Source organism: Pseudomonas sp. B424 (assembly GCF_055408345.1).
In genome coordinates this window covers 57,412-114,843 of record NZ_JBUZTL010000019.1, presented here as the reverse complement: position 1 = coordinate 114,843, position 57,432 = coordinate 57,412, and the positions used below count along the sequence as shown (strand labels likewise).

The following is a 57,432-nucleotide window of genomic DNA, read 5'->3' as shown; positions in this document are numbered from 1 at the left end:
CAACGGCAATCACCTGGCACTGGCACCGGGCCAGGCCATGCAGTGGAATGCCCGCAATCAACTGCATCAGGTGACGCAGGTGGTGCGCGCGCAAGCTGACGGCCAGGACGACGATGTTGAAACCTATATCTACGATGGCGATGGTCTGCGCGTACGCAAAGTACGGCGCGCCAAGACAGGGGGCGGTGAGCTGACCAGCCAGACGCTGTATTTACCGGGGCTCGAAGTACATGAATCAACCGCAGGTGAGCGACTGCATGTGATGACAACCCAGGCGGGTCGTAACCATGTCCGGATGCTGCACTGGGAGGCCGGACGCCCCAGCGGAATCGATCAGGATCAGTGGCGCTATAGCCTGGCGGATCATCTGGGCAGCAGTACCCTGGAGCTGGATCACGCAGGCGAGCTGATCAGCCAGGAAACTTACTACCCCTACGGCGGAACTTCCTGGTGGGCGGCACGCAGTGCGGTGCAGGCCAAATACAAGACCGTACGTTATTCAGGAAAAGAACGGGATGCCACGGGGCTGTATTACTACGGCGCACGGTATTACGCCCCTTGGTTGCAACGCTGGATCAACCCAGACCCCGCCGGGACTCTGGACGGATTGAATCTCTATCGGATGCTGCGCAATAACCCGCTGCGCTTCGTTGATGAAGACGGCAATTTGCCGCAAGAGGTCGCCGATGCTTATAACCGCATGGTCAATGAGGGGGATGCCTGGGAGGATTTGAGGGGCCGGCCCGACGGGTTCACTGCGGTCAGAGAGTTGTCCGGTGACAACATTATGAGCCTCAAGCAAAACCTTGAGTTGTCATCAGCAGAAAACCAATTCGTGCAGGGATTCCAGGACGAGCTGTTTGACCTCGTACACTTTTCAAACAAGGACTACCGCGACAGCGAAGGTACGCTCACGCTGATGTCGCGAAAACAGTTAGAGAAAAACCAAATCAGCTTCAATACGGGCAACACAAGCACTCTCGACCTGGACAGTTTCGCCACCGACGACTTTGTCTTCTTTTCACTCGAGACAGGTGCAACGGGCCGAAAAAATACAAGCCGATTTGGTGAGCATCGGTTTCAAGCACCTATGGGTGCGTTAAAGGAACGCCACGAGTACACGCACATCGAGTTGATGGACCTTGCACAAGTGGACCAAAGGCCTGGATCGAATAAACCCGGCTGGGTCGCCCGTGAAGATAAAGATACTTTTTTCAGGTCCGCCGAATCGAACACCATCCTGTCATCGGTTTTTGTGGGGCGGGACATGATTGAGGGGCTGGCTTTAAGAATAGTGGGTGAACTGCAGCATTTCGGCGGCGATACAAAAGACAACGCCTTTGCACTTCAGGCCTCAGGGCAAGCCAGCGAAGTCATGAACAGTTTATTCAGGCCACAAATAATCGTGCCTCACAGCCTTACACTTACGAAATCACACTTGTCTTATAAAGGACCTGTGCCAAAAGCATCCAGCACCGGTCTAACCTACAACAAGCCTAACTTCTGTATTTAAGGGCACACCTTAAAGCCTGAGGACTGGGGGCGGCGTATCAAACTGCTGAGGGACGCCGCCCTTTATGATTCACCCTGTCAGCTAAAGTATTTCCCTAACTCAACCGGCGTTTTAACCTGATCTCGACCCCGCTGGTACTGAACTTCCACTTCTGTAGCCGAGCGTTTTACATACTTGACGCGTCCCACCTGGGGACGAGTGATGCCCAGTGCCGTCAAGGCATTGTCAAAGGGAGCACCCGCCTGAGGGTGTCGATTGACCTTCATCGACCTCATATCATTATCACCCTGAGCATCAAAGCCAACCGTATGGGCATCGGCATCCGTCAACTTGTCCAGAAAGCCGACAGCAGGATTGAACTTGTCCATAAACCCGCTAAAGCAGGTGTACAGAGACACCGTCTTGACCGAGTCCTTGCTCTGCAACTTGGCAATGGCATCCTTGTCCAAAAGCTCACTGGTACTCCCCACAATCACCACACTCTGCTGCCCTCGTCTGGGGCTGATGGAGCCGTGATAATCAAGAATTACCTTGTCGATACCTGCCAGTTGCCCCGTACCGATTGCATTCCAAGTGTCCGTCAGTTCCTGCACAGAACTCACATAAGCGCCGGTTACCTGATGGCCTTTATGTGTCAGATAACTCATCTTCTTGCTGGCAAACTCAGCCGTTGCTTTCTCGGTCATATCAATTGAGAACGGATTGGGCTTGGCGCTGATATAGAGGATGTTTTGCTTGGGTTTGTCTTTTGTGAGCTCAAGTTTTGCAGCCAGTGTCTCTATCAAGGCAAAAGGCACTTTAAACACTTCAGGCTTGAACAGGTTACCCAACACTTTGGGTGCATCGGCGCCCGCTTCATTCTCGCTTTCCAGTATCAAGCCCAATGCATCTTTAAAAGTAACGGGATTATTTCTGACCATCAGGTACAGGTTCAATCCATCCACAGTCCCTGCAGGGTCGGCACTCAGCCATCGGCCTGCCCAACTCTGGTAATAGCGATGACCGTAGTAATACAGCCCGGTCGCATCCCGTTCCCGGCCCGAATAGCGGATGGTTTTGTAGTCCGCCTCGGTCTGACTGCGGGCGGCCCAGACTGAAGTGCCCCCAAACGGATAATATTCTTCCTCGCTGAGGATCTCGCCGCTGGCGTCCACCTCCAGCCCACAACTCCCAATCAGGTCGTCATAGCTGTAGCGCACCTGATCATTGCTGACCACTGTCCCAGCCTCCCAGTGCAGCACACGAACCTGTGCCCGACCGGCTTCACCTACCGTGATCGTATGCAGATCCTCTTTCAAGGTGTCGCCACTATGGGTGGTGCGGCGCTCCAGCCCCGGCAGGTAAGTCACCCGTTGCACCTGAGTGCTGTTGCCACTGAGCTGAAGGCTGATTTTTTCGACACGCAGACCATCACTGGCGTAACGGTACCGCTCACTGTCAGATACTGCGCCCTCACGCACCACCGGGTTGACCTGTTGCAACTCACCCCTGGCATTCCAGCTCAGGTGCTGGCCGGCGAACAGCAGCAACTGATGCCCGGCGCTGTCGAACAACTCGTCTACTTTGTCGGGCGCTATCGCCAGCGAACTCAGCACCGCTCGGTTGCTACGGGAGGAGACCGTGATATCCGTGGTGTAGTTATTGCTAGTGGCCGGGGCGCTGTGGCGGATTCGATCCAGGTTGTCGCCACGGTCATAGGTGTAGGTGCGAGTGTAGTGGGTATAGGCACTGTCATCGACGGGAAGCGGGATATACGGGGAAGGAAGTGTGCTGCTTTGTTGACCGGCACTGGCCATCTGACGTCCGGCAGCCTGTATCAGTTGATACAGGCTGTCGTAGAGGTAGGTGTTCTGTGGCACTACTTTTTGATTGCGCCAGAACCGGGTGGCATGAGCATCATTGTGTACCAGCAGCACATTGCCCACCGAGTCATAGTCATAACGCAGGTCTTGCAGGGTCCGGGCACCGTTGGCATGACCGGCTGGACGCTCGGTTTTGATGCCAGTCAGGCGCTGGCTCGCCGCGTCATAGCGGTAGGTAGTCACCACGCCATTGCCGTGCTCTTCACGCAGTTTCTTGCCTTGGGCAGAGTACGTCACGCTGGCAACGATAACCTGTTCGGCTTGCCCCTTGAGCGTCAGCCAACTGCCCTTGAGTTGCCCGGCAATATCGTATGCCAGACGCTGAACGTTGCCATAGGCGTCGGTCCCGATCAGGGGAGCACCCGTCGCATCAAGGGTATTGCGGGTTGTGAACCGAGTGGGAGCCAGCAGGTTTTCCCAGGCAAGTTCGCCGGCGCCCTGCCAGTCAGCGTGCTGATGCTCTTGCAGTAACTGACGGCTGACCGATGCGGGCATGCCCGTCAGGGCAAGGCTGTTGGTCTGATTAAGACCGGCGGTATCGTAATGGCGCACACATTGCCCGGCGAGGTTGCGATCCCGCTGAGCCTGGCTGTTGTCCGCCCAGAAAAAACGTTCTGTCACTCGGGCAATTTCGCTCTTCGCCTGCTCAGTAATATCAAGCAGGCGACCAGGCAGACCATTGCTCTCATAGCCAAAAGTACGCTTGAGCCCCGTTGCTGAAACATTCAATAACGGACGACCGGCAGCGTCGCCAAACGTAATGGTGGTACCGGCATCCACAGTGACAGTGCGCAGTACATCGCCACTTAATGACGAGATATAGACAAAGTTGGGCTCAACCCCCGGATCGGCTTGCCGCAAAGCAAACAGTCGCGGGTCAATACGCAGCACAAGTCCCCCTCGGGCGGTGTATTGATGACGGGTAATACGCTCATCGGTCAGGGATAGCGTATCGGGGTGGCGATGGTAGCGGACGTTGCGGATAACCAACCCGCGATTTTCAGTGACTGTGAGTTGTGGTGTATTTCGGCATAAGGCGCCATGAGTGCTGAACATGAGATATCTCCTATGTTTTACATAGAAAGTTGATAGTCAAAGATCCAACTCTTTTCGGATGTAGCCTTTTCAGTTTAGCCCCATACCGTTGCGCCAATACCGACGCAGCCCCCCCCAGTCATAAAGTCAAAGCCCTCAAACCCCCACCAGTCCCGCCCGCGCCTGCAAGCTCAAATGAGCCTGTTCACCGGGGGCCAGAGTCTGGTTATGCGTGCCGCCACTGGTGGACTCCACGCACACAAAGCCCATGACCTCACTCCAGCTCACGCCCAGCAACGGCCGCTTGCCCGGGTGCCAGACCACTGTGTTGGCCTGATTACCCGTGTCAATGCTTAACGCCCTTTGCCAGGCGTGGTCATTGAGCTGCATTTCACCGTCATGCTGGAACACCCGTTGACAACCGCCCTCCACTCGCAACTCGCCCTTCTGCTGGCATACCTCGCGGTTCAGCTGGTCGTAGCCGTGCACACCATCCAGCCCGGACAGCGCTACCTCTGCCACGTCACCAATACGCCAGTAAGCGCGCAAAGCCTGACTCACCTGGCAGGGCTCGTCGTCTTGATGCTCGGTGCTCAGGCGCAGTTCCATTTGTTCACCCAGTCGCGCATGCAGGTCCACTTGCCAATCGCACAGTTGCAAACGCCAGTGCAGGCTTACGCCTTCTTCGTCGGTGCTGCTGTCGATCAGCTTCCAGTCGATCAGTCGCGCCCAACCGTGGGATGGCCACGCGTTTTCGCTGGGATGGCGGCCGTACCAAGGCCAGCAAATCGGTACCCCGCCGCGTATCGCCCCCACCTGCGGCCATTTGGCTGCGCACCACAGCCACGGCTTTTGCCCGGTCGGCTGAAAGTGCAGCAATTGCGCCCCCTGACGACTGAACACGGCCTGGCAATGCGGGTGATCGATCACCAACACATCGCGCAACTGAAAGCGTTCCCACTGGAAAATAGGTTGCTCGCGTCTGGATTTGAAAAAACGGTGAAGCGGATGCTCATGCATGTGCCGCAGTCCTGAAAATCATGCGCCGGGTTGTGCCGACCCGAAAAAAAGCGGATAGCCAAGGCTATCCGCTAGAAAGGCAAGGAGCTTAGCGCAAGGAACTTAGAACACCGACTGAATTTTCAAGCCAGCCACCAATGCGTTGTCCACCTGATCCACACCACCCGGATGGGTAATGTATTGCAGGTTAGGACGCACGGTCAGCCAGTTGGTCACGTGGAAACCATAGTTGATTTCGTAGTTGTACTCAGTGGAACGCAGCGGCGAGTACAGCGGATCGTTGTAATCGGTGACACCCAGCGAAGCGTTGATCTGCTCGGCGCTTTTCTTCACGTCATCGTTGACGTGGATACGGGCGGCGCCAATTCCGATGTCATCCTTGGGACGGGCATCGAATGGCCCCTTGTACACAAACATCAGCGACTGGTAGTTGTCGACGATGTTGGTGGCCTTATCGTGAAAAGTGGCGTTGGCCGCGATATTCAGACCGCGCGAAGCGTCACCGTTGTGGCTGGTGAGTTGCTGCTGCACAACAAACCAGTAACCGTGTTTGCTGTCGCGTACGCGATAGTCCTGACCGGTACTGGTGATGTCGACACGCACGTCATTGGCAGGCGCCGTGCTCTTGTAGTAACCGACACGGTATTCACCCGGCAGGTTGTTGAGCTTTGGCGACCAGACCAGTTCGACCGGCAGCACGGTACCCTTGGTGCCACTGCCGCTGAGCTTGAAGCCGTTGCCGTGTTCCAGCTGCGACGGGTTCTGGTTGTACGCACCGATCTGGGCATACAGTTCAGGAGTGATGTTGTATTTCACCCGCAGTGCTGCCTGGCTGACCGGCCAGTTGTACCAGACGTTGGTGGCCCAGTTACCCACCTGGGAACCGCAGAACGCCAGGTTCTGGAACTCGCACGGGAAGGTGTTGAAGTCTTCGCCTTCGCCGAAGTAACCGGCCTTGACGTCCAGCTTGCCGTCGAGGAACTGATGCTGGATGTACATCTGGGTCAGACGCACCATATGGCCACGACCATAGACTTCCATGGAGGAACTCAAGGTGCCGGCACGCGGGTCGCCGACACGGTCATTGGAGATGCTCTGACCGTTACGGTTGGTGAGCTGGATCTTGGCCTGGGTGTTATCCCAGCCCCACAGTTTTTGCAGGTCCAGAGCCACGCCCAGACCAAACTGGTCGCTGTAGCGCGCGGTCTTGTCGTCGTTGTAACCGCCATGCAGGTTGGCGCCCACTTCACCGACATAATCCATCTTGATGTCGATGCCCTGCTCGATCAGCTTGGTCCGCTCGCCACCCCAGTCGCCGGTCATCCATTTCGAATCGGCGCTGAAGGCTTCGTCAGCATAGACACTGCCTGCCCCCAGGCTTAGCGCGATGATAGCCGACAGCTGGCAGGCCAGACGGGTGCGGGTCATTCTGTTAGTCATCCCTTAAATCCTCGTTGTTTTCTTATTGGCTTTGTTTAACGCGGCACAACTCAAGGAGGCCCTACAACAGGCTCCCTGTTCCGACTTAACGACCCTTGAATTGCGCCACGTTATCAGCCCGGCCGTGGGCCTGAGGCGAACTCATCGCTCCCAGACGCTCGCCCGTATTGGCATCAAACAGTAGCACTTTAGACGGATCGAACTGCAAGTTGAGGCTCTGACCCACTTGAGGCGCATCATCAGGGGCCATGCGGCAGCAGACCTTGCTGTCGTTGAGGTTCACAAACACCAGGGTGTCCGGGCCGGTGGGCTCGATGACTTGCACTTGCGCGCGAATCGTCGGCAGGCCATTGGGCTCTTGCGGCGCCAGCACGATCTGCTCGGCGCGGATGCCCACGATCACATCGCGGTCCTCCAGCCCTGCGTCCTGCATGCCCAGCGGCAACTCGCAGCGGGCCTGGCCGCTGTCGAGCACTGCCAGCAGGCGGCCTTCCCGGCGCTGCAAACGCAGAGGAATGAAGTTCATCGGCGGCGAGCCGATAAAGCTGGCCACAAACAGGTTGGCCGGATCGTTGTAGATCTGCCGGGGCGTGCCGAACTGCTGGATGATCCCGTCCTTCATCACCGCCACTTTGTCGCCCAGGGTCATGGCTTCAATCTGGTCGTGGGTGACGTAGACCGTGGTGGTTTTCAGCCGCTGGTGCATCAGCTTCATTTCGGTGCGCATCTCGACCCGCAGCTTGGCGTCGAGGTTGGACAGCGGCTCGTCAAACAGATAAATCTTCGGCCGCCGCGCCAGCGCCCGGCCCATGGCCACGCGCTGCTGCTGGCCACCCGACAGCTGTCCGGGTTTACGGCCCAGCAGGTGCTCGATTTGCAGCAGCTTGGCGACCCGTGCAACTTCTTCCTCAATCGCCGCCGCGCTCATTTTGCGGATCTTCAGGCCGAAGGCGATGTTGTCCCGCACGTTCATGGTCGGGTACAGCGCGTAGGACTGAAACACCATGGCGATATCGCGGTCCTTGGGGCTCATGCCGCTGATGTCGGCATCGTCCACCAGGATCGCACCGCCACTGATGGTCTCAAGGCCGGCGATGCAGTTCATCAGGGTCGATTTGCCGCAACCCGAAGGCCCCACCAGAATCAGAAACTCGCCATCGTCGATTTTCAGTTCGATGTTTTTCAGCGTATCCGGCAAACCCTTGCCGTAGGATTTATTAACGTTGCGTAGTTCGAGAGTTGCCATGCCTTACCCCTTGACCGCACCGGACGTGAGCCCGCGCAGAAAATACTTGCCCGCAAAGATGTAGACCAGCAGCGTCGGCAGCCCCGCGATCATGGCCGCAGCCATGTCCACGTTGTATTCCTTGGCCCCGGTGCTGGTATTGACCAGGTTGTTCAGCGCCACCGTTATCGGTTGCGCATCACCGCTGGCGAACACCACACCAAACAGAAAGTCATTCCAGATTTGAGTGAATTGCCAGATCAGGCAGACCATCACGATCGGAACCGACATCGGCAGCAAAATCCGTCCGAAAATGGTGAAAAAGCCCGCGCCATCCAGCCGCGCAGCCTTCACCAGCGCATCCGGGATGCTCACGTAGTAGTTGCGAAAGAACAGCGTGGTGAAGGCCAGGCCATACACCACATGCACCAGCACCAGGCCGGTGGTGGTGTTGGCCAGCCCCAGCTTGCCGATGGTGAACGAGGCCGGCAGCAACACGGTCTGAAACGGCAGGAAGCAACCGAACAGCAGCAGGCCGAAAAACAGCTGCGAGCCCCGGAAGCGCCACATCGACAGCACGTATCCGTTCATGGCGCCGATAAAGGTCGAGATCAGCACCGCAGGCACGGTGATTTTCACCGAGTTCCAGAAGTAACCGCCCACCGTGTCCCAGGCCTTGATCCAGCCAATGCCATCGATCACTTGCGGCCAGCTCAGCAGGTTACCGGTGCGGATGTCTTCCGGGCTTTTGAAGCTGGTAAGCAGCATCACCACCAGCGGGATCAAATAGACCGCCGCCGCAAGGAACAAGGTGGTGTAAATCGCCAGGCGGCTGAAGGTAAATCGCCGGGTATTAATCATGGCGTTTGTTCCTCAACTCGGAATACAGATACGGCACGAGGATGGCCAGGATCGCCCCCAGCATCATGATCGCACTGGCAGAACCAATACCCATTTGCCCACGGCTGAAAGTGAAGGAATACATGAACATGGCAGGCAAGTCCGAGGAGTAGCCCGGGCCGCCGGCGGTCATTGCAGACACCAGGTCGAAGCTCTTGATCGCAATGTGCGCCAGGATCATGAAGGCACTGAAAAACACCGGGCGCAGGCTCGGCAACACAATGCGCAGGTAGATGGTCGGCAAGCTTGCGCCGTCGACCTGGGCCGCACGAATGATCGACTGATCGACCCCGCGCAAACCGGCCAGAAACATCGCCATCACAAAGCCGGAAGCCTGCCATACCGCCGCGATCACCAGGCAGTACACCACCCGGTCCTGATCCAGCAGCCAGTCAAAACGAAAGCCTTCCCAGCCCCAGTCGCGCAGCATCTTGTCCAGGCCAAGGCCCGGGTTGAGCAGCCACTTCCAGGCCGTACCGGTGACGATCATCGACAACGCCATCGGGTACAGGTAGATCGTGCGGATAAAGCCTTCCTTGCGGATGCGCTGGTCGAGCAGGATGGCCAGGAACACGCCGATCACCAGGCTGATAGCGATAAACATCCCGCCAAAGACCGCCAGGTTTTTGCTGGCGACCCACCAACGATCGTTTTCCATCAAGCGCGCGTATTGTTGCAGGCCAACCCATTTGTAGCTGGGCATAAAGCTGGAGTTGGTAAACGAAAGGATAAAGGTCCAGAAAATATAGCCATAAAAGCCAACCAACACGATCACCATGCTGGGTGCCAGGACCAGCTTGGGCAACCAGCGTTGCAACGCATCAAACGGCGAGGCCTTGCTGAACACAGCCACAGAACTCATCGAAATATTCCCGTGCGGGGATGCCGGCATTGGCGGGCGCCAATGCCGTGCAACTTAAAGTGGGGGGCCGCGTGCGAACGCGGCGGGTCAAGTCAGAACGTTACTGGGCCGCTTTGATCGCTGACGCCAGTTGCTTGCCAGCCTTGGCCGGATCAGCATTTTTGTCGCTCATGAAGTTGGTCACGACATCGAAGATCGCACCTTGAACTGCCAGTGAGGTCGCCATGTTGTGCGCCATGCTCGGCAATTGGCTGCCGGACTTGCCAGCGGCTGCGAAGTCCTTGGCTGAAGCCTGGCCGCAGCTGTCGAACTTGCTCATATCCAGATCACCACGCACCGGGATCGAGCCCTTGTTCTGGTTGAACACGTATTGGAACTCGGGTTCAAGCGCAACTTTGGCTACGTCGTTCTGAGCGGCCCGGTTGCCGGCAGTATCTTTGGCCTTGGCCAGTTTGAACATCGCCAGGGAGTCAATGTTGTAGGTGAAGCTGCCCTGGGTGCCCGGGAACGGCACGCACTCAAAATCAGTACCCGCTTTCTTGCCCGCAGCAGCCCACTCGCTTTTCGCCCAGTCACCCATGATCTGCATGCCGGCTTTGCCGTTGATCACTTTGGCAGCTTCCAGGTTCCAGTCCTGGCCGGAGCCATCTGGGTCCATGTAGCTCTGAAGTTTTTTCAGGTTGGTGAACACTTCAGTCATTTGAGGGCCGGTCAGGGTTTTCTCATCGTGCTCGATAAAGGCTTTTTTGTAGCCTTCCGGGCCCATGATGCTCAGCACCATGTCTTCAAAAACCGTGCTGTCCTGCCAAGGCTGACCACCATGGGCCAAAGGAATGAAACCGGCGGCCTTGAGCTTGTCGCCCGCAGCATAAAGTTCGTCAAGGGTGGTTGGCGGTTTGTCGATGCCGGCCTTCTTGAACACTTCAGGGTTGGTCCACAGCCAGTTCACGCGGTGAACATTGACCGGCACAGCCACGTAATGGCCGTCGTACTTCATGGTATCGGAGACCGTTTTGGACAGCAGCGTGTCCCACTTGTTGGCCTTGGCAACTTCATCGACATTGGTCAGCAAGCCGAGCGCAGCCCAGTCCTGAATATCCGGGCCCTTGATCTGTGCGGCTGACGGCGGGTTGCCGGACACGGCGCGAGTCTTGAGCACGGTCATGGCGGCGGCACCGCCACCGCCTGCAACAGCGCTGTCCTGCCAGGTATATCCGTCTTTTTCGATCAGCTTTTTAAGCACCTCAACCGCTTTGGCCTCACCACCGGAAGTCCACCAATGCACCACTTCAACCGTACCTTTGGAATCGGCAGGGGCTGCGGCATAAGCGTTCAGGGGAAACAGTGTGGCGAGAGAAATGACAACGGCGAGGCGATTGAATGAATTCATGGCGTGACCTTTCTTGTTGTTATTGCTGTGCAAGTCTTCTGCTTGCGCTGCTAAAGAGTGTATCCATCACCGCCTGCCCCCGCGTAACGAAGAGACGCTCAAATGTCACAACTCTGTGACATTAAAAAAACCTGCGGACTTCGGTTCCGAAGACATTTCGGCAGTACGTGACACTGGCTTCGTATGGGTCATGAAGCTGCGCCCATAGACACACAAAGCACTTTCCTGATTCTTTGTAGGACGGATCCCTAAGTCGTTTTCCCACGTTGTACGCGCAAAAAACATCAGCGAGTCTGCTGCACATCGTCACGATTAAAGAATGGATGCTGCCCCACCTTTCAGGAGATACGACCGATGCCAAGGCCTCGTGCAAACAACCATAACCACTGCTTTATTTACCCGCTCAAACATGACGATGGTCACCCCTATGCCTGGAAGCTGGACATTCAGCGCTCGGGCAAAAGCCATCTCCACCTCTTCGGTTTCGCCGAGTACGGAGGTGAAGCCCCGGCGCTGGAGGCAGCCAGGAACATGCGCCACCAACTGGTATTGAATATGCCCCAGCCCTTCGGCTATGCAAGCCGCCAGCGGCTGATGCCCCACAACACCAGTGGCCACCCGGGGGTGTACCGGGTGCAGTCCAGCAAGATCTGTTACTGGCGGGCGACCACCCGTATTCACGGCTACAACCTGAGCAAGAGTTTTCGCATTGATCTTTATGGCGAAGACGAAGCCAAACGGCTGGCGCTGCAAGAGCGCGAACAGCAGTTAGCCCTGTGCAACGAGCCCTATGACGTGGCCATGGAAAAACTGCAAGAGCATTTCAGCCAGACCAGCAGACGCGTGCGTGAAAACCGTATCAACGCCGCGATGAACTCCCCTCGTCAGCCAAAAGTCGCGATCAACGAACCTTCATCCCCTCATTCAGAGCCGTTGCTGCCCATCAGCGCCGAGCAGGCGAGCCTGTCGATCAGTCGGCATTTCGCGGCAAGTACAAAGTGACTCGCAGACCGCCGACCCGCAGGTTTTGCAAGCTGACTTCCCCGCCATGGCTATGGGCGATGCTGCGCGCGATCCCCAGCCCCAGCCCGTAGCCCTGCTGCTGTCCGGCCAGACGGAAGTGCGGTTCAAAAACTTGTTCGAGCCGCTGTTCAGGTACGCCCGGCCCCTCGTCATCAACGGTCAGTACAAAGGCCTGTTCATTGTCATCAATGCGCAGATGGGCGTTTTTGCCGTATTTGAGCGCGTTATCAATCAGGTTGCCCATGCAGCGACGCAGGGCCAGGGGCTTGCCGTGATAGGGCCTGACGGCTCGCCCCTGTAGCGTCACGCGGCCATTACCTTGCGGCAGCAAGTACGGCTCAATCAGGCAGTCAAGCAACTGATTCAAATCCACCGCTTCGATATTTTCATGGATGTCGGTGTCTTTCACGCATTGCAGCGCGCCTTTGACCAGCATCTCCAGCTCATCCAGATCGCGGCCGAACTTATGCTGCAGTTGCTCGTCTTCAAGCAGCTCAACCCGCAGCCGCAAGCGGGTGATGGGCGTGCGCAAATCATGGGAAATCGCACTGAACAATTGGCTGCGTTCCGTCAAGTAGCGGCTGATACGGGCACGCATGGTGTTGAATGCACGCCCTACTTCGACCACTTCGCTGACGCCACCGATTTCGACCGGCTTGACCTCTTCCTCACCCAGCGACATGTCGCGGGCCGCCCGGGCCAGGCGCTTTAGCGGGCGGCTTTGCCAGTGCACCAGCAAGCCGATAAACAACAGTAAAAAAATGCTGCTGAGCACGATAAACCACACCTGCAACGCCGGCAGCCCTTCTTCTTCCAGGCTGGTATAGGGCTGGGGCAACAAGGAAGCGATATACAGCCACTCACCCGGCACCATCTGGATTTGCGTCACCAGCACCGGCGGATTGACCGGTTCCAGGGTCAACGCAAAATGCGCCCAGGAACGCGGCAGTTCATCGAGTTTCAGGCCCGCATTGAAAATGCGTAAATCCTTGGGGCTGACAAATTTCACCGACATGTCGACATCCGGCCCCACAGACTGGCGTAACACCTGATCCACGGCGTCCAGCACCGCCTGTTTGCGCTGGGTCAGCGGCAATACCTCCATTTCCAGAGGCTTGTCATTGAGGCTCACCACAAAGCGTGTGCCCCCCATACTGCGCATCTGATCCAGTACCAGCGGGCGGTAGGCCAGCGGCAGGGAACGCAAGTAGGTCACGGTGGCGTTCATCGAATGCGCCAGGCTGCGCGCACTGTTCACCAGCCCCTCAAGTTGCGTGGTACGCAACTGGGACAGCCAGATTGCACTCGACAGGGTTTGCGCCAGCAGGATTGCCAGCAAGGTCAGGAGCAACATGCGCCCGAGCAAGGAACGGGGCATATGCCATTTGCGCCAGAACTTAAAGGTCATTGCTCACCGCAACCTGGGCCGCGAGCTGATAGCCGCTGCCGCGTATGGTGCGGATCAATCGGGGCGGTTTTTCGGTGTCACGCAGGCGCTGGCGCAGGCGGCTGACGGCCATGTCGACGATGCGGTCCAGCGGCATCAGGTCGCGGCCACGGGTGGCATTGCCAATGGTGTCGCGGTCGAGGATCTGTTGCGGGTTATCCAGAAACAACTTGAGCAACGCAAAATCGGCTCCCGACAGAATCACCTCTTCACCATCGGTATGAAACAGTCGATGGGTCACGGTGTTCAAGCGCCACTCTTCAAACACCAGGACATCGTTGCCCGAACCCGCAATGGCAAATTGCACCCTGCGCAACAACGCCTTGATGCGCGCCAGCAGCTCACGGGGGCTGAAAGGCTTGCCCAGATAATCGTCGGCCCCCAGCTCAAGGCCGATAATCCGGTCCGCCTCGTCGGAACTGGCGGTCAGCATGATGATCGGGATCTGGGCAAAACGCGGATGTTGCCGCACCCAACGGCACAGGCTGAAACCGTCCTCGTCGGGCAACATGACATCAAGGATCAACAGATCACTCGCGACCTCACTCAATGCCTGTCGAAAACCCGCGCAATCCCCCACGGTGCGCACCTGAAAACCGGCGCGAGTGAGGTAGAGATCAAGGAGTTCTCGAATTTCCTGGTCATCATCGACCAGCAAAATGGATTTGCCGGGTGTGCTCACAGTGGTGTTCCTTATTATTTTTGTAGCCAAGACTTGAGCGGCTCAGCCAAACGCCTGTTGCAACGCCACCCCCGCACCGATCAAACCCGGATACGGCGCCGTCACCAGCCACACAGGGATACCCTTGAGGTAGTCGCTCATGCAGCCTTTGTCGGCGAAACTGCGGGCAAAGCCGCTGGCCAGGAAGATATCGGCAAAGCGCGGAATGACGCCCCCCACGATATACACCCCGCCACGCCCGCCGATGGTCAGCACGTTGTTGCCTGCCACACGCCCCAGCCAGCAGCTGAAATGCTCCAGCACTTGCAGGGCAATCGGGTCGCCGGCCAGGGCCGCCGCCGTGATGGCCCGGTCGCTGTCCAGCACCGGGGTGTGGCCGTCCACGGCACAGATCGCCCGATAGACCCGCGGCAAGCCGCTGCCACTCAAAATGGTTTCAGCGCTCACATGCCCGATTTCGTTGTAGATGTGCTGCCACAACTGCACTTCACGCGGGTTGCTCATGGGCAGGTCGACATGGCCGCCCTCCCCCGGCAACGCCATCCACTGCGCCTCGCCCAGGTTGAGCAAGGTGCCCACCCCAAGCCCGGTGCCCGGCCCGATGACCACCGCAGGCCGCGCCGGGTCGGCGATGCCCGGGCATACCTGGCGCACGTCCTCGGGTTGCAGGCGGGTCATGCCCAATGCCATTGCGCTGAAGTCATTGATCAACAGCAGGTTGTCGACCTGCAGCGCATGGCAGAACTGCGAACGGCTCAAGCGCCAGTGGTTGTTGGTAAAGCGGAACTCATCGCCGCTCACGGGGCCGGCTACCGACAAACACACCGAACCGACAGACCCCGGGGCCAGATCCAGTTCACTCAGATACAGCCTGATGGCGTCTTGCGGGCAGGCAAAGTCCGCCGTGGCCAGCACGCGGACCGAATGCAGCTGGTCGTTTTCCCACAACGCAAACCGTGCGTTGGTACCGCCAATGTCACCGACCAGTGCGAGCTTCATTTCAAGTTTTCCAGAGACGAGGTAAAGGTGCTCGCGCCCTGCTCAGCCGAACTGAAGGCATGACGCATAAATGCAAACAACTCACGCCCGGTACCAACAGCATTATCCAGCGTGCCGACTGCCGGGGTGCGCGCTGCAAATTCTGCCTCATCCACCAGTAGTTGCAATGTGCCTTTTACGCCGTCCACGCGAATGATGTCGCCATCCTGAACCCGTGCCAGGGCGCCGCCAATCGAAGCCTCGGGGCTGACATGGATCGCTGCCGGGATCTTGCCCGATGCGCCCGACATCCGTCCGTCAGTGATCAGCGCCACTTTGAAGCCCCGATCCTGCAACACGCCAAGGAACGGCGTCATCTTGTGCAGCTCGGGCATTCCGTTGGAACGCGGGCCCTGAAAGCGCATCACGGCAACAAAGTCGTGTTCCAGCTCACCGGCCTTGAAGGCATCGGCCAGTTGCTGCTGATCCTGGAATACCCGCGCCGGGGCTTCGACGATCTGGTGCTCGGGCGCTACCGCCGAGACCTTCATCACACCGCGCCCCAGGTTGCCCTCCATCACCCGCAATCCGCCCTCGGCAGAAAATGCACGGGACACCGGGCGCAAGATTGTCTCATCAAGGCTTTCAATCGGGCCTTCGCGCCATACCAGCTCGCCATCCACCAGGAAAGGCTCGCGGGTGTAACGGCTCAGACCGAAGCCCGCCACGGTGTTGACGTTTTCGTGCAGCAGCCCGGCTTCAAGCAGCTCACGGATCAGGAACGCCATACCGCCTGCAGCCTGGAAGTGGTTGATATCGGCTTTGCCGTTTGGATACACATGGGACAGGGTCGGCACCACCTCGGACAGGTCGGCCATGTCTTGCCAGGTCAGCTGGATGCCAGCGGCCATGGCAATCGCCGGCATGTGCAAGGTGTGGTTGGTCGAACCGCCGGTGGCGTGCAGCGCAACGATGGAGTTGACCAGGGAGCGCTCATCGACGATCTCGCCCAATGGCATGAAGTCGCCATTTTGTTTGGTCAGACGGGTGATCTGGTGCGCGGCTTCGCGGGTCAGCGCATCACGCAGTGGCGTGTAGGGGTTGACGAAAGAGGCGCCCGGCAAGTGCAGGCCCATCACTTCCATCAGCAACTGGTTGGTGTTGGCGGTGCCGTAAAACGTACAGGTGCCCGGGCTGTGGTAAGACTTCATCTCCGACTCCAGCAGCTCTTCGCGGCTGGCCTTGCCTTCAGCGTAACGCTGGCGCACGTCGGCCTTTTCCTTGTTGGAAATCCCCGACGGCATCGGCCCGCCCGGCACAAAGATGGTCGGCAGGTGACCGAAGCGCAGCGCGCCCATCAACAGGCCCGGCACGATCTTGTCGCAAATGCCCAGCATCATCGCCGCATCGAACATGTTGTGCGACAGCGACACGGCCGTGGACAGGGCAATCACTTCGCGGCTCAGCAGGCTGAGTTCCATGCCCGGCTCGCCCTGGGTGACGCCGTCACACATGGCCGGAGTGCCGCCTGCGAACTGGCCTACCGAGCCGATTTCACGCAGCGCTTTCTTGATTTGTTCAGGGAAGTGTTCGTACGGCTGATGCGCCGACAGCATGTCGTTATATGACGAAACAATTGCAACGTTGGCTGCGTTCATCATCCGCAGGCTGTTTTTATCTTCAGTACCGCACCCTGCCACGCCGTGGGCGAAGTTGGCACATTGCAGCTTGCCACGTTGCGGGCCGTCACTGGCGGCACCGCGAATAAGCGTCAGATACGCCTCACGGGTTGCTCGACTGCGGGCAATAAGACGCTCGGTGACTTCAAGAACGCGGGGATGCATGTGTTGAACTCCAGGCTAACGGATGTGGCGACCTGTGCGTGTCCTATGCTGACCGAAGGGCTTAGAGGAGCGACTTCAATCATTCGGACCCGTTGATTCAGGTCACTCGTTGTAGATAAAACAAAATATTGCCACTTAAATGGCTTGTTTTCTATTTTTATGCGAATAATCTTGTAATTCCAACAACAAATCGATGGCAGGCGCTTTCCATGACTCTACGAATCGCAATCAATGGTTTTGGCCGGATCGGCCGTAACGTCCTGCGCGCACTGTATACCCAAGGCTACCGTGAGGACCTGCAGATCGTCGCCATCAACGATCTGGGTGACAGTTCGATCAATGCTCATCTGCTCAAGTACGACACGGTTCACGGCACGTTCGACGCCAATGTCGAGCATGATCAGGAGAGCCTGACCGTCAATGGCGACCGCATCAGCGTCACGGCCATACGCAACCCGGCCGAACTGCCGTGGGCGGCACTGAAAATCGATGTGGTGTTTGAATGCACAGGTTTGTTCACTGATCGCAGTAAAGCTGAAGCGCATATTAGCGCCGGCGCCCGTAAGGTCATTATCTCTGCACCAGGTAAAAATGCCGATGCGACTGTGGTCTATGGCGTTAACCACGACATTCTGCGCCAATCGCACCAGATTATTTCCAATGCATCCTGCACCACCAACTGCCTGGCACCGGTGGCGCAGATCCTGCACCGAGAATTCGGCATTGCAAACGGCCTGATGACCACCATTCATGCCTACACCAATGACCAGAACCTGACCGACGTTTATCACTCGGACCCGTACCGCGCCCGCTCGGCTACCCAGAACATGATCCCGAGCAAAACCGGTGCCGCCGAAGCCGTAGGCCTGGTATTGCCAGAACTGGCCGGCAAGCTGACCGGCATGGCCGTCCGGGTACCGGTGATCAATGTTTCCCTGGTCGACCTGACCATTGAACTCAAGCGCGAAACCACTGCGGCTGAAGTCAATGCGCTGTTCAAGGAAGCCAGCCAACACTCCAGAGTGCTGGGTTACAACACCCTGCCCCTGGTATCGAGCGACTTCAACCACAACCCGCTTTCATCGATCTTCGACGCCAACCACACCAAAGTCAGCGGCAAGCTGTTGAAGGTCCTGGCGTGGTACGACAATGAGTGGGGCTTCTCCAACCGCATGCTCGATAACTGCCTGGCGCTGTGCAACGCGGAGTGACGCGATGATCGGTATCAGCTTCACCACGGCCACCCTGGCGGCGCGCAAGCGCATCGCCCTGGTGGCCCATGATCACTGCAAGGGTTTCTTGCTGGACTGGGCCGAGCGCCACAAAGCGCAACTCAGCCAGCACGACCTGTGCGCCACCGGCACCACCGGCCTGATGCTGAGCAAACGCCTGGGCCTGCCGATCGAAAGCATGATCAGCGGCCCTTTGGGCGGCGATCAGCAGGTGGGCGCACGGATTGCCGAGCAACGGGTCGACATGCTGGTGTTCTTCTGGGACCCGTTCGAGCCCCAGCCCCACGACCCGGACATCAAGGCCCTGCTGCGGGTCGCCGCGGTGTGGAACATCCCGGTGGCGTGCAATGAATGCAGCGCCGACTACATGCTCACCAGCCCGCTGATGAGCCAGCCCCACGAACACCGCATCCCGGATTACAGCGCGTATTTGAAAGGCCGGGTCTGATTTGTTTTTTGCGGGGGCGGGCTTGCTCGCGATGGCACCTGCCCGATCTGCCTGATAGACCGGGTTGCCTGTATCGCGAACAAGCCCGCTCCCACAGAACCAAGCCCGCCTCAAGACAAGGGCGATTACCTGCCTTTTCAAAACATTACTTGACCAACAGCATGGATGATAAGCATTATCATTCGCTCAAAATCGGTCGGGTAGCACTGTGAGTCAGTCCCACTTCAATCAAGTCTTCCTTACCCAGCGTGTCACCTTGCTGCGCACCCTGGAGCGGATGGTCAATAACCACAGCACCGCCGAAGACCTGCTGCAGGAGACCTACTTGCGCGTGACCCGGGCCTTGAGCGAGCGCTCCGTCGAGCACCTTGAACCCTTTGTCTTCCAGACCGCACGCAATCTGGCACTCGACCACCTGCGCTCCCGGCGCATCCAGTCACGCACCGTGGTCGAGGATGTGCCGCTGGACGTCATTGAAGGCGTCGCCTCCACACTCAGTACCCCCGAAGAAGCCCATCAAGCCGCGCAATTACTGGAGCGTTTGAGTGTGAGCCTGAGCCAGTTAAGCGCGCGTCAGCAGCGGATTTTCATCCTCAGCCGCCTGCACGGCTGCAGTTATCAAGAGATCGCCCAAGAGCTGGACGTCTCATTGAGCACGGTTCAAAAGGAACTCAAATTGATCATGGCAATCTGCATCGGGGTAGCCGACAGGCTGAATCGGCCTTAATCTTCACCGCCGATGCCTGCAAAAATGCCCTGAGACTGCCAAGGAACACCCGTGCCGGACACTCACAACTCTGCTCAAGACGTGCTGCAAGACAGCGCAATGGATCAGGCACTGGACTGGCTGATTACCCTTGAGTGCGCGAACGAAGAGCAAAAGTCCGACTTCAATGCCTGGCTCAATGCCGACCCTGCACACGCCCGGGCCTTTGCCAGGGCCAACGCGGTATGGAACGGCGAACCGCTGCAGGCCGCCGCCCAAACCCTGCAGACCCGCCGCACACCCGGCCTGTTACGGCGCATCAGCCGCCACTGGAAGCACCTGGCAACCGCAGCAGTGGTGATTATCAGTGTCGGCAGCTACAGCAACGTGCCGTTGCGCCTGCAAGCCGATCACCTGACCGTGGTCGGCGAGCGTCAGCACCTGCAACTCGAAGACGGTTCCAAAGTACTGCTCAACACCAGTTCGGCGTTCTCCAGCAAAGTGGTCGACGCCCAGAGCAGCGCCCGCCTGTACCAGGGTGAGGCGTATTTTGAGGTCCCGGCCAATCTGGAATTCCCGCTGGTGCTCGATGCCGGCCCCGTGCGCGTGAGCGTGCGCGACACCGACTTCGCCGTGAGTTACCTCAATGGCGAAGCCCAGGTGCGGGTGCAGCGCGGCGATGTGGACTTGCGGGTGAGCAGTGCCGGTACGCAAATGCGCCTGTCTGCCGGCAACAGCGTCAGCATTGGCCCCAACGGCTTCAGCAAGACCGTCAAGCTCAACCCCCAGACCGACCTGGCCTGGGTTCAAGGGCGCCTGGTGTTTGAAAACTGCCCCATGGGCAAAGTGCTGGACGAAGTACGGCGCTACTACCCCGGCTGGATCGTCAACAACAACGAGCAGCTGGCCAACGTGGCCGTAACGGGTAACTACCGCCTCGACCAGCCACTGGACATTGTGCGCTCCCTCGCTCATATCACCTCTAGCAGCATCTCGGAATTCCCGGCGCTGGTCATTCTTAACTGATAAGTGCAGTGCTTTTGTGGGAGCTGGATTGCCTGCGATACAAGCGACGCAGATCTGTCAGGTAAGCCGCGGTGATGCCATTGCGAGCAGGCTAGTTCCCACAACGTTGCAATTAATTGAAATATTTTTACGCGATAGCCTAAGGTCATTCGTCTCGTTGTAGTCAATGCAACTGATTCGCATTTTGAGTCAGCTTCGCAACTATAAGATTCGTTCACCATGGAGCGCTATCAATGCCCACAGGTTTCAACAGCCGGTCTTCATCCAGCGTCCGCCCTCGCGGCTTGCAGCAGTGCACGTTGTCGTTGTTGACCGTTGCCATGCTTTTGGCCGGTGTTCAGGCAGTACCGGCCATGGCCGCAACCGATGCACAGCCGGCCAGCCGCTCCGTGGGCAATTACAAGTTTGCGATCTCCCAGCAACCCCTGGCCTCGGCCCTGAACGATTTCAGTACCGTAACCGGCTGGCAGGTCGGCTTGCCGGCCGAGCTGGCGCAGAATGTTTCCTCGCCGGGTGTACGCGGCTCGCTGTCCCCGGAAAAAGCCCTGGACCGTTTGCTGATCGGTACCAACCTGAGCTACCGCAAACTCGGCACCAACAATATCGTGCTGGAAAAGCGCAGCGGCACCAGCGGTACCCTGGCCCTGCAACAAGTGACCATCAGCGCCACCCGCCAGGAACAGGACGTGAACTCGGTGCCCAGCACCGTCACCGTCCATGACCGCCAGGATATGGACCGCGATAACGTCAATACCATCAAGGACCTGGTGCGCTATGAGCCGGGTGTCTCGGTAGGCGGCGCCGGCCAGCGTGGCGGGATCAGCAACTACAACATCCGCGGCATCGACGGCGACCGGATCCTGACCCAGGTCGACGGCGTTGAAATCCCCAACTCGTTCTTCAACGGGCCTTACGCCAAGACCCAACGCAACTACGTCGACCCGGAAGTGATCAAGCGTGTCGAAATCCTGCGTGGCCCGGCTTCGGTGCTGTACGGCAGTAACGCCATTGGCGGTGCTGTCAGCTACTTCACCCTGGACCCGGATGACATCATCAAGCCGGGCCAGGATGTCGGTGCCCGCCTCAAGGCCGGCTACAGCTCGGCCGATCGCAGCTGGCTGAAGTCCGGCACCGTGGCCGGACGCTCCGGCGAATTCGACGGTTTGCTGCACCTGAGCCAGCGCGACGGGCACGAAACCGAATCCTATGGGGATCACGGCGGCACCGGCCTGTCCCGTACAGCGGCCAACCCTGAAGACGCGAAAACTACCAACGTGCTGGCCAAGGCAGGCTGGAACTACAACGCTGATGATCGTCTTGGCTTCACTTATGAGAAGTACAAGGATCGCCTCGACATTAATGAGAAAAGCGCGGTCGGCGGCCCGTTCGGCAAAGGTGTAGGGCAGAACATGTATCGTTCCCGTGAAGGTAAGGACACCATCAGCCGTGAGCGTTTTGGCCTGGAAAACAGCATGGCGCTCGACACCTTGCTGGCCGACCACTTCAAGTGGAACCTGAACTATCAGATCGCCAAAACTGACCAGAAGACTCTGGAAGACTACTACGTACCGTTCACCCGTAATGTGATGCGCTCGCGCAACACTACCTACGAAGAAAAGACCTGGGTTCTGGATGCCCAGGCGGACAAGGCCTTCAATATTGGCGACACCGACCACCTGCTGACCTACGGCGCCACCGTCAAGCACCAGAAAGTCACCGGTTCGCGCAGCGGTGCGGGCACTTGCCTGGCCGTGGGCGTGAATTGCCCGGCCGTCGGTGCAGACAGCCCGAAAGACTATCTGGTCAAGTCCAGCGACTTCCCGGATCCGACCATCAACACCTACAGCCTGTTCGCCCAGGATCAAATCAGCTGGAACGACTGGACCTTCATGCCCGGCCTGCGTTACGACTACACCAAGCTGACGCCGCATATCACCCAGGAATTTCTGAACACTGTCAAACCGACGGCCCTGGAATCGGTCAGCGACAAGGATAAAGTCTGGCACCGCCTGTCGCCCAAGCTTGGCGTGACCTATGCATTTAACGACAACTACACGTGGTACGGCCAATACGCCGAAGGTTTCCGCACCCCAACTGCCAAGGCGCTGTATGGCCGCTTTGACAATCTTCAGGCTGGCTACTCGGTTGAGCCAAACCCGAACCTGGAACCGGAAAAAAGCAAAAGCTACGAGACCGGCTTGCGCGGCAACTTCGAGGCCGGTTCATTTGACGTCGCAGTTTTTTATAACAAATACCGCGACTTCATCAATGAAGACGCCATCACCCCCGGCTACAACGATCTCAAGTTCCAGGCCAACAACATCAAGCACGCCACCATCAAGGGCGCTGAAGTCAAAGGTCGCTTGAATCTGGACGCCTTCGGCGCACCACAGGGTCTCTACACCCGTGGTTCGGTGGCTTATGCCCACGGTCGCAACAACGACACCGGCCAGCCGATCAACAGCGTCAACCCGCTGACCGCCGTGATGGGCCTGGGCTACGAGCAGCAAAACTACGGTGGCTTGGTGAGTTGGACCCTGGTCAAGAGCAAAGACCAAGTGGATGACACCAGCTTCTTCGCCCCGGATGGCACCAGCAGCCAATTCAAGTCGCCGGGCTATGGCGTGCTCGACCTGACCGGGTTCTACAAAGTCACCAAGGACGTCACCGTCAACGCCGGCTTGTACAACCTGACCGACAAGAAATACTGGAACTGGGATGACGTGCGCGGCTACGACAGCGTGGGTGAAGCCGGTGTGCTCAACCCGGCCAACATGGATCGCCTGACCGCGCCAGGCCGCAACTTCGCGATCAATCTGGTCTGGGATATCTGATCAAAAGGCCCGCTGCGCAGTCCTTTCAAGCTGCGCAGTGAGGATTTTTTACTGTGACGCGTCTTCTAGTTCGTCTAGTTACAAAGCGCATCTCATTCTCAAGGACATTTGCATGACCACTCCAGATTCCGCACCGCGTCCCTCCGAGCGTTCCAAGCGTCTGACCTTGGCCACCCGCCAGACTCACGACACCCTTGGCGAAAAAGTCATGGGCCGCGACCCTTTTGGCAGTCTCGACAACTACACCCATTTCGCAACCGCCCAGTACCTGTTCCTGACCGAGCTGGCAGCGCTGCACACTGACCCGCGTCTGACCCAGCACATCCCCAACCTGCCTGAGCGTTGCCGCGCAGAACAGATCAAGGCTGACCTGCTCGACCTGGGCGTAGAACTGCCTGCACCTGTTACCGGTGCGGTGTCCAACCCGAGCAAAGCCCAGGCGCTGGGTTGGGTGTTTGTGTCCGAAGGCTCGAAACTGGGCGCAGGCGTACTGATCAAGCAAGCCCGCTTGCTGGGCCTGAGCGAAACCCACGGTGCCCGTCACATGGGTGAACCTGCCGAAGGTCGTGGCCGCAACTGGAAGAGCTTTATCGAGATGCTCGACAGCGTCGAACTCACTCCTGAAGAAGATGCAGAACTGGAACAAGCCGCTAATGATGCTTTCAGCCGCTTTACTTACCTGCTGGAACAGACGTACGTGAAACAGCCAGAACTGGCTTAAGCTTGTTGCCCGGCCAGTACTGGCTGACCGGGCGTCCTTTATGCGTCTTGAGCTTATGACCCGCCAAACCCGATCTTCGTCGAAAATCACTCGCATCCTGTTCGGCTTGCTGGCCTACGTGAGCCTTGGCATTGGCCTGATCGCCATTGTGATTCCCGGCCTGCCGACTACCGAATTCATTTTGCTCGCCGCCTGGGCCGCGACCAAAAGCTCCCCGCGCCTGAGTGCCTGGCTCGAAAATCACCGTTTGTTTGGCCCGATCCTGACTAACTGGCGCAACGGCAAAATCATCCAGCGCAAGGCCAAGGTCAGCGCCACCATCAGCATGCTGCTGTGTGCAGGGTTGATGCTGTATGTGCTCGACCACCAATGGCCGGTCTTCCTCGCCATTGCCGGCATGAGCATGGGCAACCTGTGGATCTGGTCACGACCGGAGCGCTTGCCTGTAGCAACCGCAAAACAGCCGTAAATGCAGTGATGAAATCCTGGTTATTGTGGGAGCGGGCTTGCCTCTACAAGGTCAACGCGCCGCTATACAGCGCATACGCCGCCCCCAGTGCAGTCATCAGCACCGCCGCAAAAATCACCTTCTCCCACGGTTTGAACAACACTTCCCCCTGCTCGCGCTTGGCCTTGGCAAAGAAGAACACCCCGGGTGCATACAGCAATGCCGACAGCAACAAGTACTTGGGCCCTGCCGCATACAGCAGCCAGATGGCGTAAGTCAGCGCGACCGCTCCAACCACCAGATCCTTGATCCGCCGACGACTCGCTTGCCTGTAGGTCTCGCCTCTCACGCACAGCAACACCGCATAGGCTGCCGACCAGAGGTAAGGCACCAGGATCATCGACGAGGCAAGGTAAATCAGGCTGGTATAGGTGCCGGACGACACCAGGGTGATGATCAGGAAAATCTGAATCATCGTGTTGGTCAGCCACAGGGCATTGACCGGTACATGGTTGGCGTTTTCCTTTTTCAGGAACGCCGGCATGGTGTTGTCCCGGGCCGTGGCATACAGGATCTCGGCGCACAGCAGCGCCCACGACAACAACGCCCCCAGCAGCGAAATCGCCAGCCCGATACTGATCAGAATCGCGCCCCACTCCCCCACCACATGCTTGAGCACACCGGCCATCGACGGGTTTTGCAGCTTCGCCAGTTCCGGCTGGCTCATGATCCCCAGCGACAGCACGTTCACCAGCACCAGCAAGGCCAGCACCCCGAGAAAACCGATGACCGTGGCCTTGCCCACATCCGAGCGTTTTTCCGCGCGGCCCGAGTAGACACTCGCCCCTTCGATGCCGATAAACACAAACACCGTGACCAGCATCATGTTGCGCACCTGGTCCATCACGCTGCCCAGGCTCGGCGTTTCAGTGCCCCAGAAATCACGGGTGAAAATGTCCGCCTTGAACGCCACGGCGGCCAGCACGATAAACATGACGATCGGCACGATTTTGGCGATCGTGGTCAGCTGGTTGATGAACGCTGCTTCCTTGATCCCGCGCAGCACCAGAAAGTGCACTCCCCACAGCAACAGCGACGCACAACCGATGGCTATCGGCGTATTGCCCTGGCCGAACACAGGGAAAAAATACCCCAGGGTGCTGAACAGCAACACGAAGTAGCCGACGTTACCCATCCAGGCGCTGATCCAGTACCCCCAGGCGGACGAAAAGCCCATGTAGTCTCCGAACCCGGCCTTGGCGTAGGCATACACCCCTGAATCGAGCTCAGGCTTGCGATTGGCCAGGGTCTGGAACACAAAAGCCAGCGCCAGCATCCCCACCGCCGTGACCGCCCAACCGATCAGCACGGCACCGCCCGCAGCATGCTCGGCGATATTTTGCGGCAACGAAAAAATACCGCCGCCAATCATTGAGCCCACCACCAACGCGATCAGGGCGTTGAGCCGAAGCTTCTGTGTCTGTTGCGACATCGCCACCTCTTGCTACTTATTGAAAACTCATGGTTGGCAGGTTACTGCCGTTCACCGACTAAATATATGCAGGGACCATACGTTTAATAGGATCGCGCAATAAGCCTACCTTTGTTCATAACTATATTTTCTATTGAAACCTAAAAAATAGTTCATATGTAGATGACGATTTAATTTCATCGACCTATTCATGAAACATGACGATGACATTTGCAAATCTGAAAATACTGTCTAGGTTCAATCTCCACGACACCGTGGTTAATAACGTATTCAACCCTGAAAACATCTGTGGAGCAGGCTTTCAGGAGGCGTCATAAAAATACGTGATCGCGACCTTCCCCGCTGTAAAAACAATGGAATGTAGTAATGCCCTGATCTATGTCAACTGGCTGAAATACCAATGGATTTACTTTGAAGCCTCACTTCTCCTAGATTGGAGTCACTACAAATGTCTGATACTCCTGGAAAACTTCGACTGGGTGCGTTGGTTGCTCTGGTAGTCGGCTCAATGATTGGCGGCGGCATTTTTTCGCTGCCGCAAAACATGGCCGCAAGTGCCGATGTGGGTGCAATCCTGATCGGTTGGGCAATTACCGCAGTCGGTATGTTGAGCCTCGCTTTTGTGTTCCAGACCCTCGCTAACCGCAAACCTGACCTGGACGGTGGTGTTTACGCTTATGCCAAGGCCGGGTTCGGCGATTACATGGGTTTCTCGTCTGCCTGGGGGTACTGGATCAGTGCCTGGCTGGGTAACGTCGGCTACTTCGTGTTGCTGTTCAGTACCTTGGGTTACTTCTTCCCGATCTTCGGCGAAGGCAATACCCCTGCCGCCATCATCGGCGCCTCAATCCTGCTCTGGGCCGTGCATTTCCTGGTACTGCGCGGGATCAAGGAAGCAGCGTTCATCAACCTGGTAACCACTGTTGCCAAGATCGTGCCGCTGGTCCTGTTTATCCTGATTGCAATCTTCGCGTTCAAACTGGACATCTTCACCAGTGACATCTGGGGCTTGAAAAACCCGGATCTGGGCAGCGTGATGGATCAGGTGCGCAACATGATGCTGGTCACCGTGTGGGTGTTCATCGGTATCGAAGGCGCGAGCATCTTCTCTTCCCGTGCCGAAAAGCGCTCCGACGTAGGTCGGGCCACCGTGATCGGCTTTATCACCGTGCTGCTGTTGCTGGTGCTGGTGAACGTGCTGTCGCTGGGCATCATGACTCAGCCTGAACTGGCAAAATTGCAGAACCCTTCGATGGCGGCCGTGCTTGAGCATGTGGTCGGTCACTGGGGTGCGGTACTGATCAGCGTTGGCTTGATCATCTCGCTGCTGGGTGCCCTGCTGTCCTGGGTGCTGCTGTGTGCCGAAATCATGTTCTCGGCCGCCAAAGACCACACCATGCCGGCCTTCCTGAAAAAGGAAAACGCCAACCATGTACCGGTCAATGCCCTGTGGCTGACCAACGCCATGGTGCAACTGTTCCTGATCATCACCCTGTTCTCGGCCAGTACTTATCTGTCGCTGATCTACCTGGCGACCTCGATGATCCTGGTGCCTTACCTCTGGTCGGCAGCCTACGGCTTCCTGCTGGCGGTGCGCTCCGAGACTTACGAGAACGCCCTGGCTGAACGCAAGAAAGACCTGATCATCGGTGGTGTTGCGTTGATCTACGCGATCTGGCTGATCTATGCCGGCGGCCTCAAGTACCTGCTGCTCTCGGCCCTGCTGTACGCACCTGGTGCGATTCTGTTCGCCAAGGCCAAGCGCGAAAGTGGCCAGCCCGTTTTCACCAACATCGAGAAAGTTATTTTTGCTGCAGTAGTGATCGGCGCCCTGGTGGCGGCCTATGGCCTCTACGACGGCTTCCTGACCCTGTAACAACCTGTTTGTGTACTTTGGAGGATGACTGTAATGACCACGGATAAAGTGAAGTACGGCGTGCATTCCGAAGCCGGAAAGCTGCATAAGGTTATGGTGTGTTCCCCGGGCCTGGCTCACCAGCGCCTGACCCCAAGCAACTGTGATGAACTGCTGTTTGATGACGTGCTGTGGGTCAACCAGGCCAAGCGTGACCACTTCGACTTCGTCACCAAAATGCGCGACCGCGGCATTGATGTGCTGGAAATGCACAACCTGCTGACCGACATCGTCGCCATTCCAGAAGCACTGGACTGGATCCTGGACCACAAAGTGACCCCCAATCAGGTGGGCGTGGGCCTGGTCAACGAAGTCAAATCCTGGATCAAGAGCCTTGAGCCACGCCAGGCGGCCGAATACCTGATCGGCGGCGTGTCGGCAGACGACCTGCCAGACAGCTTCGGTGGCAAGACCATCCAGATGTTCCGGGACTTCCTGGGTCACACCAGTTTTATCCTGCCACCGCTGCCCAACACTCAGTTCACCCGTGACACCACTTGCTGGATCTACGGTGGCGTGACGCTGAACCCGATGTACTGGCCGGCACGTCGCCAGGAAACCCTGCTGACCACCGCGATTTACAAGTTCCACCCCGAGTTCACCAACGCCGACTTCCAGATCTGGTACGGCGACCCGACTGTCGACCACGGCAACGCCAGCCTTGAAGGCGGCGACGTGATGCCAATCGGCAAAGGCGTGGTACTGATCGGCATGGGCGAGCGCACTTCGCGTCAGGCCATCGGCCAACTGGCGCTGAACCTGTTCAAGAACAAAGCTGTAGAACGCATCATCGTAGCCGGCATGCCGCGCTCCCGCGCCGCGATGCACCTGGACACCGTGTTCAGCTTCTGCGACCGCGACCTGGTCACCATCTTCCCTGAAGTGGTGAAACAGATCGTTGCCTTCTCCCTGTATCCGGATGACAAGAAACAAGGCGGCATCGATATACGACGCGAAGAAGGCAGTTTCCTCGAAGTCGTGGCACACGCCCTGGGCCTGAAAAAACTGCGTGTCGTCGAAACCGGCGGCAACTCCTTCGCGGCAGAACGCGAGCAGTGGGATGACGGCAACAACGTGGTGGCGCTGGAACCTGGCGTGGTGATCGGTTACGACCGCAACACCTACACCAACACCCTGCTGCGCAAGGCTGGCGTTGAAGTGATCACCATCAGCGCTTCCGAACTGGGACGCGGCCGTGGCGGCGGTCACTGCATGACCTGCCCGATCATCCGTGACCCGATCGACTATTAATTCACTTAAATGATTGCTTGCGCAGGCCCCCACAAGGGGCGGCGCAAGCCGGTTATCGAAAAACCCAGGAGATCCCCATGGCGTTTAACATGAAAAACCGCAGCTTGCTGAGCCTTGTGCACCACACTCCACGTGAGCTGCACTACCTGCTGGATCTGTCCCGCGATCTCAAGCGCGCCAAGTACACCGGTACTGAAGAGCCGCACTTGAAAGGCAAAAACATTGCGCTGATCTTTGAAAAAACCTCGACCCGCACCCGTTGCGCGTTCGAAGTCGCGGCCCACGACCAGGGCGCCCACGTGACTTACATCGACCCGGTTTCTTCGCAGATCGGTCACAAAGAAAGCATGAAAGACACCGCCCGCGTTCTGGGTCGCATGTTTGACGCCATCGAGTACCGTGGTTTTGAACAAGCCATCGTGGAAGAACTGGCCAAGTACGCTGGCGTACCGGTATTCAACGGCCTGACCGCCGAGTTCCACCCGACGCAAATGATCGCCGACGTGCTCACCATGCGCGAACACAGCGACAAGCCGCTGCACAACATCAGCTACGCGTACCTGGGTGACGCCCGCAACAACATGGGTAACTCGCTGCTGCTGATCGGCGCAAAACTGGGCATGGACGTGCGTATCGCCGCACCGAAAAGCCTGTGGCCGGAAGAGTCGTTTGTTAAGCAGTGCCAGGAATTCGCCAAGGAAAGCGGTGCCAAAATCACCCTGACCGAAGACCCGAAAGCCGCCGTCAAAGGCGTGGACTTTATCCACACCGACGTCTGGGTATCGATGGGCGAGCCGGTTGAAGCCTGGAACGACCGCATCAAACTGCTGCTGCCTTACCAGGTCAACAGCGACATGATCAAGGCCGCAGAAAACCCGCGCGTGAAGTTCATGCACTGTCTGCCTGCGTTCCACAACTGTGAAACCAAGGTCGGCAAGGATGTGGCAGAGCACCATCCAAACCTGAAAAACGGCATTGAAGTGACCGAGGAAGTGTTCGAGTCCCCTGTCAACATTGCCTTTGAGCAGGCCGAGAACCGCATGCACACCATCAAGGCGATCCTGGTAGCAGCACTGGCCGATATCTAAGCCTGGCCCACCGTAGTTATGTGCACGCATAACTACGGTGGGTGGGAGCCTGCTCACGAACGAGCTTCGCGGGCAGGCTCGCTCCCACACAAGGCGCTCCCACACTTCTATAAGGACATTTTCTATGCGTATCGTCGTAGCACTGGGCGGTAACGCCCTCTTGCGTCGCGGTCAGCCAATGACTGCAGAGAACCAGCGCGAAAACATCCAGACCGCGGCCAAACAAATCTCCCGGATCGCCACCGGCAACGAGCTGGTTGTGGCCCACGGCAATGGTCCGCAAGTGGGCCTGCTTTCTCTGCAAGCGGCCGCATACACCGCTGTCAGCCCTTACCCGCTGGACGTACTCGGTGCAGAAACCGAGGGCATGATCGGTTACATGATCGAGCAAGAGCTGGGCAACCTGCTGCCACCGGATGCACCTTTCGCCACCCTGCTGACCCAGGTTGAAGTTGACCCGAAAGATCCCGCATTCCAGAACCCCACCAAGCCGATCGGGCCGGTCTACACCGAAACCGAAGCCAAGAGCCTGGCCGCTGAAAAAGGCTGGAGCATTGCTCCGGACGGCGACAAGTTCCGCCGTGTGGTGGCCAGCCCGAAACCCAAACGCATTTTCGAAATTCGCCCGATCAAATGGCTGCTGGAAAAAGGCACCATCGTGATCTGCGCGGGCGGTGGCGGCATCCCGACCATGTATGGCGAAGACGGCAAGCTCAGAGGCATTGAGGCCGTTATTGACAAGGATCTGTGCTCCTCGCTGCTGGCCGAACAGCTCAACAGTGATCTGCTGGTCATTGCTACAGACGTGAATGCCGCGTTTATCGACTGGGGCAAGCCAACCCAGAAAGGTATTGCCCAGGCTCACCCTGACGAGCTGGAAAAACTCGGTTTCGCTTCGGGCTCAATGGGTCCTAAAGTCGAAGCGGCATGCGAGTTTGCCCGCAAGACCGGCAAGACCGCCGTGATCGGCGCACTGGCGGATATCGAAGCAATCGTTCAAGGTAAGGCCGGTACCCGCGTCAGCACCGAAAAACCGGGTATCACATACTTCTGATCTCCGGGGCAGGCCCCGGGCCTGCCCTTTTCCCATAGCCTCAAGGAGCACCCCTATGGCCTCGTTCGAGCCCGGTCACCTGCATATCCATCGCGAACCGCTGCAGCCTGGCGACTTCGGGTATGACATCAAGATCGATTACCAGGTCGTTCAGGATCCCAAGGAAGGCAAGTCGATGCAGTTCGACATGCACGGCCAGATCAACAAGAAGGAGTTCAAGGAGTCGTTCACACTGCCCAAGGACATGGCCTACAACTTTGCCCATGACGCATTCAAGATTGCCGTCAAAAACGGCATTCCAAAAACCGCTGACATCCGTTCGATGCACGGTTACTACGACAAGATGTTTGCCGATGTTCTGGCCCAGCTCAACCACAAGCCTGGCGACCCGATCAAACCTGAACACCTGGAGTAATTCAGCCACTTGATGATGGCTGCGCTTTTGTGGGATCGGGCTTGATCGCGATGCAGGCAACGCAGTTTTACTGTTAGGCCGTGTTGATGCCATCGCGAGCAAGCCCGCTCCCACGGAATTTCACCTATCCTCCCCGCCAAGGCATACTGGCCATCCCCGCTGGCCAGAAGTGTTCCTTGTTCCCATGCGTATCCATGTCAGTTTTATCGACCGTGTCGGCATCACCCAGGAAGTCCTGGCCCTGCTCGGCGGGCGTAACCTCAACCTGGATGCAGTGGAGATGGTCCCGCCCAACGTCTACATCGATGCCCCGACCCTGAGCCCGCAAGTACTCGACGAACTGCGCGAAGCCCTGTTCAGCGTCAAGGGCGTGCAATCGGTGACAGTGGTCGACATCCTTCCCGGCCAGCGCCGCCACTTGCAACTCGACGCCCTGCTCGCCGCCATGACCGACCCGGTGCTGGCACTGGACAGCGAAGGCCATGTGCTGCTGGCCAACCCGGCACTGGTGGCGCTCTACGGCCACGAGCCGACCGGCGAAAGCATCGGCGAGCTGTTCTGCGACCCCGGATTGCTGGGTGTGCTGCTGGAAAACGGCTTTCGCCTGCCCTTGCGTGAAGTCACCCTCAACGGCCACCCGTTGATGCTCGATGCCACCCCGATCACCGATGCCGGCGCCCTGCTCACCCTGTATCAACCAAGCCGCATCGGCGAGCGTCTGGCAGCCCTGCACCACGATCACGCAGAAGGCTTCGACGCCCTGCTCGGCGATTCGCCTGCCATCCGCACGCTCAAAACCCGGGCACAACGCGTAGCAACACTGGACGCGCCCTTGCTGATCCAGGGCGAAACCGGCACCGGTAAAGAGCTGGTGGCCCGCGCCTGTCATGCCATCAGTGATCGGTTTGCCGCGCCGTTTCTGGCGCTCAACTGCGCCGCGCTTCCGGAAAACCTGGCTGAAAGCGAACTGTTCGGCTATGCCCCCGGCGCCTTCACCGGGGCCCAGCGCGGCGGCAAGCCGGGGCTGATGGAACTGGCCAACCACGGCACGGTATTCCTCGACGAAATCGCCGAAATGTCGCCGTACCTGCAAGCCAAACTGCTGCGTTTTCTCAACGACGGCAGCTTCCGCCGGGTCGGCGGCGAGCGCGAGGTCAAGGTCAATGTACGGATCCTCAGCGCCACCCACCGCAACCTCGAAAAAATGGTCAGCGAGGGTACCTTTCGCGAAGACCTGTTCTACCGCCTGAACGTACTCAACATCGAAGTGCCGCCCCTGCGCGAGCGCGGCCAGGATATCTTGCTGCTGGCGCGCACCTTCATGCAGCAGGCCTGCACCCAGATCCAGCGCCCCGTGTGCCGCCTGGCACCCGGCACCTACCCTGCCCTGCTGGGCAATCGCTGGCCCGGCAATGTGCGCCAGTTGCAGAACGTGATCTTTCGCGCGGCGGCCATCTGTGAAAGCAACCTCGTCGACATTGGCGATCTGGACATCGCCGGCACCTCGGTTGCACGGCAAAGCGACGGTGAGGTAGAAACCCTGGAGCACGCCGTCGAAACCTTCGAAAAAGCGCTGCTGGAAAAGCTCTACGTCAGCTACCCCTCGACCCGCCAACTGGCCAACCGCCTGCAAACTTCGCACACGGCAATCGCCCATCGGCTGCGCAAATACGGGATCCCGGGTAAGGCCTGACGCACTCATTTCCCTGTGGGAACGAGCCTGCTCGCGAGTGAATCGACCCGTAATCACGGTCAGACGGCGTCCCATGCATCGCGAGCAGGCTCGCTCCCACAGAGCCCTCTTCTCGCCCGTATCGATATCACTCCAGTGGAGCGATATCGATACAGACCCTCTAAACCGCAGCCATGCAAGGCTTTGATCCTCTTGGATTTTTTTATTGCGTTTGTGCTGTATCGATTTCGCTACAGAGCAAAAAAGAAACCCTTCTCTAAAACAATTCAAGCCATTGATAAATAAGGATATTTATAAAGTGGCAGTCATTTTGCAATGAACTCCTCAATAAGCTCGATCTGCACGAGCATTTACCTGTGACCACCAGACATGTCTGGCCCTGAGGAGTTTCCATGAGCGAATTGCGTTTTACTGAAGACCACGAATGGCTGCGCACCGAAGCCGACGGCAGCGTAACCGTAGGCATTACCGCGTTTGCGCAAAACGCTCTGGGTGACGTGGTATTTGTGCAGCTGCCTGAACTGCAGGCCTACGACAAGGGCGCAGAAGCCGCCACCGTTGAGTCGGTCAAGGCTGCCAGCGGCGTTTACATGCCACTGGACGGTGAAGTGATCGCCGTCAACCCGGCGCTCGACAGCAGCCCGGAACTGGTCAACGAAGACCCGCTGGGTGAAGGCTGGTTCTTCCGTTTCAAGCCTGCCGATGCCAACGCTGTGGCCCAACTGCTCGATCAAGACGCGTACGACCGCTTGATCAAAGCCCAAGACGACAACTGAGAAGCCCGCCATGACCATCAATCTCAGCACTGCCAATGAGTTCATCGCGCGCCACATCGGCCCGCGCCAGGCCGACGAGCAGGCGATGCTCGCCACCCTCGGTTTTGATTCCCTCGAAGGCCTCAGCGCCAGCGTGATCCCGCAAAGCATCAAGGGCACTAGCGTGCTCGACTTGCCGGACGGTCAAAGCGAAGCCGACGCACTGGCTTCGATCAAGGCCATCGCAGCCAAAAACCAGCTGTGCAAAACCTATATCGGCCAGGGCTACTACAACTGCCATACCCCTTCGCCGATCTTGCGCAACCTGCTGGAAAACCCGGCCTGGTACACCGCCTACACCCCTTACCAGCCTGAAATTTCCCAAGGCCGCCTGGAGTCCCTGCTCAACTTCCAGACCCTGATCAGCGATCTCACCGGTCTGCCGATTTCCAACGCATCGCTGCTCGATGAAGCCACCGCCGCAGCCGAAGCGATGACCTTCTGCAAACGCCTGAGCAAAAACAAATCCAGCCACAGCTTCTTTGCTTCCAGCCACTGCCACCCGCAAACCCTCGACGTGCTGCGCACCCGTGCCGAGCCGCTGGGCATCAAGGTTGTGGTCGCAGACGAACGCGAGCTGACAGACATGTCGCCCTTCTTCGGCGCCCTGCTGCAATACCCGGCGAGTAACGGTGACGTATTCGATTACCGCGAGCTGGTTGAGCGTTTCCACAGCGCCAACGCACTGGTAGCGGTTGCCGCCGACCTGCTGGCCCTGACCCTGCTGACGCCTCCGGGCGAATTCGGCGCAGACGTTGCCATCGGCAGCGCCCAGCGTTTTGGCGTGCCACTGGGCTTTGGCGGCCCGCACGCGGCCTACTTCGCCACCCGCGACGCGTTCAAGCGCGACATGCCGGGGCGCCTGGTCGGTGTCTCGGTTGACCGTCACGGCAAACCTGCGCTGCGCCTGGCCATGCAAACCCGCGAGCAACATATCCGCCGCGAGAAGGCCACGAGCAACATCTGCACGGCCCAGGTCCTGCTGGCCAACATCGCCAGCATGTACGCGGTGTACCACGGCCCCAAAGGCCTGACGCAGATTGCTCAGCGCATTCATCAGCTGACCGCGATTCTGGCCCAGGGCCTGAGCGCGCTGGGGCTGACGGTCGAGCAAAGCCAGTTCTTCGACACCCTGACCCTGAACACCGGCAGCCAGACCGCAGCCCTGCACGCCAAGGCCCATGCCACTCAGATCAACCTGCGCGTGATCGACGAGCAGCGCCTGGGTCTGTCGCTGGATGAAACCAGCAGCCAGTCCGACGTCATCGCCCTGTGGGCTCTGCTCGCTGCTGACGGTCAGGCCCTGCCCGACTTCGAAGCGCTGGCCAGCACCGTGACCGGCACCCTGCCAGCCGCTCTGCTGCGACAGTCGCCGATCCTCAGCCACCCGGTGTTCAACCGTTACCACTCTGAAACCGAACTGATGCGTTACCTGCGTCGTTTGGCGGACAAGGACCTGGCACTGGACCGCACCATGATCCCGCTGGGCTCGTGCACCATGAAACTCAACGCTGCCAGCGAAATGATCCCGGTGACCTGGGCCGAGTTCGGCAACCTGCACCCGTTCGCCCCTGCCGAGCAAAGCCTGGGCTACCAGCAACTGACCACCGAGCTGGAAGCCATGCTGTGCGCGGCGACCGGTTACGACGCCATCTCGCTGCAACCGAACGCCGGTTCCCAGGGCGAGTACGCGGGCTTGCTGGCGATTCGCGCCTATCACCACAGCCGTGGCGACGAGCGCCGTGACATCTGCCTGATCCCGTCCTCGGCCCACGGCACCAACCCCGCCACCGCCAACATGGCCGGTATGCGCGTGGTGGTGACGGCATGCGATGCACGGGGCAACGTCGACATCGAAGACCTGCGCGCCAAAGCCATCGAGCACAGCGACCACCTCGCAGCCCTGATGATCACCTACCCTTCGACCCACGGCGTGTTCGAAGAAGGCATCCGCGAAATCTGCGGCATCATTCATGACAACGGCGGCCAGGTGTACATCGACGGCGCCAACATGAACGCGATGGTAGGCCTGTGTGCGCCGGGCAAGTTCGGCGGCGACGTGTCCCACCTCAACCTGCACAAAACCTTCTGCATCCCCCACGGTGGCGGTGGCCCGGGCGTTGGCCCGATTGGCGTCAAATCGCACCTCACGCCGTTCCTGCCGGGTCACGCGGCCATGGAACGCAAGGAAGGCGCGGTGTGCGCGGCGCCGTTCGGCAGCGCGAGCATTTTGCCTATCACCTGGATGTACATCCGCATGATGGGCGGCGAAGGCCTCAAGCGTGCTTCGCAGCTGGCGATCCTGAACGCCAACTACATCGCCCGTCGCCTCGAGGAGCACTACCCGGTGCTGTACTCGGGCAGCAATGGCCTGGTGGCGCACGAATGCATCCTCGACCTGCGCCCGCTCAAGGAAAGCAGCGGCATCAGCGTCGATGACGTGGCCAAGCGCCTGATCGACTTCGGCTTCCACGCCCCGACCATGTCGTTCCCGGTGGCAGGCACGCTGATGATCGAGCCGACCGAAAGTGAATCCAAGGAAGAACTGGACCGCTTCTGTCAGGCCATGATCTGCATCCGCGAAGAGATCCGCGAAGTTGAAAGCGGCGGTCTGGACAAGGAAGACAACCCGCTGAAAAACGCCCCGCACACGGCCGCTGAAATGATCGGTGAGTGGACCCACCCTTACAGCCGTGAACAGGCGGTGTACCCGGTTGCGTCCTTGATCGAAGGCAAATACTGGCCACCGGTAGGCCGGGTCGACAACGTGTTTGGCGACCGCAATCTGATTTGCGCTTGCCCGTCGATCGAAAGCTATCAGGAAGCGTAAGCACTCGGGTCATGGAGATCTGATGTGGGAGCGGGCTCGCTCGCGATACAGGCAATGCGATTTTGCAGCCAGACCGCAGTGATGCTATCGCAGGCAAGCCAGCCCCCACAGGGATCGAAGTTGCACTACACAATAAGAAACCGGAGAACCCTATGTCGTTAAGCGTGTTCGACCTGTTCAAGATTGGCATCGGCCCTTCCAGCTCCCATACCGTCGGCCCCATGCGTGCTGCTGCGCGTTTTGTCGAAGGTCTGCGCCGCGACGAGCTGCTGCAAGACACAACCAGTGTAAAAGTCGAACTCTATGGCTCCCTCGGTGCCACCGGCAAAGGGCACGGCAGCGACAAAGCCGTGCTGCTGGGGCTTGAAGGCGAGCACCCGGATACCGTCAACACCGAAACCGTGGCCGAACGCCTGGCCACCATTCGCAGCAGCGGGCGCTTGAACCTGCTGGGCGAACACCCCATCGATTTCAACGAAAAAGCCCATCTGGCGATGATTCGCAAACCCCTGCCCTATCACCCCAACGGCATGATTTTCCGTGCCCTGGATAGCGCCGGGATTCAAATCCGCAGCCGCGAGTATTACTCGGTCGGTGGCGGCTTTGTGGTGGATGAAGGCGCAGCGGGAGCAGACCGCATCGTCGAAGACAGCACCGAACTGAAGTACCCCTTCAAAACCGCCAAAGACCTGTTGCGCCATTGCGCCACCCATCACCTGTCGATCAGTGAAGTGATGATGGCCAACGAAAATGCCTGGCGCCCCGAAGCCGAAACCCGCAGCGGTTTGCTGAATATCTGGCAGGTGATGCAGGATTGTGTGAGCGCGGGCTGTCGCAACGAAGGCATTTTGCCCGGCGGGCTGAAGGTCAAACGTCGCGCGGCCGCATTGCATCGTCAGCTCTGTGCCAACCCGGAGGCTGCATTGCGCGATGCGCTGTCGGTACTCGACTGGGTCAACCTGTACGCGTTGGCCGTCAACGAAGAGAACGCCAACGGCGGGCGCGTGGTCACGGCACCTACCAACGGCGCGGCCGGGATCATTCCCGCCGTGTTGCATTACTACATGCGCTTTATCGGCGGGGCCAACGAAGACGGCGTGGTGCGGTTCCTGCTGACCGCTGCGGCCATCGGCATCCTGTACAAAGAAAACGCCTCGATCTCGGGCGCCGAAGTCGGCTGCCAGGGAGAAGTCGGCGTGGCCTGCTCCATGGCGGCGGGTGCGTTGTGTGAAGTGCTGGGCGGCAGCGTTCAGCAAGTCGAGAACGCGGCCGAAATCGGCATGGAGCACAACCTCGGCCTGACCTGCGACCCGATTGGCGGCCTGGTACAGGTGCCGTGCATCGAACGCAACGCGATGGGCTCAGTCAAGGCCATCAACGCCGTGCGCATGGCCCTGCGCGGCGACGGCCAGCACTTTGTCTCGCTCGACAAGGTGATCCGCACCATGCGCCAGACCGGCGCCGACATGAAAAGCAAATACAAGGAGACCGCTCGCGGCGGTCTGGCTGTAAACATTATCGAGTGCTGATTTTTAAGGAGTCACCAATGTCCACCGAACAACTGCTTAAAACCCCGCTGCACGCGCTGCACATTGAGCTCGGTGCCCGCATGGTGCCATTCGCCGGGTATGACATGCCCGTGCAGTACCCGCTGGGGGTAATGAAAGAGCATCAGCACACCCGCGAGCAGGCCGGGTTGTTCGATGTATCGCACATGGGCCAGATCCGCCTGATCGGCGCTGATGCGGCCAAGGCACTGGAAGCCCTGGTGCCGGTCGACATCATCGACCTGCCTGTCGGCATGCAGCGCTACGCAATGTTCACCAACGAACAAGGCGGCATCCTCGATGACCTGATGGTCGCCAATCTGGGCAATGACGAACTGTTCCTGGTGGTTAACGCCGGCTGCAAGGACCAGGACCTGGCGCATCTGCGCAAACACCTGGGCGGGCACTGCCAGGTCCAGCCACTGTTCGAAGAACGCGCCCTGCTCGCCCTGCAAGGCCCGGCGGCCGTTAACGTGCTGCAGCGCCTGGCGCCAGACGTCGCAAAAATGACCTTCATGCAATTTGCCCCGGTGACCCTGCTGGGCGCGGACTGCTACGTCAGCCGCTCGGGCTACACCGGCGAAGACGGCTTTGAAATCTCGGTACCGGCCGATCGCGCCGAAGAACTGGCACGCCGCCTGCTGGCGGAGCCCGAAGTGCAGGCCATCGGCCTGGGCGCTCGCGACTCGCTGCGCCTTGAAGCCGGCCTGTGCCTGTACGGCCATGACATGAACGACACCACCACGCCGATTGAAGCCAGCCTGCTCTGGGCCATCTCCAAGGCCCGTCGCGCAGACGGCCCGCGTGCCGGTGGCTTCCCGGGCGCCGAAACCCTCTTTGCGCAACAGCAAAAGGGTGTGGCCCGCAAACGCGTGGGGCTGCTGCCACAGGAACGCACCCCGGTGCGCGAAGGCGCCGAGATTGTCGACGCCGACGGCACCGTGATTGGCGCCGTGTGCAGCGGTGGCTTTGGCCCGACCCTGGGCGCACCGCTGGCAATGGGTTATCTGGATATTGCATTCACACCGGTGGACTCTGAAGTCTGGGCCATCGTGCGTGGCAAGCGTGTACCCATGAAAGTTTCGAAGATGCCGTTTGTCCCACAGCGTTATTACAGAGGTTAAGTCCTCCCCTGACACAGTTGCATGTCCCTCATACTTACAGGGCATGCAACTGCTGTAATAGCGCTTCAAGTTTCGATAGTGAAAGCACTGTTTAAAACACGAAAACAATTGAATATCCCTATGATTAACCGGCACTTATAACTTCGCTATCTATGTTAATAACCCGTCTTTGCGGGTTTATTCGGAGGGCTTGTTTTTTTAATTCCAGTTTCGTAGAGTTTGCCCACTGTGTTTGCATGGGTCGCTGGAATCGTGACCTGGGCAGTAGCTCTAAGTTCGCTACACCCGTTCTGCGTCTCTTACTTTCCTGCAACCCAGCACCAGTACTCTTTCATGTGAAAGAGGCTGTCATTAATTGTTAGCGTCAAGGAATTAAGAAATGTCCCAACGTCAGAGCGGTACCGTAAAGTGGTTTAACGACGAGAAGGGGTTTGGTTTCATCACCCCGGAAAGCGGTCCGGACCTGTTTGTGCACTTCCGTGCCATTCAGGGCAACGGCTTCAAAAGCTTGAAGGAAGGCCAGAAAGTGACCTTCATCTCAGTACAGGGCCAAAAAGGCCTGCAGGCTGACGAAGTTCAAGCAGAAGCTTAATCTCGTACAGAAAAGCCTCTGATGGTGACATCAGAGGCTTTTTTATGGCCGTAATTCCGTAAGATGGCGTTTTTCCTTCACGAGACCCTGCCATGTCGAAACAACCACTTAGCCCTCAAGGCGATTTTCCCGCCGTTGGCCTGGGGCGCCGCCTGGCAGCCATGTTTTATGACTTTCTGCTGTGTACTGCCCTGCTGATCGTCACCACTTTCATCTACAAGCTGATCATGATGAGCTTTATCGGCGAAGCCAAAATGAGGGCACTGTCTGAAGCAGGCGCCCTCGATGGCGACCCGCTGCTTTCAACCATCCTGTTTTTTGTGCTGTTCGGCTTCTTTGCCAAGTTCTGGACCCACTCCGGGCAAACCCTGGGCATGCAGGTGTGGGGCATACGCGTGCAGAACGCTGACGGTACGGCCATCAGCCTGTGGCAAGCCCTGCTGCGCTTTATCGTCTCCATCGGCTCATGGCTGTGCCTCGGACTGGGGTTTGTCTGGTCGATCTTCGACAAGCAAAACCGTACCTGGCATGACATATATTCCAACAGCCAGTTAGTGCGCATCCCTAAACCCAAGAAATAAAAAAAGCCCGTATCTCTCGATACGGGCTTTTTGCTACTGCGCTGCGAATCAACCTGTAGCCGCTGCCGCAGGCTGCGACAAGATCCGAAGGATCTTCAAACAGGGGTTGCTACGCAACCAGCAGCTACAGATATTTACGGCTTACTCCGCCAGCTTGAAGGTAATGAAGCTGGCACGCCCCTGACGCAGAACCCGCATGGACACCGAACGGTTCTTCGGCAATGCCTTGGCAATTTCAGTGAACTGTTTGCCGTTGGTAATTGCCTGGTTGTTCAGGTGAGTAATCACGTCGCCAGGTTGCAGGCCGATCAGGGCAGCCGGGCCGTCCTGAACGTCGGTGATGATCACGCCACCCTTGATGTCGTTGGCTTTCTTCTGCTCTTCGCTCAAGTCCGCCACGGACACGCCCAGACGATTGCTGCTTTGCTCGGCGCCGGTAGGTGAAGACATTTCTTTCCCTTCATCAGGGATAGCGCCTACGGTCAGTTCCAGGTTTTGGCGCTTGCCGTTGCGAATCACTTCAAGCGACGCTTTGCTGCCGGCCTTGAGTGCGCCCACCAGATGCGGCAAATCTGCCGACATGACGATCGGCTGACCATTCATGCTCAGGATCACGTCGCCGACTTGCAGGCCGCCTTTGGCAGCAGGACCATCATCGAGCACCTGGGCCACCAGCGCACCGGCCGGTTTGTCCAGACCGAACGATTCGGCCAGGTCCTTGTTGACCTCCTGAATCACGACACCCAACCATCCACGGCTGACTTTGCCGCCAGCTTTAAGCTGATTGGCAACGTCCATCGCCACATCGATAGGGATCGCGAAGGACACGCCCATAAACCCGCCCGAGCGGGTATAGATTTGCGAGTTGATGCCAACCACTTCGCCGGTCAGGTTGAACAGCGGGCCACCCGAGTTACCCGGGTTGATCGGCACGTCAGTCTGGATAAACGGCACGTAGCTTTCATTTGGCAGGCTGCGACCGATGGCGCTGATAATGCCCTGGGTCACGGTGTGGTCAAAGCCAAATGGGGAACCGATAGCAACCACCCATTGGCCGGCCTTGAGGTCCTGGGACTTGCCCAGTTTCAGCACAGGCAGGTTTTTGCCTTCGATTTTCAGCAATGCAACGTCGGAACGTGGGTCCGTGCCCACCAGTTTGGCTTTCATTTCGCTGCGATCGGACAGGCGCACGATGATTTCATCTGCATCTGCGACCACGTGGTTATTGGTCAGGATGTAACCATCGGGCGAAATGATGAAGCCCGAGCCGAGGGACTGGGCCTCACGCTGGCGACCACCTTTGCCACTGGGTGGCATGCTGCGTTCAAAGAAGTCGCGCAGACCCGGCGGCAACCCTTCCAGGTCGGGCATTTGCCCCATGCTTGAGACGCGGCGTTCCGGCAACTTTTGCGTGGTGCTGATATTCACTACGGCTGGCGAGGCTTCTTCGACCAATTGCGTGAAGTCAGGCAACTGCGCTTGCGCCATGACAGGTACTGCCTGCCCAAGCATCAGCACCGCTGCAAAAATGGGTAAATAAGATTTCAATCGAGGCATCGACATACAGCTCCCGTTAATAACAGCAGAGTTAAGCGACAGGCACCAAAAACCAAGCCCAAAGCATAGACCGTTTTTCAGGTACCGAAAAACAAACAAGGCCAAAGCCCTTGAGGGCTTTGACCTTTATAAAAAGATAAAAAATTGGCAAATCGGAAATTGTTACCCGCCATGTCGCCGCATCCCTAGGGCATGGCCTCGGCGTCGGCTTTACCGACACGCATTGAAAGCGCAATCCGTTCTGCGGTGCCCATGGGGATCTCCCCCACCACTGTGGCCATCATGTCACCCTGCGGGGTGGTCAGGTGCCGCGAGACGGCTACGGTAGGCCCCAGCTGTACACGGGCATCAGGCGCTGCCGAGCCCTTCAAGGGTTCAAGAAAGACCGAGAAACGCGTCAAACCATCGTCGAACAACAGACTGGTGACTTCAGACCTGGTCTTGGGATCAATGCGCACGGTGCTGCTGATCTGCTCAAAACCCGGTGGCAACCAGTCGGAATGCCAGACATGGGCTGTCTTGACCTCAGATGACGCCGCATCAGCCGTAGCTATGGGCCGGCATTGACCTGCTGGCTTGAGCTCGCCGTCATCAGGAGGCGTCGTTTCAATGCTTATAAACTGAAAACGCTCAAGCAACTGGCCTTTGTCATTGAGCAGCAATGACTTGAGGGGCAAACCGGTTTCACGGTCCAGATACAGTTCAAACCCGTAGCGGTGCTGGTCACGCGGTGCAAGCGAGATCACTGCTACCGGTCGGCCTGCAACCCTTGAGTCGCCTGTTTTTGTGACCGCATACCAGTCATTGAGCTTCTGGGGGTCGAGCTGCCTAGCCGCCATGGCGGTGACATCTGCATCGCCCGAAATCAACTTGCCAGTGACACACTCAACGCGCCCATCGGAACGAATGACCTCTTGCGCCGCGCCATCAAGCTGCAGCAAGCGTTCACGAACTTTCCCGTCCTGCACAAGGTGCCAGACGCTGTGGGTAGAGAAACTACCGTTGCGTTCGTAAACGAAAGTGCCCTGATAGCTTTGCTGTTGCTCGGCCTGCCCAAGACGGTCAAGCCAGTTACGGGCTTCATCGGCGTGTGCAGGGGCAACAAACCAGCCACTGAGTACAAGAGGTAACAGGGGTAGGACGCGCATGATGGTCCTTAACGGTTTTCCAGGCTGGCTGCACGGGCATACGGCAGAGGGCTTTGAGCACCTTTCAACGCCGCTTGCTGTGCGTGCTGGCGCAGATAACCTGGCAGACGCTGATCTTGCCAGCCGGGCTGACCTTGCAGAACGCCGTTAGCCATCGGGCCGGTGGCCGGATCGGAGCTTTCGCTGTAGTTGGCCAGTACCGCAGGGCCTTTGACCATCGGAGCACTCAGGCTCTGCTGGCTATCTTGCTGCGCAAGCTGGGCACCCACGATGTCATCCTGGTTGTACAGCCTTACACCCGCCAGAACAGCAACAGTGACCGACGCAGCAACCGCCAGGCGGCCAATGCTGCGCCACGGGCCACGCACGACCTTGGCAGGGGTTTGCTCTTCGGCCAACGCGGCCGAAACTGCGGATGCAATGTCCAGGCGCGGAATCAGCAGGTCCTTGTGCATCACTGCACGTGCCACTTGGTAACGGGACCAGGTATCACGCGTTTGTGTGTCGTCGAAGGCACTCAATACCCGACGTAGTTCCAGTTCGTCCGCTTCGTTATCCATCACTGCGGACAGCGATTCCTGCAGGGCTTCACGACTCATGGCGGTTCCTCTCTTTGGCTGTCGCCGCTGTCTCAGTTTTCCTGCAACAACGGCTGCAGGGCTTTATCAATGGCTTCCCGAGCCCGGAAAATCCGGGAACGCACGGTACCCACCGGACATTGCATGACGCTCGCAATATCCTCATAACTCAGACCATCAAATTCACGTAAAGTTAACGCCGTTCGCAAATCTTCTGGCAGCAGCTGAATGGTGCGATGTACGGTGCTCTCGATCTCGTCGCGAAGCAGCGCACGCTCAGGCGACTCAAGATCTTTCAGACCGTGATCACCATCGTAAAACTCAGCGTCTTCTGAACTCACATCACTATCAGGCGGACGTCGACCCCGAGATACCAGATAGTTTTTCGCCGTATTGATGGCGATGCGGTACAGCCATGTATAAAAGGCGCTGTCGCCGCGAAAATTACCTAGTGCCCTGTAAGCCTTGATAAAGGCTTCTTGAGCAACGTCCTGTGCTTCATGGGTGTCGTGCACAAAACGCACGATCAACCCGAGAATTTTGTGCTGATACTTCAACACGAGCAGATCGAATGCGCGCTTATCGCCACGCTGTACGCGCTCGACCAGCTGCTGATCCTCTTCCTGGGCTAGCATGAATACTCCTCATAAGACCGAGAGGAAGATTGCTTTGCTAATTGATCAGGCTTGCAAACATAGACTCGGGCTTTGCGCAAAAGTTCTCTCCCCCTTGGCAAGTTTCCTGCGCGCTCGGATTTGGCACGCACGAAAACGCAGCTCGGGCCTGGCCGGCTGCGTCAATAATCTTGTCGCCAAATTCTGCTGTCGAGTCGAAAAACCAACCCCGCATCAAACTGGACGCCGTTCCCCTGCTTCATGGGCAACCCTCTATGGAACGCTGAGCCGTACGAAAAGTTCAAATGTTTCGTTCGAAGCATCCCCAGCGGTACCACGAAAGCCGATCAAGGTTCGAGTCTCTCCCGAGCCCTGACGCCCCTTGCAGATTAATTGTGCAAATCGACATGCAGACCCATCGAGTCTGAGGCACACTTCATGCCCGCTGTAATTTCACAATGCCATAAAGGCCCGGCCATTGTGCCGATCCCCCCCTCTATATACTAGTGGGCGCTTTTTTGCGGATGTCAGAAGAATGAGCCAACATTTTCAACATGATGTGCTGGTGATTGGCAGCGGCGCTGCCGGTTTGAGCCTGGCGCTCACACTACCCGGCCACATGCGTATAGCGGTCCTCAGCAAAGGCGATCTGGCCAATGGCTCGACTTTCTGGGCACAGGGTGGCGTAGCTGCCGTGCTGGATGACACCGACACGGTGCAGTCCCACGTAGAAGACACCCTCAATGCAGGCGGCGGCCTGTGCCATGAGGACGCGGTGCGGTTTACCGTCGAGCATAGCCGCGAAGCCATCCAGTGGCTGATCGACCAGGGCGTACCCTTCACCCGCGACGATTGCGCCGACCCCGAGCAGCCAGGCTTTGAATTTCACCTGACCCGTGAAGGCGGCCACAGCCATCGGCGCATCATCCATGCCGCTGATGCCACCGGCGCGGCCATTTTCACGACATTGCTCGAACAGGCACGCAAACGCACAAACATCGAATTGCTTGAGCAACGGGTTGCCGTTGATCTGATTACCGAGCGCCGCCTGGGCCTGGAAGGTGATCGCTGCCTGGGCGCCTATGTGCTGAACCGCGCCACCGGCGAGGTCGACACCTACGGTTCGCGCTTCACCATTCTGGCTTCGGGCGGTGCTGCCAAGGTGTATCTGTACACCAGCAACCCGGATGGCGCCTGCGGTGATGGCATTGCCATGGCCTGGCGCTCCGGCTGCCGGGTGGCCAACCTGGAGTTCAACCAGTTCCACCCCACCTGCCTGTATCACCCGCAAGCCAAGAGTTTTCTGATCACCGAAGCACTGCGGGGCGAAGGGGCACACCTCAAACTGCCCAACGGCGAGCGCTTCATGCATCGGTTTGACCCGCGTGGCGAGCTGGCCCCGCGGGACATCGTTGCACGCGCCATCGACCATGAAATGAAGCGCCTTGGCATTGATTGCGTGTATCTGGATATCAGCCATAAGCCCGATACGTTCATCAAAAGCCACTTCCCGACTGTCTATGAACGCTGCCTGGGGTTTGGCATCGACATCACCCGGCAGGCGATCCCGGTGGTGCCGGCGGCGCACTATACCTGCGGCGGGGTGATGGTCGACGAACACGGCCGTACCGATGTGCCCGGCCTGTACGCCATTGGCGAAACCAGCTTCACCGGCCTGCACGGCGCCAACCGCATGGCCAGCAACTCTCTGCTGGAATGCTTTGTGTACGCCAAGTCGGCAGCGGCTGACATCCTCGCCCAACTGCCCGAAATTGCCGCACCCTTGGCCCTGCCGAGCTGGGACGCCAGCCAGGTTACCGACTCGGATGAAGACGTGATCATCGCCCACAACTGGGACGAATTACGGCGATTCATGTGGGACTACGTGGGCATCGTGCGCACCAACAAGCGCCTGCAACGCGCACAACATCGCGTGCGCCTGCTGCTGGACGAGATTGATGAGTTCTACAGCAACTATAAAGTCAGCCGCGACCTGATCGAGCTGCGCAACCTGGCACAAGTTGCCGAACTGATGATTCGCAGCGCCATGGCGAGAAAGGAGTCACGGGGCCTGCACTTCACGCTGGACTATCCGGATATGCTGCCCGAAGCCCTGGACACTATCCTGGTGCCAGCCACCTGCGCCGACTGAACTTCAATCGCACACGCAAACGCCGGTGCTGATCCGGCGCCAGCGCGTCGCCGGGGATGCACACTGCCCGCACCCTGCGCTCACCACGCCAGCTAAAACGCACAATCACCGCCCGTGGCAACGCCAGGCTGTCACGCCGCAGCTGCACCGCCTGCCAGCCCTTTTCACGACTCCACAACTGCCAGCCATCGGCATCGCACCGCAATCGGGTAACAGCACTCGAGTGGGTCAATAGAACGTGACGCGGCAGCACCCAAAACCCGTGCCCCAGGCACAGAAAAACGCCGAGCACACTCACCCAGACTGGAATTGAAAGAAGGCAGATTGAGATCAGCGCCAGTATCTGGGCTGCAAGATATGCCGCCAGCAACTGCCCTGAGGCATGCCAGCGGCACTCGAAGCTGTTACTTGGGCTGGACACGATCCAGGATCATGCGAACCATGCGCTGCAGCTCCGGGTCCTCGGATTCGGCGCGCTCCATGAACCAGCCGAACATGTCCTGATCTTCGCACTCCAGCAGCTTGCGATAGCATTCGCGATCTACGTCATTCAGGGTGGCGTACACTTCCTTGACGAAAGGCACCAGCAATACGTCAAGTTCAAGCATGCCGCGACGGCTGTGCCAGTAGAGACGATTGAGTTCAACATTTTCGACCATGGAACGCTCCTCAAATAGAGCGCAAGTATACAGGCCGATCCGTCATAGAACAGTCGGCTTTGGTCGGCCACCAGGGTCTGTTGCGAACTACCCATTTGCAAGGCGCACCTCTATGATGTGTACCAGACTTATTTACCTGCGATGACCCATGGCCGACTCTGCTTTTTTCTGCACCCTGAACCACGAAGGCATCCTTGCTGTTATCGGCAACGACGCCAGCAAGTTTCTGCAAGGCCAGTTGACCTGCAATCTCAACTACCTGAGCGAAACCCGCGCCAGCCTTGGTGCCCGTTGCACACAAAAAGGCCGCATGCAGTCCAGCTTCCGTATCCTGCTCCAGGACAACGGCTGCCTGCTGGCCATGGCGCGTGAACTGGTCGAGCCGCAGTTGGCGGACCTGAAAAAATACGCCGTGTTCTCCAAGTCCAAACTGACTGACGACAGCGCCAACTGGGTGCGTTTTGGCCTGGGTCAGGCAGACGCAGCATTGCAAAGTCTGGGCCTGGACCTGCCCGCCGAAACCGACAGTGTCGCTCGCGCCAACGGCTTGATCGCCATTCGCGCCTCCGAAGGCCGTGCGGAGCTGTGGGCCCCGATCGAGCAGGGCGAAAGCCTGACACAGCAGTTGAAAGCACTGCTGGTTGAAGCTGACCTCAATCAATGGCTGCTCGGCCAGGTGCGCGCCGGTATTGGCCAGGTCATGGACAAGACCCGCGAAATGTTCATTCCGCAAATGATCAACCTGCAAGCCGTGGGCGGTGTCAGCTTCAAAAAAGGCTGTTACACCGGCCAGGAAATCGTCGCGCGCATGCAGTACCTGGGCAAACTCAAACGTCACCTCTACCGCTTGTCGCTTGAAGCGGGCAATGAGGTACCTGCACCGGGAACCCCCCTGTTCGCCCCTACTCACAACAGCGCTGTGGGCGAAGTGGTGATCGGCGCGAAAGCAGAAAACGGTGTCGAGCTGCTGGCCGTGCTGACCTCCGATGCGGCCCAGGCAGGTGATATCCACGTGGGGGACCTGCAAGGCCCCGCGCTTTCGCTGCTCGAATTGCCGTATCAGCTGGACCGTGATCGCGAAATCCAGCGTTGATTGCCACATATTGAAAGGCAGTACCCCAGAGAAATGAGCATGCTGGCGCACAAAGTCCAAATGGACTTGGTCAAGGCCATTGATCGAGATGACCTGGTTTTGCCCACGCTACCGGAAGTGGCGTTGAACATCCGCAAGGCAGCAGAAAACCCTGAAATCAGCGTCAGCCACTTGAGCAAGGTCATCGGTCGTGACACCGCACTGGCGGCGCGGCTGATCAAAGTGGTCAACAGCCCGATGTTGCGCGCCACCCGCGAGGTCACTGATCTGCACACGGCCATCACGCGCCTGGGCGTCAACTACAGCAGCAACCTGGCCATCGGGCTGGTCATGGAGCAAATCTTCCATGCCCGCTCGGAAGTGGTCGAGCAGAAGATGCGCGACGTATGGCGTCAAAGCCTGGAGGTGGCGGGCATTTGCTACACCCTGTGCCGCCGCCATACGTCACTCAAACCTGACCAGGCGGCACTGGGCGGCCTGGTGCATCAAATCGGCGTACTGCCCATCCTGACCTACGCAGAAGAACACAATGAACTGCTCTCCGACCCGATATCACTGAACCACGTCATTGAGAGCATTCACCCGCTGATTGGCGACAAGCTGCTGGCGGGCTGGGAGTTCCCGGAAATGCTGCTAAAGATTCCCGGCCAATACCAGGACGTTACCCGCCAGTCCAAAAACGTTGACTACATCGACCTGGTGCAAGTCGCAACCGTGTTCATGCACCAGGACATCGAGGCGCTGAGCGCCCTGCCCGCCTTCAACAAACTGGGGGTGGACGCTGACAACCCGAACCTGCAAGAACAACTGAACGAAGCACGCTGGATGTTTATCTAGGGTCTACCTGCGATCACCATTGGCCGGCACAAAACTCACCCGTACCTTCAACCCGCCCTGCGCACCATCATGCAGGCTGATATGGGCAAGGTGTGCGCGGCAGATGTCGCCGACGATCGCCAGCCCCAGCCCCGTCCCGGCCACTTGCTGGCTGCGTCTATAGAAACGCTCGAACACACGCTCGCGATCTTCATGGGGAATACCCGGCCCCTCATCTTCGACTTCCAGTATCGCGGGGGCGGTGACTCGCAAAACCACATTGCCCCCCACCGGTGAGTGAGCCATGGCGTTGTCCACCAGATTGCTCAGCAGCTCGTGCAACAAGGTGGGCTCACCGTACAACCAGACGGGCTGATCGGCCTCCAGCGCCAGCGCAAACCCTCTGGCATGGGCCAGCGGCGCCATGGCCATGCCCAGTTCGCGAGCCAGTTGACTGAGGTCCAGTAACTGCCCGCCCCCCTCGGCGATAGCCCGCGCTCCGTTTTCGATTCGCGCCAGCGACAGGAGCTGGTTGGCCAGGTGGGTCAGGCGGTCCGTGCCCTGTGTGGCCTGCTCCAGAGTAGTGCGCCATGTCGGCGGGTCGCTCGCTCGCAAACCCAGTTCGAGCTGGGCCTTGAGCACCGCCAGAGGGGTACGCAACTCATGGGCGGCATCGGCAATGAACTGTGCCTGACGCTTGAACTGACCGCGCAAACGCTCGGTAAAGTGATTGAGTGCTCGCACCAATGGCCGCAACTCCCGCTGTACGTACACCAGGGGCAAGGGGCGCAAGTCATCCAGTTCACGCTCTTCGACGGCGCTGCGCAATCGCTCCAGAGGACGTAACGCGGCACTTACGGCAAACCACACCACCAGCAACGCCCCGAGCCCCAGCATGCCCAGGCGCAGCAATGTGTCAGCCATCAGGCTGCGGGCCATGGCCACTCGCGCTTCGTCAGTTTCGGCGACCCGGATTTCCGCCATGCCATTCATGCTCGGCTCGGTCACGGCTTTGAGCAGGCTCACGACCCGCACATTCTGCCCCTGGTACTCGCCGTTATAAAAACGCGCCAGAGCGGGATAGTCATCGGTACGCGGCGTGCCGGGCGGTGGCGCGGGCAGATTTTCGTAGCCGGAAATCAGCCGCTGGTGAATATCGTTGACCTGATAGTAAATACGTCCGGCGCTGTCGTAGGCAAAGGTATCGAGCGCAACGTAAGGGACATCGGCACTCAAGCTGCCATCACGTTGCGACAGACCGGCCGCAATAGTGCGCGCCGACGCCAGCAGGGTGCGGTCATACGCGGTGTCGGCGGCCTCGCGACCATTGAAATAGGCACTCAGCCCGCTCGCCAGCATCAGTACCACCAGCAACAGCGTGAGGTGCCAGAGCAGGCTCCAGCGCAGGCTGTCGAGTTTAAACATCGCGCCCCTCCAGCAGGTACCCCAGACCCCGGAAGGTCACGATCGCCACCCCCTGATCGTCGAGTTTTTTGCGCAGGCGGTGAATATAGATTTCGATGGCATCAGAACTGGCTTCCTCGTCCAGGCCGAACACCTGGGCCGCCAGTTGCTCCTTGCTCATGACACGCCCCGGCCGGGCTATCAGGGCTTCGAGCACCGCCTGTTCGCGGGAGGTCAGGGTCAGCAGTTCATCCGCCAGGGTGAAGCGCCGGGTACCCAGGTCGTAGACCAGAGACCCGCATTGCTGCAGGCGTTCGCCACCCAGCACGCTACGGCGCAGCAGGGCCTTGACCCGGGCCTCCAGCTCAGTCAGTTCGAAAGGTTTTGCCAGGTAGTCATCGGCCCCCAGATTTAGCCCGTGAACCCGGTCCTTGACGTCACTGCGGGCCGTGAGCATCAACACCGGCAGGGTTTTACCACGGGCACGCAGGCGCGCCAGCACTTCAAAACCGTTCATGCGCGGCAACCCCACATCCAGAATCGCCACGGCATATTCTTCGCTGCTCAAGGCCAGGTCGGCGGCCACACCATCGTGCAATACATCGACGGTCAGGCCCGTGTCTTTCAAGGCCTGGGCAACACTCTCGGCCAGCTGCAGCTGATCTTCGACCAAAAGCACACGCATCGGGTTTTCCTCATTATTTTTGTACAGGCCGAGGCCTTTCAGTGCGCGGAGTGTACAGACGGAGGGGGTGCTGTGAAGCCCAAAAACAATGAATGACTATTGAAAGGTTAGCGAAAGGTTGGTCGTTTAGCATCGCGAGACTGACAGTAAACCCTGTTGCCGCCATGACCCCGTAGCGGCCCGAAAAACGCCTCGAAGCGTTTTCGCTAATAAGAATAATAGTGGAGCACCCTGCATGCTGAATCCTCAGCCCAAGGCCCGTGGCCTCTGTAATTACCTTGAACTTTGCCAAACCCTCGCGGCACCTGCGAATGGCTTTATGTTGCCCGCCGTTTGTCCGCCATACGGGTAATGCACGGCTCGACACCTGCGATTTTCAGTAACAACTGACCTACCCCTCTAAAAACAAAAACTCCACTGGAGACGATATGAATCTATCCCTGCGCACCCTCTCTCTCGCTGCCGGCTGCATGCTCTTCGCCGGCCAACTCATGGCTGAACCCAAACGCCCGGAATGCATTGCCCCGGCCTCCCCTGGCGGTGGTTTTGACCTGACCTGCAAGCTGGCACAAAGCGCGCTGATCAACGAAAAGCTGCTCAGCAAGCCCATGCGCGTGACCTACATGCCCGGTGGCGTGGGCGCCGTTGCCTACAACGCCGTTGTCGCCCAGCGGCCAGCAGATGGTGGCACCCTGGTAGCCTGGTCCAGCGGTTCACTGCTTAATCTGGCGCAAGGCAAATTCGGTCGTTTCGATGAAAGCGCCGTGCGCTGGCTGGCGGCTGTCGGCACCAGCTACGGTGCGATTGCGGTGAAGAGCGATTCACCCTACAAAAACCTCGATGATCTGGTTCAAGCCCTGAAGAAAGATCCGAGCAAAGTGGTGATTGGCTCGGGCGGCACCGTGGGCAGCCAGGACTGGATGCAAACCGCCCTGATCGCCAAGGCCGCCGGGATCAATCCGCGTGACTTGCGTTATGTGGCCCTGGAAGGCGGCGGTGAAATCGCAACCGCGCTGTTGGGTGGTCATATTCAGGTGGGTAGTACGGACATTTCCGACTCCATGCCGCATATCCAGAGCGGTGATATGCGCCTGCTCGCCGTGTTTGCCAATGAACGCCTCGACGAACCCGAGATGAAGGACATTCCGACGGCCAAAGAGCAGGGTTACGACATCGTGTGGCCAGTTGTACGTGGCTTCTATTTGGGGCCAAAGGTCAGCGATGCGGACTACGCGTGGTGGAAAGACGCCTTCGACAAACTGCTGGCCTCCGAAGACTTCGCCACATTGCGCGACCAGCGCCAGCTCTTCCCCTTCGCCATGACCGGCCCGGAGCTGGATACCTACGTGAAGAAGCAGGTAGCTGACTACAAAGTCCTGGCCCAGGAATTCGGCCTGATCCAGTAACCGTCGCTGACCGCTGGCTGTGCCCTTGCGTATCGGGGCACACCCCAGGAGTAAATCATGCTCGCACAACGCATTTTTGCCTCAGGGCTGCTCATCGTCTGCATCGTACTGGCAGTGATGGCCTGGCCCTATCAGGCAGCTTTTTCCTATGAACCTGTCGGCCCTCGCGCCTTCCCTTTGCTCATGCTGGCCTTGATGGGGCTGGGGCTGCTCTACATGATCTTTCGCCCTTCTGCCGTGGTGCATAGCGAAGACGACCCGAAACTGGATCGCGAAACCCTGACCAAGATCGGTCTTTGTGTGGTGCTGCTACTGGTCTTCGCCGGTACGTTCGAGACCCTGGGTTTCATCATCAGCAGCATCCTGATTGGCATCCCGATGGCGCGCCTGTACGGCGGGCGCTGGCTGCCCAGCATCGTGATCATCAGCCTGATGAGCGTCGGTCTTTATTTACTGTTTGATATAGCCATGGACGTTCCGCTGCCGCTTGGCCTGCTCGACGTACTGGAGAACTGATATGGATACTTTTGGCTATTTGGGCCAGGGCTTCGGCGTCGCGCTCACCCCTTACAACCTGATTACCGCCCTGTGCGGCACCCTGATCGGTACCGTGGTCGGATTGCTGCCCGGGCTTGGCCCGATCAACGGGGTCGCTCTGCTGATCCCGATCGCGTTTGCCCTGGGCCTGCCGCCCGAATCTGCGCTTATTTTGCTGGCCGCGGTGTACCTGGGCTGTGAATACGGCGGTCGCATCAGTTCGATCCTGCTGAACATTCCGGGCGAAGCTTCGACCGTAATGACCACCCTCGACGGCTACCCCATGGCCCGCAAGGGTCTGGCAGGCGTTGCGCTTTCACTGTCTGCCTGGAGCTCGTTCATCGGCGCCTTCATCGCCACCTGCGGCATGGTGCTGTTTGCCCCGCTGCTGGCGAAATGGGCAATTGCCTTCGGCCCGGCGGAGTATTTCGTACTGATGGTGTTTGCCATCGTCTGCCTGGGCGGCATGGCCGGCGATCGCCCGCTCAAGACCTTTATCGCAGCGCTGATCGGCCTGTTTCTGGCGTGCGTGGGAATTGATGCCAACAGCGGTGTTTACCGGTTCACCGGGGACAACATCCACCTGACTGACGGCATTCAATTTGTCGTGCTGGTACTGGGGCTGTTCTCCATCAGCGAAATCTTGTTGCTGCTGGAAAAAACCCATCGCGGCCAGGAAGCGGTTAAAGCAACCGGGCGAATGATGTTCAATTTCAAGGAAGCCTCTGCGGTGTTCGCGGTGAACATCCGCTGTGGCGTGCTCGGTTTCATCATGGGCGTGTTGCCGGGTGCAGGCGCCACACTGGCCAGCGCCGTGGCCTACATGACCGAGAAGCGCCTGGCAGGTGCCTCGGGCAAATTTGGCGAGGGCGACAGCCGAGGTCTGGCGGCACCCGAAACCGCCATCGGAGCTTCGGCCTGCGGCGCACTGGTCCCTATGCTGACACTGGGTGTTCCGGGGTCCGGCACCACCGCGGTGATGATCGGCGCGCTGTCGCTGTACAACATCACCCCGGGCCCGCTGCTGTTTCAACAGCAGCCGGATATTGTCTGGGGCCTGATCGCCTCGCTGTTCATCGCCAACGTCATGCTGGTGATCCTCAACATTCCGATGATCCGCATCTTCACCCGCATTCTTTCGGTACCCAACTGGGCGCTGGTGCCGGTGATCGCAATCATTACGGCGATTGGCGTCTATGCAGTACACGCCACAACCTTCGATCTGTTCCTGATGATCGGGATCGGCATCTTCGGCTACATCCTGCGCAAGCTCGACTTCCCGCTTTCGCCGGTACTCCTGGGGTTCATCCTGGGCGGGCTGATGGAGCAAAACCTGCGCCGCGCCCTGTCGATTTCCAACGGTGCACTGGAAATCTTGTGGGCCAGCCCGATCACGCTGGGCGTCTGGGTACTGACAGCGATCATGTTGCTGATGCCCGTGCTGCGTATCTGGCGCAAGCGCAGCGCCCAACGTCGTGCCCTGGCCGATGCTTGAGTCCGGACTCAAACACTGGTGGGGGACGCCGCTGGTCGGTTTGGCGGGGGGCTACCTCGCCAGCCTGATCGGCTGGCCATTGCCATGGATGGTTGGCTCGTTGCTCGCGATCATCCTGGTACGTTGCCTGACGCCCTGGCAACTGGCCGAGATTCCGGGCGGGCGTAAATGCGGGCAGTGGATTGTGGGCATCGGTATCGGCCTGCACTTCACACCGACGGTGATGGAGCAGGTGCTGGCGCATTTCTGGCTGATTCTGGCCGGCGCCCTGCTCACCAGTGTCTCGAGCGTGATCGGTGTCTGGCTGATGCGCCGCAGTGGCGAGGATCGTGCCACTGCGTTCTTCTCCAGCATGCCCGGCGGCTCGGGTGAGATGGTTAACCTCGGCGCACGCAATGGCGCCGTGTTGAGCCGCGTCGCCGCAGGTCAGAGCCTTCGGGTCCTGATGGTTGTGCTGTGCGTCCCGGCAGCCTTCAAGTACCTGCTGGGCGAAGGCGCTCCCGCCTTGCAGCCCGCCTCGATCGACTTTTACTGGCTGGCGCTGTTGTTTCCGGCAGGGGCTTTGATGGCCTGGATCTGGCAACGCCTGCGCCAGCCAAACCCATGGCTGTTCGGGCCACTGCTGATCAGCGCCGGCGCCAGTATCCTGTGGGATTTGCATATCGGCCTGCCCGACGGCAGCAGCCAGATGGGGCAATGGTTGATTGGTAGCGGGCTGGGTTGTCACTTCAATCGGGCGTTCTTTCGCCGGGCACCGTCCTTCATCGGCCGCACACTGCTGGGCACAGCCCTGACGATGCTGATCGCCAGTCTCTGCGCACTGGGCTTGAGTACCCTGACCCAGCTCGACCTGCGCTCCATGACACTGGGGATGATGCCAGGGGGCATTGCGGAAATGAGCCTTACGGCAGAAACACTGCAACTGTCCGTACCCCTGGTCACAGCCTTGCAGGTGATGCGCCTGATCTTCGTACTGTTTTTAGCAGAACCCCTGTTCAGGCACTGGACCCGGGATCGCTGATATCAGCGATCCCGGGCACCCACCACACAAGCATTCACGCCTGGACCGGCGGCAGTTTCCAGTCGATCGGGGACAAGCCGTTTTGCTCGAGGAACTTGTTGGTGCGACTGAAGTGCCCGTTACCGATAAACCCCCGATAGGCGGACAGCGGCGAAGGGTGCACAGAGGTCAGCACCAGATGCTTGGTTGCATCAATCAGCTTTTGTTTGCTTTGCGCATGGGCGCCCCACAGCAGGAACACGAGCTTGGGTTGCTCCTCGCTCACCACTTCGATAATCCGGTCAGTGAAGTGCTCCCAGCCTTTTTTGGCATGGGACGCGGCATTGGCGCGTTCCACTGTCATTGTCGTATTGAGCAGCAAAACACCCTGCTCGGCCCAATGCTGCAAGCAGCCATGGGGGGCGATGTCGATATTGAGGTCGCGCTTGAGCTCTTTATAGATATTGACCAGCGAAGGCGGTGTCGGGATACCGGGCTGTACTGAAAAGCACAACCCATGCGCCTGGCCCGGCCCGTGGTAAGGGTCCTGGCCGAGGATCACAACCTTGATCTTGTCCAGCGGCGTGAGGTTAAGGGCATTGAAGATCAGCGGCCCCGGCGGGTAGATCTCTTTGCCGGCCGCATGCTCCTGACGCAGGAACTCACGCAGCTCGGCCATATAGGGTTTATCGAACTCTTCACGTAGAGCCTGCTTCCAGACAGGTTCAAGTTTTATACGGTCATCCGACGTCATGGCTACATCCTGAGAAACAATGGGGCGGACACTAGAAAAGCCCGCCCCCATTGTCAACATCGCTATCGGCCCCAGCCCCATCCGCCATTGTGGCCGTCACCATGGCCCGACCCATAACCATGACGATAACCAGATCCATGACCCGGCCGATAACCAGGCGCCTGAGGGTAATGCGCCGGGCCCTGATAATAGCGTGCAGGCGGCGCATGGTACCCACGGGGATACTCGTAGTAAGGGCCGTAGCCGCCATAGTAATAAGGGGCAGGAACCGTATAGACCTCAGAGCGGTAATAACCGCCGCCGCCCGAGTAATAAGGAACGCAGGCAGACAAGGACAAGCCAATTGCAATGATAGAGAGCAGACGACGAGACATGGCGGCCTCCTGGACCGCGAAAGGGCACCCCCAGCGACGCTGGGAGGCGACAAACAGCAACACTGTCTGACATCTCTTAAGACTGCAAAAACGAGGTTCGGTGCCCTCTGCCAAGAAGCAAATTACG

The 57,432-nt window shown here is 58.6% G+C and carries 50 protein-coding genes; 28 read left to right on the top strand and 22 right to left on the bottom strand.

The features are described from left to right. On the top strand, positions 1 to 1,513 hold a 1,513-nt coding region (locus ACZRMS_RS19700; RefSeq protein WP_463996666.1), incomplete at its 5' end, for an RHS repeat-associated core domain-containing protein. Between the two features lie 77 nt (positions 1,514 to 1,590). Here the strand turns inward: ACZRMS_RS19700 and ACZRMS_RS19695 are convergent. The 7 genes from ACZRMS_RS19695 to ACZRMS_RS19665 all read right to left on the bottom strand — a co-directional run bounded on the left by ACZRMS_RS19695 (position 1,591) and on the right by ACZRMS_RS19665 (position 11,247). Beyond that, positions 1,591 to 4,431, bottom strand: a complete 2,841-nt coding sequence (locus ACZRMS_RS19695) for an RHS repeat-associated core domain-containing protein (RefSeq protein WP_463996665.1) — start codon at positions 4,429 to 4,431, stop codon at positions 1,591 to 1,593. 135 nt (positions 4,432 to 4,566) lie between these two features. Continuing rightward, complete coding sequence (locus tag ACZRMS_RS19690) at positions 4,567 to 5,430, bottom strand: D-hexose-6-phosphate mutarotase (RefSeq protein WP_463996664.1); 864 nt, start codon at positions 5,428 to 5,430, stop codon at positions 4,567 to 4,569. A gap of 102 nt (positions 5,431 to 5,532) precedes the next feature. Next, the gene (locus ACZRMS_RS19685) at positions 5,533 to 6,870 is read right to left on the bottom strand and encodes a carbohydrate porin (protein WP_463996663.1); all 1,338 of its coding nucleotides are present in this window, start codon (positions 6,868 to 6,870) and stop codon (positions 5,533 to 5,535) included. An 85-nt stretch (positions 6,871 to 6,955) separates the two neighbouring features. After that, positions 6,956 to 8,116, bottom strand: coding sequence for an ABC transporter ATP-binding protein (locus tag ACZRMS_RS19680; protein WP_463996662.1), 1,161 nt, complete (start codon positions 8,114 to 8,116; stop codon positions 6,956 to 6,958). 3 nt (positions 8,117 to 8,119) lie between these two features. Beyond that, positions 8,120 to 8,956 carry a carbohydrate ABC transporter permease gene (locus ACZRMS_RS19675; protein WP_463996661.1) on the bottom strand — a complete coding sequence of 279 codons (837 nt, stop codon included), beginning with the start codon at positions 8,954 to 8,956 and terminating at the stop codon, positions 8,120 to 8,122. Next, positions 8,949 to 9,857, bottom strand: a complete 909-nt coding sequence (locus ACZRMS_RS19670) for a carbohydrate ABC transporter permease (protein WP_463996660.1) — start codon at positions 9,855 to 9,857, stop codon at positions 8,949 to 8,951. Before ACZRMS_RS19670 ends, ACZRMS_RS19675 begins: the two co-directional genes overlap by 8 nt. 100 nt (positions 9,858 to 9,957) lie before the next feature. Next, entirely contained in the window at positions 9,958 to 11,247 is a 1,290-nt protein-coding gene (locus ACZRMS_RS19665) for an ABC transporter substrate-binding protein (protein WP_463996659.1), read from the bottom strand. Positions 11,248 to 11,601: 354 nt separating this feature from the next. Between ACZRMS_RS19665 and ACZRMS_RS19660 the strand changes: the two genes are divergently transcribed. Beyond that, positions 11,602 to 12,249 carry an AP2 domain-containing protein gene (locus ACZRMS_RS19660; RefSeq protein WP_463996658.1) on the top strand — a complete coding sequence of 216 codons (648 nt, stop codon included), beginning with the start codon at positions 11,602 to 11,604 and terminating at the stop codon, positions 12,247 to 12,249. Here ACZRMS_RS19660 and ACZRMS_RS19655 read toward each other — a convergent pair. The 4 genes from ACZRMS_RS19655 to edd are packed head-to-tail and all read right to left on the bottom strand — an operon-like array spanning position 12,218 to position 17,221. After that, positions 12,218 to 13,678 (bottom strand): ATP-binding protein, encoded by a 1,461-nt coding sequence (locus ACZRMS_RS19655; protein WP_463996657.1) that lies wholly within the window; start codon positions 13,676 to 13,678, stop codon positions 12,218 to 12,220. The two genes, ACZRMS_RS19660 and ACZRMS_RS19655, sit on opposite strands and share 32 nt — an antisense overlap. Next, the gene (locus ACZRMS_RS19650) at positions 13,668 to 14,399 is read right to left on the bottom strand and encodes a response regulator (protein ID WP_463996656.1); all 732 of its coding nucleotides are present in this window, start codon (positions 14,397 to 14,399) and stop codon (positions 13,668 to 13,670) included. Before ACZRMS_RS19650 ends, ACZRMS_RS19655 begins: the two co-directional genes overlap by 11 nt. A 42-nt stretch (positions 14,400 to 14,441) precedes the next feature. After that, a complete protein-coding gene (locus ACZRMS_RS19645) occupies positions 14,442 to 15,398 on the bottom strand; it encodes a glucokinase (protein WP_463996655.1) in 957 nt (318 codons plus the stop codon). Beyond that, the gene (gene edd / locus ACZRMS_RS19640; protein ID WP_463996654.1) at positions 15,395 to 17,221 is read right to left on the bottom strand and encodes a phosphogluconate dehydratase; all 1,827 of its coding nucleotides are present in this window, start codon (positions 17,219 to 17,221) and stop codon (positions 15,395 to 15,397) included. The genes ACZRMS_RS19645 and edd overlap by 4 nt, the downstream gene beginning before the upstream one ends. A gap of 209 nt (positions 17,222 to 17,430) precedes the next feature. Between edd and gap the strand changes: the two genes are divergently transcribed. From gap to ACZRMS_RS19605, 7 genes are all read left to right on the top strand, one after another. Then, entirely contained in the window at positions 17,431 to 18,432 is a 1,002-nt protein-coding gene (gap, locus tag ACZRMS_RS19635; protein WP_463996653.1) for a type I glyceraldehyde-3-phosphate dehydrogenase, read from the top strand. A gap of 4 nt (positions 18,433 to 18,436) precedes the next feature. Further along, positions 18,437 to 18,901: a methylglyoxal synthase gene (locus ACZRMS_RS19630; RefSeq protein ID WP_048359831.1), complete on the top strand. Its 465-nt coding sequence runs from the start codon at positions 18,437 to 18,439 to the stop codon at positions 18,899 to 18,901. 208 nt (positions 18,902 to 19,109) lie between these two features. Further along, the gene (locus ACZRMS_RS19625; protein WP_463946163.1) at positions 19,110 to 19,628 is read left to right on the top strand and encodes an RNA polymerase sigma factor; all 519 of its coding nucleotides are present in this window, start codon (positions 19,110 to 19,112) and stop codon (positions 19,626 to 19,628) included. Between the two features lie 99 nt (positions 19,629 to 19,727). Beyond that, a complete protein-coding gene (locus tag ACZRMS_RS19620) occupies positions 19,728 to 20,633 on the top strand; it encodes a FecR family protein (RefSeq protein WP_463996669.1) in 906 nt (301 codons plus the stop codon). A 233-nt stretch (positions 20,634 to 20,866) separates the two neighbouring features. Then, entirely contained in the window at positions 20,867 to 23,467 is a 2,601-nt protein-coding gene (locus ACZRMS_RS19615) for a TonB-dependent receptor (RefSeq protein WP_463996652.1), read from the top strand. 112 nt (positions 23,468 to 23,579) lie between these two features. Further along, complete coding sequence (locus ACZRMS_RS19610; protein ID WP_463996651.1) at positions 23,580 to 24,188, top strand: biliverdin-producing heme oxygenase; 609 nt, start codon at positions 23,580 to 23,582, stop codon at positions 24,186 to 24,188. Positions 24,189 to 24,243: 55 nt separating this feature from the next. Further along, positions 24,244 to 24,657, top strand: coding sequence for a YbaN family protein (locus ACZRMS_RS19605; protein WP_338580341.1), 414 nt, complete (start codon positions 24,244 to 24,246; stop codon positions 24,655 to 24,657). Positions 24,658 to 24,700: 43 nt separating this feature from the next. Here the strand turns inward: ACZRMS_RS19605 and arcD (ACZRMS_RS19600) are convergent, their stop codons facing one another. After that, the gene (gene arcD / locus ACZRMS_RS19600; protein ID WP_463996650.1) at positions 24,701 to 26,128 is read right to left on the bottom strand and encodes an arginine-ornithine antiporter; all 1,428 of its coding nucleotides are present in this window, start codon (positions 26,126 to 26,128) and stop codon (positions 24,701 to 24,703) included. Positions 26,129 to 26,576: 448 nt separating this feature from the next. Here arcD (ACZRMS_RS19600) and arcD (ACZRMS_RS19595) point away from each other — a divergent pair, with 448 nt between their 5' ends. The 12 genes from arcD (ACZRMS_RS19595) (at position 26,577) to ACZRMS_RS19540 (ending at position 41,033) form a co-directional block, all read left to right on the top strand. Then, on the top strand, positions 26,577 to 28,004 hold the full coding sequence (gene arcD / locus ACZRMS_RS19595) for an arginine-ornithine antiporter (RefSeq protein ID WP_048359838.1): 1,428 nt from the start codon (positions 26,577 to 26,579) through the stop codon (positions 28,002 to 28,004). A gap of 33 nt (positions 28,005 to 28,037) precedes the next feature. Continuing rightward, the gene (gene arcA / locus ACZRMS_RS19590) at positions 28,038 to 29,294 is read left to right on the top strand and encodes an arginine deiminase (RefSeq protein WP_463996649.1); all 1,257 of its coding nucleotides are present in this window, start codon (positions 28,038 to 28,040) and stop codon (positions 29,292 to 29,294) included. A 77-nt stretch (positions 29,295 to 29,371) separates the two neighbouring features. Further along, the gene (locus tag ACZRMS_RS19585) at positions 29,372 to 30,382 is read left to right on the top strand and encodes an ornithine carbamoyltransferase (RefSeq protein WP_463996648.1); all 1,011 of its coding nucleotides are present in this window, start codon (positions 29,372 to 29,374) and stop codon (positions 30,380 to 30,382) included. Between the two features lie 124 nt (positions 30,383 to 30,506). Continuing rightward, positions 30,507 to 31,436 (top strand): carbamate kinase, encoded by a 930-nt coding sequence (arcC, locus tag ACZRMS_RS19580; protein WP_463996647.1) that lies wholly within the window; start codon positions 30,507 to 30,509, stop codon positions 31,434 to 31,436. A 55-nt stretch (positions 31,437 to 31,491) separates the two neighbouring features. After that, positions 31,492 to 31,851 (top strand): DUF5064 family protein, encoded by a 360-nt coding sequence (locus ACZRMS_RS19575; protein WP_463996646.1) that lies wholly within the window; start codon positions 31,492 to 31,494, stop codon positions 31,849 to 31,851. Positions 31,852 to 32,035: 184 nt separating this feature from the next. Further along, positions 32,036 to 33,544 (top strand): sigma-54-dependent transcriptional regulator, encoded by a 1,509-nt coding sequence (locus tag ACZRMS_RS19570; protein WP_463996645.1) that lies wholly within the window; start codon positions 32,036 to 32,038, stop codon positions 33,542 to 33,544. Positions 33,545 to 33,936: 392 nt separating this feature from the next. Further along, complete coding sequence (gene gcvH / locus ACZRMS_RS19565) at positions 33,937 to 34,320, top strand: glycine cleavage system protein GcvH (RefSeq protein ID WP_463996644.1); 384 nt, start codon at positions 33,937 to 33,939, stop codon at positions 34,318 to 34,320. Between the two features lie 10 nt (positions 34,321 to 34,330). Further along, on the top strand, positions 34,331 to 37,189 hold the full coding sequence (gene gcvP / locus ACZRMS_RS19560) for an aminomethyl-transferring glycine dehydrogenase (RefSeq protein WP_463996643.1): 2,859 nt from the start codon (positions 34,331 to 34,333) through the stop codon (positions 37,187 to 37,189). Positions 37,190 to 37,341: 152 nt separating this feature from the next. Beyond that, positions 37,342 to 38,718: an L-serine ammonia-lyase gene (locus ACZRMS_RS19555; protein ID WP_463996642.1), complete on the top strand. Its 1,377-nt coding sequence runs from the start codon at positions 37,342 to 37,344 to the stop codon at positions 38,716 to 38,718. 17 nt (positions 38,719 to 38,735) lie between these two features. Continuing rightward, complete coding sequence (gcvT, locus tag ACZRMS_RS19550) at positions 38,736 to 39,860, top strand: glycine cleavage system aminomethyltransferase GcvT (protein ID WP_463996641.1); 1,125 nt, start codon at positions 38,736 to 38,738, stop codon at positions 39,858 to 39,860. Between the two features lie 379 nt (positions 39,861 to 40,239). Then, entirely contained in the window at positions 40,240 to 40,452 is a 213-nt protein-coding gene (locus tag ACZRMS_RS19545; RefSeq protein ID WP_016782052.1) for a cold-shock protein, read from the top strand. Between the two features lie 92 nt (positions 40,453 to 40,544). Continuing rightward, on the top strand, positions 40,545 to 41,033 hold the full coding sequence (locus ACZRMS_RS19540; RefSeq protein ID WP_463996640.1) for an RDD family protein: 489 nt from the start codon (positions 40,545 to 40,547) through the stop codon (positions 41,031 to 41,033). Positions 41,034 to 41,174: 141 nt separating this feature from the next. Here ACZRMS_RS19540 and ACZRMS_RS19535 read toward each other — a convergent pair whose 3' ends face one another. From ACZRMS_RS19535 to rpoE, 4 genes are all read right to left on the bottom strand, one after another. Then, positions 41,175 to 42,596 (bottom strand): DegQ family serine endoprotease, encoded by a 1,422-nt coding sequence (locus tag ACZRMS_RS19535; RefSeq protein ID WP_463996639.1) that lies wholly within the window; start codon positions 42,594 to 42,596, stop codon positions 41,175 to 41,177. Between the two features lie 179 nt (positions 42,597 to 42,775). Then, positions 42,776 to 43,738, bottom strand: coding sequence for a MucB/RseB C-terminal domain-containing protein (locus ACZRMS_RS19530; RefSeq protein WP_463996638.1), 963 nt, complete (start codon positions 43,736 to 43,738; stop codon positions 42,776 to 42,778). 8 nt (positions 43,739 to 43,746) lie between these two features. Then, complete coding sequence (locus ACZRMS_RS19525) at positions 43,747 to 44,337, bottom strand: sigma-E factor negative regulatory protein (protein WP_463996637.1); 591 nt, start codon at positions 44,335 to 44,337, stop codon at positions 43,747 to 43,749. A gap of 32 nt (positions 44,338 to 44,369) precedes the next feature. Next, on the bottom strand, positions 44,370 to 44,951 hold the full coding sequence (gene rpoE / locus ACZRMS_RS19520; protein WP_048359852.1) for an RNA polymerase sigma factor RpoE: 582 nt from the start codon (positions 44,949 to 44,951) through the stop codon (positions 44,370 to 44,372). 514 nt (positions 44,952 to 45,465) lie between these two features. On the opposite strand from rpoE, the gene nadB reads away from it, so the two are divergent. Further along, a complete protein-coding gene (gene nadB / locus ACZRMS_RS19515; protein ID WP_463996636.1) occupies positions 45,466 to 47,082 on the top strand; it encodes an L-aspartate oxidase in 1,617 nt (538 codons plus the stop codon). On the opposite strand, the gene ACZRMS_RS19510 is transcribed toward nadB, so the two are convergent. Further along, positions 47,051 to 47,503, bottom strand: coding sequence for a protein YgfX (locus ACZRMS_RS19510; RefSeq protein WP_463996635.1), 453 nt, complete (start codon positions 47,501 to 47,503; stop codon positions 47,051 to 47,053). The two genes, nadB and ACZRMS_RS19510, sit on opposite strands and share 32 nt — an antisense overlap. Beyond that, the gene (locus tag ACZRMS_RS19505; RefSeq protein ID WP_463996634.1) at positions 47,487 to 47,741 is read right to left on the bottom strand and encodes an FAD assembly factor SdhE; all 255 of its coding nucleotides are present in this window, start codon (positions 47,739 to 47,741) and stop codon (positions 47,487 to 47,489) included. The genes ACZRMS_RS19510 and ACZRMS_RS19505 overlap by 17 nt, the downstream gene beginning before the upstream one ends. 148 nt (positions 47,742 to 47,889) lie before the next feature. Here ACZRMS_RS19505 and ygfZ point away from each other — a divergent pair, with 148 nt between their 5' ends. Then, positions 47,890 to 48,834, top strand: coding sequence for a CAF17-like 4Fe-4S cluster assembly/insertion protein YgfZ (gene ygfZ / locus ACZRMS_RS19500; RefSeq protein ID WP_463996633.1), 945 nt, complete (start codon positions 47,890 to 47,892; stop codon positions 48,832 to 48,834). Positions 48,835 to 48,867: 33 nt separating this feature from the next. Next, the gene (locus tag ACZRMS_RS19495) at positions 48,868 to 49,671 is read left to right on the top strand and encodes an HDOD domain-containing protein (protein ID WP_463996632.1); all 804 of its coding nucleotides are present in this window, start codon (positions 48,868 to 48,870) and stop codon (positions 49,669 to 49,671) included. A 3-nt stretch (positions 49,672 to 49,674) separates the two neighbouring features. Here the strand turns inward: ACZRMS_RS19495 and ACZRMS_RS19490 are convergent, their stop codons facing one another. Continuing rightward, on the bottom strand, positions 49,675 to 51,075 hold the full coding sequence (locus tag ACZRMS_RS19490; RefSeq protein WP_463996631.1) for a sensor histidine kinase N-terminal domain-containing protein: 1,401 nt from the start codon (positions 51,073 to 51,075) through the stop codon (positions 49,675 to 49,677). Continuing rightward, positions 51,068 to 51,739: a response regulator gene (locus tag ACZRMS_RS19485; protein ID WP_048359860.1), complete on the bottom strand. Its 672-nt coding sequence runs from the start codon at positions 51,737 to 51,739 to the stop codon at positions 51,068 to 51,070. Before ACZRMS_RS19485 ends, ACZRMS_RS19490 begins: the two co-directional genes overlap by 8 nt. Before the next feature lie 428 nt (positions 51,740 to 52,167). Here ACZRMS_RS19485 and ACZRMS_RS19480 point away from each other — a divergent pair, with 428 nt between their 5' ends. From ACZRMS_RS19480 to ACZRMS_RS19465, 4 genes are read left to right on the top strand one after another with little or no spacing between them, the layout of a single operon-like run. Continuing rightward, complete coding sequence (locus ACZRMS_RS19480; protein ID WP_463996630.1) at positions 52,168 to 53,145, top strand: Bug family tripartite tricarboxylate transporter substrate binding protein; 978 nt, start codon at positions 52,168 to 52,170, stop codon at positions 53,143 to 53,145. Positions 53,146 to 53,202: 57 nt separating this feature from the next. After that, a complete protein-coding gene (locus ACZRMS_RS19475; protein ID WP_463996629.1) occupies positions 53,203 to 53,661 on the top strand; it encodes a tripartite tricarboxylate transporter TctB family protein in 459 nt (152 codons plus the stop codon). A gap of 1 nt (position 53,662) precedes the next feature. Continuing rightward, positions 53,663 to 55,177 carry a tripartite tricarboxylate transporter permease gene (locus ACZRMS_RS19470; protein ID WP_463996628.1) on the top strand — a complete coding sequence of 505 codons (1,515 nt, stop codon included), beginning with the start codon at positions 53,663 to 53,665 and terminating at the stop codon, positions 55,175 to 55,177. Next, entirely contained in the window at positions 55,170 to 56,198 is a 1,029-nt protein-coding gene (locus tag ACZRMS_RS19465; RefSeq protein ID WP_463996627.1) for an AbrB family transcriptional regulator, read from the top strand. The genes ACZRMS_RS19470 and ACZRMS_RS19465 overlap by 8 nt, the downstream gene beginning before the upstream one ends. Before the next feature lie 34 nt (positions 56,199 to 56,232). On the opposite strand, the gene ung is transcribed toward ACZRMS_RS19465, so the two are convergent. Both ung and ACZRMS_RS19455 read right to left on the bottom strand, forming a co-directional pair. Beyond that, positions 56,233 to 56,931 carry a uracil-DNA glycosylase gene (ung, locus tag ACZRMS_RS19460; protein ID WP_463996626.1) on the bottom strand — a complete coding sequence of 233 codons (699 nt, stop codon included), beginning with the start codon at positions 56,929 to 56,931 and terminating at the stop codon, positions 56,233 to 56,235. 62 nt (positions 56,932 to 56,993) lie between these two features. Beyond that, positions 56,994 to 57,305: a hypothetical protein gene (locus tag ACZRMS_RS19455; RefSeq protein WP_463996625.1), complete on the bottom strand. Its 312-nt coding sequence runs from the start codon at positions 57,303 to 57,305 to the stop codon at positions 56,994 to 56,996. Positions 57,306 to 57,432: the final 127 nt, after the last annotated feature.

Excerpts from the sequence above, each read along its gene's own strand:
- ACZRMS_RS19535 (WP_463996639.1), bottom strand. The coding sequence starts at position 42,596 with ATGTCGATGCCTCGATTGAAATCTTATTTACCCATTTTTGCAGCGGTG.
- ACZRMS_RS19610 (WP_463996651.1), top strand. The coding sequence starts at position 23,580 with ATGACCACTCCAGATTCCGCACCGCGTCCCTCCGAGCGTTCCAAGCGT.
- ACZRMS_RS19470 (WP_463996628.1), top strand. The coding sequence starts at position 53,663 with ATGGATACTTTTGGCTATTTGGGCCAGGGCTTCGGCGTCGCGCTCACC.
- ACZRMS_RS19655 (WP_463996657.1), bottom strand. The coding sequence starts at position 13,678 with ATGACCTTTAAGTTCTGGCGCAAATGGCATATGCCCCGTTCCTTGCTC.
- ung (WP_463996626.1), bottom strand. The coding sequence starts at position 56,931 with ATGACGTCGGATGACCGTATAAAACTTGAACCTGTCTGGAAGCAGGCT.
- ACZRMS_RS19490 (WP_463996631.1), bottom strand. The coding sequence starts at position 51,075 with ATGTTTAAACTCGACAGCCTGCGCTGGAGCCTGCTCTGGCACCTCACG.
- ACZRMS_RS19685 (WP_463996663.1), bottom strand. The coding sequence starts at position 6,870 with ATGACTAACAGAATGACCCGCACCCGTCTGGCCTGCCAGCTGTCGGCT.
- ACZRMS_RS19660 (WP_463996658.1), top strand. The coding sequence starts at position 11,602 with ATGCCAAGGCCTCGTGCAAACAACCATAACCACTGCTTTATTTACCCG.
- ACZRMS_RS19575 (WP_463996646.1), top strand. The coding sequence starts at position 31,492 with ATGGCCTCGTTCGAGCCCGGTCACCTGCATATCCATCGCGAACCGCTG.
- gcvP (WP_463996643.1), top strand. The coding sequence starts at position 34,331 with ATGACCATCAATCTCAGCACTGCCAATGAGTTCATCGCGCGCCACATC.
- nadB (WP_463996636.1), top strand. The coding sequence starts at position 45,466 with ATGAGCCAACATTTTCAACATGATGTGCTGGTGATTGGCAGCGGCGCT.
- ACZRMS_RS19675 (WP_463996661.1), bottom strand. The coding sequence starts at position 8,956 with ATGATTAATACCCGGCGATTTACCTTCAGCCGCCTGGCGATTTACACC.
- arcD (WP_048359838.1), top strand. The coding sequence starts at position 26,577 with ATGTCTGATACTCCTGGAAAACTTCGACTGGGTGCGTTGGTTGCTCTG.
- ACZRMS_RS19475 (WP_463996629.1), top strand. The coding sequence starts at position 53,203 with ATGCTCGCACAACGCATTTTTGCCTCAGGGCTGCTCATCGTCTGCATC.
- ACZRMS_RS19495 (WP_463996632.1), top strand. The coding sequence starts at position 48,868 with ATGAGCATGCTGGCGCACAAAGTCCAAATGGACTTGGTCAAGGCCATT.
- edd (WP_463996654.1), bottom strand. The coding sequence starts at position 17,221 with ATGCATCCCCGCGTTCTTGAAGTCACCGAGCGTCTTATTGCCCGCAGT.
- ACZRMS_RS19455 (WP_463996625.1), bottom strand. The coding sequence starts at position 57,305 with ATGTCTCGTCGTCTGCTCTCTATCATTGCAATTGGCTTGTCCTTGTCT.
- ACZRMS_RS19690 (WP_463996664.1), bottom strand. The coding sequence starts at position 5,430 with ATGCATGAGCATCCGCTTCACCGTTTTTTCAAATCCAGACGCGAGCAA.
- arcD (WP_463996650.1), bottom strand. The coding sequence starts at position 26,128 with ATGTCGCAACAGACACAGAAGCTTCGGCTCAACGCCCTGATCGCGTTG.
- ACZRMS_RS19665 (WP_463996659.1), bottom strand. The coding sequence starts at position 11,247 with ATGAATTCATTCAATCGCCTCGCCGTTGTCATTTCTCTCGCCACACTG.
- ACZRMS_RS19465 (WP_463996627.1), top strand. The coding sequence starts at position 55,170 with ATGCTTGAGTCCGGACTCAAACACTGGTGGGGGACGCCGCTGGTCGGT.
- ACZRMS_RS19630 (WP_048359831.1), top strand. The coding sequence starts at position 18,437 with ATGATCGGTATCAGCTTCACCACGGCCACCCTGGCGGCGCGCAAGCGC.
- ACZRMS_RS19545 (WP_016782052.1), top strand. The coding sequence starts at position 40,240 with ATGTCCCAACGTCAGAGCGGTACCGTAAAGTGGTTTAACGACGAGAAG.
- ACZRMS_RS19570 (WP_463996645.1), top strand. The coding sequence starts at position 32,036 with ATGCGTATCCATGTCAGTTTTATCGACCGTGTCGGCATCACCCAGGAA.
- gcvH (WP_463996644.1), top strand. The coding sequence starts at position 33,937 with ATGAGCGAATTGCGTTTTACTGAAGACCACGAATGGCTGCGCACCGAA.
- ACZRMS_RS19695 (WP_463996665.1), bottom strand. The coding sequence starts at position 4,431 with ATGTTCAGCACTCATGGCGCCTTATGCCGAAATACACCACAACTCACA.
- ACZRMS_RS19555 (WP_463996642.1), top strand. The coding sequence starts at position 37,342 with ATGTCGTTAAGCGTGTTCGACCTGTTCAAGATTGGCATCGGCCCTTCC.
- ygfZ (WP_463996633.1), top strand. The coding sequence starts at position 47,890 with ATGGCCGACTCTGCTTTTTTCTGCACCCTGAACCACGAAGGCATCCTT.
- arcC (WP_463996647.1), top strand. The coding sequence starts at position 30,507 with ATGCGTATCGTCGTAGCACTGGGCGGTAACGCCCTCTTGCGTCGCGGT.
- ACZRMS_RS19540 (WP_463996640.1), top strand. The coding sequence starts at position 40,545 with ATGTCGAAACAACCACTTAGCCCTCAAGGCGATTTTCCCGCCGTTGGC.
- arcA (WP_463996649.1), top strand. The coding sequence starts at position 28,038 with ATGACCACGGATAAAGTGAAGTACGGCGTGCATTCCGAAGCCGGAAAG.
- ACZRMS_RS19620 (WP_463996669.1), top strand. The coding sequence starts at position 19,728 with ATGGATCAGGCACTGGACTGGCTGATTACCCTTGAGTGCGCGAACGAA.
- ACZRMS_RS19605 (WP_338580341.1), top strand. The coding sequence starts at position 24,244 with ATGACCCGCCAAACCCGATCTTCGTCGAAAATCACTCGCATCCTGTTC.
- ACZRMS_RS19680 (WP_463996662.1), bottom strand. The coding sequence starts at position 8,116 with ATGGCAACTCTCGAACTACGCAACGTTAATAAATCCTACGGCAAGGGT.
- ACZRMS_RS19615 (WP_463996652.1), top strand. The coding sequence starts at position 20,867 with ATGCCCACAGGTTTCAACAGCCGGTCTTCATCCAGCGTCCGCCCTCGC.
- ACZRMS_RS19645 (WP_463996655.1), bottom strand. The coding sequence starts at position 15,398 with ATGAAGCTCGCACTGGTCGGTGACATTGGCGGTACCAACGCACGGTTT.
- ACZRMS_RS19585 (WP_463996648.1), top strand. The coding sequence starts at position 29,372 with ATGGCGTTTAACATGAAAAACCGCAGCTTGCTGAGCCTTGTGCACCAC.
- ACZRMS_RS19530 (WP_463996638.1), bottom strand. The coding sequence starts at position 43,738 with ATGCGCGTCCTACCCCTGTTACCTCTTGTACTCAGTGGCTGGTTTGTT.
- gap (WP_463996653.1), top strand. The coding sequence starts at position 17,431 with ATGACTCTACGAATCGCAATCAATGGTTTTGGCCGGATCGGCCGTAAC.
- ACZRMS_RS19670 (WP_463996660.1), bottom strand. The coding sequence starts at position 9,857 with ATGAGTTCTGTGGCTGTGTTCAGCAAGGCCTCGCCGTTTGATGCGTTG.
- ACZRMS_RS19505 (WP_463996634.1), bottom strand. The coding sequence starts at position 47,741 with ATGGTCGAAAATGTTGAACTCAATCGTCTCTACTGGCACAGCCGTCGC.
- ACZRMS_RS19485 (WP_048359860.1), bottom strand. The coding sequence starts at position 51,739 with ATGCGTGTGCTTTTGGTCGAAGATCAGCTGCAGCTGGCCGAGAGTGTT.
- gcvT (WP_463996641.1), top strand. The coding sequence starts at position 38,736 with ATGTCCACCGAACAACTGCTTAAAACCCCGCTGCACGCGCTGCACATT.
- ACZRMS_RS19480 (WP_463996630.1), top strand. The coding sequence starts at position 52,168 with ATGAATCTATCCCTGCGCACCCTCTCTCTCGCTGCCGGCTGCATGCTC.
- rpoE (WP_048359852.1), bottom strand. The coding sequence starts at position 44,951 with ATGCTAGCCCAGGAAGAGGATCAGCAGCTGGTCGAGCGCGTACAGCGT.
- ACZRMS_RS19525 (WP_463996637.1), bottom strand. The coding sequence starts at position 44,337 with ATGAGTCGTGAAGCCCTGCAGGAATCGCTGTCCGCAGTGATGGATAAC.